The following is a 57174-nucleotide window of genomic DNA, read 5'->3' as shown; positions in this document are numbered from 1 at the left end:
CGCGCTCGGCGAGGACCGGACCCTCGTAGCGACGGACGCGCTCGATAGGTAGACCCGCGGAGTCGGCGACCTCCTGCGTCGTGGCACCGGCGCGGATGCGGGCCTGGATCTCCCGAGGGCTGAGTGTCGCGGCGCTCTCGGCGCGCAGCTGCTCGAGCTGCGGACGGTCGCGGCGCACGGCAGCACGCAACGGTTCGTCGATGCGCAGTCGGAATCGCGCACCGTCCGGACCCACCAGGACGAGATGCTCCCCGTCCTCGTGCAGACCCACCAGCTCGAGCTCAGCCATTCGACCTCCCAGTACCTCGGGACGAGCGTGCCACTGATCTGGCTCCGAGCCGTGGACGCTGGACGGTGCGCCGCACGTGGCGCTGACAGGATGGCGACGTGACCGAACACATCCGCGCCCTGATGCACGTCGCCGAGACGGTCGCCCGTGAGGCCGGCGAGCTGATCCGCACCGGACGAGAGGGTGAAGTCTCCGTCGCCGCGACGAAGTCGAGCGCGCAGGACGTGGTCACGGCGATGGACCTCGCGTCCGAGGCCTTGCTCCGCCGCCGGCTCGCGGAGCTGCGACCGGGCGACGGGGTCCTCGGCGAGGAGGATGCGCTGACCCAGAGCTCGTCGGGGACCTGGTGGGTCGTCGATCCCATCGACGGAACGGTGAACTACCTCTACGGCCTGCCGGCGTACGCGGTGTCGGTCGCGGCGGTCACCTCTCCGGCCGGTACCGACCCGGACCCGGCAACGTGGACGGTCCTCGCGGGGTGCGTCGTCGCCCCTCAGGACGGGCGTACGTACGTGGCAGGTCTGGGGCAGGGCGCGACGCTCGACGGGCAGGCGCTGCAGGTCAACCAGGCGCAGCCGCTGATCGACTGCCTCGTCGGCACGGGGTTCGGTTACGTGGCGGCCCGGCGTCGCTCGCAAGCACGCGTGCTGGCCGAGCTGCTTCCCCAGGTACGTGACATCCGTCGCATCGGGTCCGCGGCGCTCGACCTGTGCGCACTGGCGTCGGGCGGGCTCGATCTCTACTACGAGCGAGGTCTGCAGCCCTGGGACCTCGCCGCAGGTTCCCTGATCGCACAGGAGGCCGGTGCCGTGGTCACAGGCCTGCGCGGGCAGCCTGCGGGGGAGGCCATGACGGTGGCTGGACCGCCCGCACGCGTGCACGATCTGGTCGCCTACCTCGAGGCATCGGGCGCTGACCAGGACAGTTGACCAACAAGCGCGGCGAAGAAGATGTGCCGTCACTGTTCGCGCAACGGCCAGATGTGGTGCAGAATCCCACCGCGACCGGGAACAAATCGCGGGCACGCCGCATTGTGCACGCGTACCAGTTTCCCCCAAGACACGGAGTGTGACGCCAGACATGGCTACCGACTACGACGCCCCGCGCAAGACCGAGGAGGACCTGAGCGAGGACTCGCTCCAGGAGCTCCAGGCACGGCGGTCCGACAAGAACTCGGGCGTGGTGGACGAGGACGAGACCGAGGCGGCCGAAGGGTTCGAGCTCCCAGGAGCGGACCTCTCGGGCGAAGAGCTCTCCGTGCGCGTGCTACCCCGTCAGGCCGACGAGTTCACCTGCTCGAGCTGCTTCCTGGTGCACCACCGCAGCCAGCTCGCCTACGAGCGCGACGGTCACCCCGTCTGCTCCGAGTGCGCCGCCTGACGCACCGAACCACCTGACCGGCCGGTCGCTCCTGTGGAGTGACCGGCCGTGCCGTTTTCCTGGGCCAGGGTCAGGAACCGATCAATGCCCCGGCCAGGGCCTCCGGGCGCCGCGTCGAGACGATCCAGTACGGGGTCGGGTCCAGCGGGTCCACGAGCTCGACCTTGACCGCCGTGTGGATCCAGCCCCGCAGGCACAGGTAGGCACGGGCGTCGAGGCGAGGTCCGAGCTCCGCCCGGGTCGCCGCGGAGTCCAGCGGCGACGCGGCCCCGACGAGGGTGAGCGGGATGCGTGCGCGACCTGCCTGAAGCGTCGTCGCGTCCACGCGCACGACCGGCGCGGTGCGCACGAAGACCACGACCCCGCCCACGACGGCTGCCGTGCCGACGAGGACCGCAAGGCGGACGTCGACCGGGACGAACGCGATCCCGAGCATCGAGGCGAACACGACCATCAGCACCCAGCCGAGCGGCCCCAGGGTGAGTCGCTCGGAGTACACGGTGCTCGTGGGCACGGGGGCGGGCGACGGAGCGGGGCCAGGAAAGTCGGGCATGCCCCCAGCATCCCATCCGGCCCGGTAGGGTCTGGCCCCGTGACGGCCGACCACAGCCCTGAGGTCCTGCTCCAGCTCCTGGAGCCTGACCTGCCCGAACCGTCGTACGCGCACCCGGGGGACGCGGGCGCCGACCTGGTCACGCGCATCGACGTCGTGATCCCGCCGCAGGGCCGGGTGACCGTCCCCACGGGGGTGGCCATCGCGTTGCCCGACGGCTACGCCGCGTTCGTGCACCCGCGGTCCGGGCTGGCCATGCGCCACGGTCTGACCATCGTGAACGCGCCGGGCACGGTCGACGCCGGCTACCGCGGCGAGATCGCGGTCACGTTGCTCAACACGGACGTCGAGAACGCCCTCGAGCTGCACCGTGGCGACCGGATCGCCCAGCTCGTGATCCAGCGTGTCGAGCGCGCGCGGTTCGTCGCGGTCGAGCACCTGCCCGGGTCGCACCGCGGTGCGGGCGGCTTCGGGTCCAGCGGTGGGTGGAAGGCGGCTCCGGCCGGCTAGGTGGGTCCTGGGTGCGGGGTTAGTGTTTCGATGAGGACCTGACCAGCCGTCAGCGGGTGTCAGCCACTCGTCGTGAGGCTCGTCGGTGAAGCACGACGTTCGAGCAGTGGAGCGGTCTGCAGTGGTGCAGGCACGAACGCGCGCCGCAGTGCGCGCGTCGAGGAGGAGTGAGCAACGTGGGTCTGTTCCGACGTGGCGGGAAGGACGCCGTCACCGATGAGGTGAGCGACGGCGTCGACGCACCGGTCGACGAGTCACCAGCCGACGAGGTCGACGAGCTGGACGAGGTCGTCGAGGTCGCGGCTGAGCCGTTCGAGCGCACCGGCGGCCCGTGGGACGCAGACGAGGTGACCGACGACATCGTGCGGGTGGACCTCGGTGCGGTCCGGCTCCCCGGCGTCCAGGGCATGGAGCTTCGGATGGAGATCGACAAGGCGACGGACACCGTCTCGGCCGCGTCGATCATGCTGGACGGCTCGTCGCTCCAGGTCCAGGCGTTCGCCGCCCCACGCACCGACGGCATCTGGGACGAGATCCGTGCCGAGATCGCCGAGTCGGTCACCCAGCAGGGTGGATCCGTCGACGACCTGCCCGGGCCGTTCGGTCGCGAGCTGCTCGCCCGGCTGCCGATCCGTACGCCCGAGGGGCGCACCGGTCACCGGCCCGCCCGCTTCATCGGCGCAGACGGCCCCCGGTGGTTCGTGCGCGGTGTCCTCACCGGCCGCGCCGCAGTCGACCCTGCTGCTGCCGCGCCGCTCGAGAAGGTCTTCGCCGGCATCGTGGTCGTCCGCGGCACGGACGCTCGGGCGCCGCGCGACCTGCTGACGCTCACGCTCCCGGGACCGGGGAACCCGGAGCTCACCGCGTCGGACGCCGAGCCCGCCGCGCCGAGCTTCGACCCGCTCACGCGGGGCCCTGAGATCACGGAGACCAGATGAGCCTCAAGGAGCGTCTGAAGATGGCTATCGCCTCGCAGGCCGAGATCGAGGCCGACGAGGAGCGCAAGGACGCGCACCGGTCGGTCGGTTGCACACCCGTCGACCAGCTCAGCAACCGCTCGCGAGCGAGTGTCTCGGGCGTCATCCGGTCGGTCACGCTGCGTCCGCGTGAAGGCGTACCGGCGCTCGAGGCCGAGCTGTACGACGGAAGCGGTTCGCTGGACCTGGTCTGGCTCGGCCGACGAGAGATCGCCGGCATCTCGCCCGGCCGGCGACTGAAGATCGAGGGGCTCGTGTGCCTCGTCGACGGGCGTCGCACGGTGTTCAACCCCCGCTACGAGCTGCGGCCGCGTCCCGGTGAGTGAGCAGCACCCGAGCGACGGCCCCCTGGACGCGTTCGACGACCTCGTCCCGCCGGACGAGGGCGGCCTGCGAGGCATGCGGGCGCTCACGGCGGAGCAGTTCTCGGCGATGGACGCGGTCGGCGGTGTGCGCGGCATCATCGAGGCCGTCACCCCGGGCCTGCTCTTCGTCGTCGTGTACCTCGCGACCGGGCAGAGCCTGCGGCCCGCACTGATCGCGGCGTCCGCGGCAGCCGTGATCGCGGTCGTCGTGCGGCTCGCCCAGCGGACGCCGGCGACTCAGGCGTTCTCCGGGCTGTTCGGCGTCGGGATCGGCGTCTTCCTCGCGTCGAAGACCGGCGACGCGAACAACTACTTCGTGTACGGCTTGCTGGTCAACCTCGCGAGTCTGCTCGGCACGCTGCTCTCGATCGTCGTCGGCTGGCCCCTGGTCGGACTCGTGATGGGCATGTTCCGACCTGAGGGTCCGCTCTCCAGCGAGGGCAGCTGGGGCGAGGCGGTCGCCTGGCGTCGCGACCGGGCCCTGCGTCGTCGCTACGCGATCGCGACGTGGCCGCTCGTGGCGCTGTTCGGTCTGCGCCTGGTCGTCCAGGTCCCGCTCTACCTCGCGGGGGCGACGGTCTGGCTGGGCACTGCGAAGCTCGTGATGGGCGTCCCCGGGACCGCGGTCGCCCTCTGGTTCAGCTGGTTGCTGGTCCGTGGGTCAACAGGCGTTCCAGCTCCGTCTCGTCCGCGTCCCGCCCCGTGACGAACAGCAGCTCGTCGCGGCCCTCGAGCGTGTCGTCCGCGCTCGGGGCGATCGGGCGGGTGTCGCGCACGATCGCGGCGAGGACGGTGTCCGACGGCCACTCGATCTGACCGACGCGGACGCCGGCCAACGGGGAGTCGTCCGGGAGCGTGAGCTCGAGGATGTCAGCGCGCGACTGGTGGAACGTGAAGATCCGCACGAGGTCCCCGACCGTCACGGCCTCCTCGACCATGGCCGTCATGATGCGTGGCGTGGAGACGGCGACGTCCACGCCCCACGCCTCGTCGAACATCCACTCGTTCTTCGGGTTGTTCACGCGGGCGACCGTGCGGGGGACACCAAACTCGGTCTTGGCGAGCAGCGAGATCACCAGGTTGGCCTTGTCGTCACCCGTAGCGGCGACGACCACGTCGGCCTCGTCGGCCTTGACCTGACGCAGCGTCGGGAGCTCGCACGCGTCCGCGAGCAGCCAGTCGGCGTCCGCCACCTGCGACACGCGCATCGCGGACGGCTGACGGTCGATCAGGGTCACCTCGTGCCCGTGCCCGAGGAGCTCGCGTGCGATGGACCGGCCGACCGAACCTGCTCCCGCGATGACGACCCTCACTCGGACACCGCCGGGGGCGAGGTGAGGATGCGTTCGACCAGGGCGGCCTCGGCGGCCAGCAACAGCACGTGCACGGTGTCGTTCTCCTGCAGGACGGTGGTCGGCGTCGGCAGGAAGCCTTCGCCGTAGCGGGTGACGTATGCCAGCCGGGCGCCGCTGGCCTCCTCGAGGACGCGCAGGGGCCTGCCCACCCACCCCTGGTGGACGTCGATCTGCGAGAGCTGGATCTTGCCGGACGGGTCGCGGTACTCGTCCGTGGAGCCCATGGGCAGCAGCCGACGCAGGACCTGGAGGGCGGTCCAGCGCACGGTGGCGACCGTCGGGATGCCTAGGCGCTGGTAGATCTCGGCGCGGTGCGGGTCGTAGATGCGGGCGACCACGTTCTCGATCCCGAACGTCTCGCGCACTACACGGGCGGCCAGGATGTTCGAGTTGTCCCCGTCCGAGACGGCCGCGAACGCGAACGCGTCCTCGATGCCCGCCTGGGTCAGCGTGTCGCGGTCGAAGCCCAGGCCGGTGACCTTGTTGCCCTCGAAGCCGGGGTCCAGACGCCTGAACGCCTCGGAGTTCTGGTCGATGACGGACACCGAGTGCCCGTGTTCCTCGAGGTTCTGCGCCAATGTGGCGCCAACTCGTCCGCAGCCCATGATCACGAAGTGCACAGTGCGCACGCTATACGTCCGCCGAGGCCCGTGAGACCCGGATCCGGCCGCACCGAGGGGTAGTGGTGTCAGCGGGCCCTGAGCCGCCTAGCATGAGCCATCGTGTCGGACCTCTCGGATGCCGCCAAACGCCTGCTGCTCGGACGACCCGTCCGCAGCGACAGGCTCGGCCACACGCTCATCCCCAAGCGCATCGCGCTCCCCGTGTTCGCCTCGGACGCTCTCTCGTCGGTCGCGTACGCCCCCGACGAGATCCTGCTGACCCTGTCGCTGGCCGGAGCGTCGGCTCTGGTGATCTCGCCGTGGGTCGGGCTCGCGGTCGTCTTCGTGATGCTCGTGGTCGTCGCGTCGTACCGGCAGAACGTGCACGCCTACCCCTCGGGCGGCGGGGACTACGAGGTCGCGACGACCAACCTGGGCGCCAACGCCGGCGTGACCGTGGCGAGTGCGCTGCTGGTCGACTACGTGCTGACCGTCGCCGTGTCGATCTCCTCGGGCGCTCAGTACGCCGCCACAGCCTTCCCGCCCCTGCGCGGCCACGAGGCGGCGTTCGCCGTGGGTCTGGTCGTCCTGCTCACCGTGGCGAACCTGCGCGGCGTCAAGGAGTCCGGCTCCCTCTTCGCGATCCCGGTGTACCTGTTCATGTTCGCGATCGGTGCCGTCGCCGTCGTCGGCGCCCTCCAGTACGTGACGGGCAACCTCGCGATGGCTGAGAGCGCCGACCTCGAGCTGATGCCGAGCGCAGCCTTCGACCAGGGGCTCACGGGTCTCGCGGGCTTCTTCCTGATCCTGCGCGCTTTCGCGTCGGGGTGTGCCGCACTCACGGGCGTCGAGGCGATCAGCAACGGTGTGCCGGCATTCAAGAAGCCCAAGTCGAAGAACGCGGCGACGACGCTGGCCCTGCTGGGCGGCATCTCGGTCACGATGATCATGTCGATCCTCCTGCTCGCACGGGCGACCGGTGTCATGTTCGCCGACGACCCGATGACGCAGCTGACCCGCAACGGCCAGCCGGTCGAGTCCACCTACATCCAGCACCCCGTGATCAGCCAGCTCTCGACGGCGGTGTTCCATTCCATCCCCTGGATGGCCGTCATCGTGTCCGTCGTCACCGGCCTCATCCTGGTGCTCGCCGCCAACACCGCGTTCAACGGGTTCCCCGTGCTCGGCTCGATCCTGGCGCGCGACGGGTTCCTGCCCCGGCAGCTGCACACCCGGGGTGACAGGCTCGCGTTCTCGAACGGGATCGTGACGCTGGCGCTCGCCGCGATCGCGCTCATCATCGCGTTCGACGCCGAGGTGACGCGCCTCATCCAGCTCTACATCGTCGGTGTCTTCGTCTCGTTCACGGTCAGCCAGTTCGGCATGATCAAGCACTGGACGCGGCACCTGCGGACCGAGGCGGACCCGGCAGCACGCAACCGCATGAAGCGCTCGCGCGTGATCAACACGGTCGGGTTCCTCATGACGTCGACCGTGCTGGTCGTCGTGCTCATCACGAAGTTCACGCACGGCGCCTATATCGCGATCATCGCCATGGTCATCGTCTTCGCGCTCATGCAGTCGATCCACCGGCACTACGCGCAGGTCCGCGCCGAGCTCGCCCTGGGTGCGGACGCCGCGTCGGCGCGCGCCCTGCCGAGCCGGGTGCACGCGATCGTCCTCGTCAGCCACCTGCACAGGCCCACGATGCGCGCGCTGTCCTACGCGCGAGCGTCGCGACCGCAGATCCTCGAGGCGGTCACGGTCGGCGTCGACCCGGAGGACGTCGACGCTCTGCGCCAGCAGTGGGAGGAGCTTGCGATACCCGTGGCGCTGCGTGTGCTGGACTCGCCGTTCCGCGAGATCACGCGCCCGGTGCTCACCTATGTGCGCGCGATCCGGCGGGACAGCCCGCGAGACCTGGTCGTGGTGTACATACCTGAGTACGTCGTCGGGCACTGGTGGGAGCAGCTGCTGCACAACCAGAGCGCGTTGCGGCTCAAGGGTCGCCTGCTGTTCACACCCGGCGTCGTCGTGGCGTCCGTGCCGTGGCAGCTCGCCTCGACCGAGGGGCAGACGGGCCTCGAGGACCCGGTACGGGGTACGGTTCCGCGTGGCTACTGACCTTGACGCTGTCCCCGATCGACCGCTCGTCGACCTCGAGATCGGGCCCGTCGCTCACGGCGGGCACTGCGTGGCGCGGCACGAGGGACGGGTGGTCTTCGTCCGGCACACGCTGCCGGGCGAGCGTGTCCGGGCGCGGCTGACGGACTTCGGGGACGCCTCGAAGTTCTGGCGGGCCGACGCGGTCGAGGTGCTCGACGCGTCGCCCGACCGCGTCCCGTCCGCGTGGCCGGCCGCGGGACCGGGAGGCGTTGGCGGCGGCGAGCTCGCGCACGTGTCGCTGGACGGTCAGCGCGCCTGGAAGAAGGCCGTCCTGGCAGAGCAGCTCCAGCGACTGGCGAAGCTCGACCTCGACGTGCCGGTGCAGGCTGCGCCGGGCGACGAGGAGCGAGGCGGCCTCGGCTGGCGTACCCGGATCGACCTGGTCGCCGACGCCGAGGGCCGGGCGGGGATGCACGGCTTCCGCTCGCACGCGATCAAGGTGCTGGACTCCATGCCGCTGGCCAGCGACGCGATCGCGGCACTCGACATCTTCGGTCGACGCTGGACGGCTGGGGCCCGTGTCGAGGCCATCGCTCCGTCGAGCGGGGACGCACCGATGGTGCTCGTCGACGACGCGCCGTACGACCTAGGCCGCGGGCGCATGGACGGGCGGACGAACGCGCGCACGGCTGTGCGGGAGCACGTGCAGATCGGGGAGCGCGCTTACACGTTCCGCGTCGCGGGCGCGGGATTCTGGCAGGTCCATCGTGAGGCGCCCGAGCTGCTGGTCAAGGCGGTGCTGGCGGGCCTGGGCGACGTGGACGGGGCGACCGTGCTCGACCTCTACTCGGGCTCGGGCCTGTTCACGGCGCCGTTGTCGGACGCGGTGGGCGAGGTCGGCGAGGTCGTCTCCATCGAGGGTGACGCCCGGGCGGTCAAGGACGCCCGCCGCAACCTGCACGACCGCGCCAACGTCGAGCTGCACGCCGGCGACGTCGCGCAGGTGCTCACGGGTCGCGTGGACGCGGACTCGGACGTCGTGCACGCGGACGCCGTGGTGCTCGACCCGCCGCGTACAGGTGCGGGCCGTGCGGTCGTCGCGGGCATCACAGCGCTCCGGCCCGAGCGGGTCGTCTACGTGGCCTGCGACCCTGCGGCGCTGGCGCGCGACATCGCTCTCTTCGCCGCCGACGGGTACTCCCTCACGGACCTGCAGGCGTACGACCTGTTCCCGATGACGCACCATCTCGAGGCGGTCGCGGTCCTGACGCGCTGACTGCGGCGGCGCCGAGAGCATTCGCCGTCACGCACGCGTGCGGACGCGGTGGGCCCGGCCTACCGTGGGCCTGTAGCCGGTCCGTCGCGGTCCGGCAGAGGGGAGCGGACGGTGAGCGAGAAGGACGCGGTGAGCCGGCTGGCAGAGGCGAAGCGGCTGGTCACGCAGGAGCTCCACAAGCAAGGCACGCCCGAGTACGACCCGCGTTCGCACGAGCGCGCCATCGAGGCGGAACGCAAGGCACAGGACGCGCTCGACGCCGAGCGCGCGAGCTCGACGAGCTGACGCACCGACCGGATCGGCCCTCGTCGGGACGGCGGGGGCCGATCTGTGTGCAGAGCGTCGCTGGAGGATGTATCTTGATGTCGAGATAAATCGTGCTCCGTGCCCCATAGGGTGGCAGGACGCACTCCACAGCAGCCCGGGTGACCTCCATCCCCGGGCAGCACACCGGCAGACTCGCCACTGAAGGAGCCCCCGTGAGCAGCGTCGACAGCTTCGGATCCAAAGGAACACTCGAGGTCGGTGACGCCTCCTACGAGATCTACCGCCTCTCCGCCGTCCCAGGGGTCGAGAAGCTCCCGTTCAGCCTGAAGGTCCTCGCAGAGAACCTGTTGCGCACCGAGGACGGTGCCAACATCACCGCAGACCACGTCAACGCGCTGGCGACGTGGGACCCCGACGCGCAGCCCGACACCGAGATCCAGTTCACGCCGGCGCGCGTGATCATGCAGGACTTCACCGGTGTGCCCTGCGTGGTGGACCTCGCCACGATGCGTGAGGCCGTCGTGGAGCTCGGCGGAGACGCCACCCGCATCAACCCGCTGGCACCCGCCGAGCTCGTCATCGACCACTCCGTGCAGATCGACGTGGCCGGCCGCGCCGACGCGTTCGAGCGCAACGTGGCGCTGGAGTACGAGCGCAACCGCGAGCGCTACCAGTTCCTGCGCTGGGGCCAGACGGCGTTCGACGACTTCAAGGTGGTCCCGCCGGGTACCGGCATCGTGCACCAGGTCAACATCGAGTACCTCGCACGCGGCGTCATGGTGCGCGACGGCAAGGCGTATCCGGACACCTGCGTCGGCACCGACTCGCACACCACGATGGTCAACGGCCTGGGCGTGCTCGGCTGGGGCGTCGGTGGCATCGAGGCCGAGGCGGCCATGCTCGGACAGCCCGTCTCGATGCTCATCCCGCGCGTCGTCGGCTTCAAGCTGACGGGCACCATCCCGTCCGGTGTGACGGCCACGGACATCGTGCTCACGATCACGCAGAAGCTGCGCCAGCACGGCGTCGTCGGGAAGTTCGTCGAGTTCTACGGCGAGGGTGTCGCGTCCGTGCCGCTGGCCAACCGCGCGACCATCGGCAACATGAGCCCGGAGTTCGGCTCGACCGCGGCGATGTTCCCGATCGACGGCGTGACCCTGGACTACCTGCGCCTCACGGGCCGCTCCGAGGAGCAGCTCGCACTGGTCGAGGCGTACGCCAAGGAGCAGGGGATGTGGCTCGACCCCACCCTCGACTCCTACGTCGAGCCGATCTTCTCCGAGTACCTCGAGCTCGACCTGTCGACGGTCGTCCCGTCGATCGCCGGCCCGAAGCGCCCGCAGGACCGGATCGAGCTGTCCCGCGCGAAGGAGCAGTTCCAGCGCGACCTGCCGACGTACGCGCCCGAGGTCACCAACGGGGTGGACGAGGCCGAGCGGGAGTCGTTCCCGGCGTCCGACTCCCCGGCGATCACGTCGTCGGCGACCCGCACGTTCTCCGTGACGGACACCGAGGGCCGCTCGTACGACCTGTTCCACGGTGCCGTCGCGATCGCGTCGATCACGAGCTGCACCAACACGTCGAACCCGTCGGTCATGATCGCCGCGGCCCTCGTCGCCAAGAAGGCCGTGGAGAAGGGCCTGACCGCCAAGCCGTGGGTCAAGACCTCCATGGCTCCGGGCTCGCAGGTCGTCACCAACTACTACGAGAAGGCCGGCCTGTGGCCGTACCTCGAGAAGCTGGGCTTCCACCTGGTCGGCTACGGCTGCGCCACCTGCATCGGCAACTCCGGTCCGCTCGACGAGAAGGTGTCCGAGGCCGTTCAGGAGCACGACCTGGCCGTCGCGGCAGTGCTCTCGGGCAACCGCAACTTCGAGGGGCGCATCAACCCCGACATCAAGATGAACTACCTGGCCTCGCCGCCGCTGGTCATCGCGTACTCGCTCGCCGGGACCATGGACTTCGACTTCGAGTCGGACCCGCTGGGCCGCGACGAGACCGGTCACCCGATCTTCCTGCGGGACATCTGGCCGTCGCCGGAGGAGGTCCAGGCGACCATCGACGCGTCGATCGACCGCGCGATGTTCACCAAGGACTACGCGGACGTGTTCACGGGCGACGACCGGTGGCGTTCGCTGCCCACGCCGGAGGGCGACACGTTCGAGTGGGACCCGCAGTCGACCTACGTGCGCAAGCCCCCGTACTTCGAGGGCATGCAGGCCGCACCGGCGCCGGTCGTCGACTTCCACGGCGCGCGCGTGCTCGCCAAGCTGGGTGACTCGGTGACCACGGACCACATCAGCCCGGCCGGCTCGATCAAGGCGGACAGCCCTGCGGGGGTCTACCTGGCCGAGCACGGCGTCGAGCGCCGCGACTTCAACAGCTACGGCTCTCGTCGTGGCAACCACGAGGTCATGATCCGCGGCACGTTCGCGAACATCCGCCTCCGCAACCAGCTGGTCCCGGGCGTCGAGGGCGGGTTCACCACCAACCTCCTCACGGGCGAGCAGACGTCCATCTACGACGCCTCGCAGGCCTACCAGGAGGCCGGGATCCCGCTCGTGGTGCTGGGCGGCAAGGAGTACGGCTCGGGCTCGTCACGCGACTGGGCGGCCAAGGGCACCAGCCTGCTGGGCGTCAAGGCCGTCATCACCGAGAGCTTCGAGCGGATCCACCGCTCCAACCTCATCGGGATGGGTGTGCTGCCGCTGCAGTTCCCGGAGGGCGAGTCGGCCGACTCGCTCGGCCTGGACGGTACCGAGACGTTCGACATCGTGGGAGTCACGGCCCTGAACGAGGGCACCACGCCGCGCACCCTGGCAGTCACCGCGACGAAGGCGGACGGCTCCGTCGTCTCGTTCGACGCCGTGCTGCGCATCGACACCCCCGGTGAGGCGGACTACTACCGCAACGGCGGCATCCTGCAGTACGTGCTGCGGTCCCTGGTCAAGGCCTGACCTAGCGTTCCCGACGAGCCCGGTCCCTGTCGTGGGGCCGGGCTCGTTGTCGTCTCCAGCTCGGGCACGATCACGTCTCCGACCAGGCGCCGTCCGAGCAGCGGAGCGATGACGGGGCACCGGACAGGCGCACCTACACTTGCGCGCGTGTCAGGACCCGCCGCCCCTCCAGAGCTGCGCGCCCGGGTTCGAGCCAGCCGCAGCACGGTCGCGCGTCGAGTCCTCGACCAGCCGCTGCAGCGCTTCGGCGTCGTCGGCGCGGTGGCGCTCCTCGCGGTGACGGCTGCCTTCGGTGGCCTGCAGGAGCAGACGCAGGACGGTCCCGAGGAGCTCGCGGTCGACACCGCGGTCGACCTCGCGCCGTTCGAGGTCACCGTGCACCGCGTCGTGTGGACCACGGAGCTCCCCGGTCAGTACCTCACGGACGACGGGAACCGCTGGATCGCTGTCGTCGCGACGGTGCGCAACACGAGTGACTCCGGCGTCCTCGGAGGCGCGCTCGGCGAGGCACTCACGCTTGCCGACGTCGAGGGTCTCGTGCAGGAGCCGGGCACACTGGTCCCGGGTGTGACGGCGAGCTCCGTCTCCCTCCTCGACGACGGTTCGACGCTCAGCCCCGTGCAGCCCGGTCTGACGTACGAGGCTGCCTTCCTCTTCGAGCAGGACGGATCGATCGCGGCGCCCACGAGTGCCACGGTGCTGCTGCAGGAGCACACCTGGCGCGCAGGCAGCCTCGACGGTGTCGAGGCGTGGTGGGACCCGACGACGACGCTGCGAGGTGAGCTCGACGTGCGCGAGGCGGTGTCGGACTCCGACGACGGGCAGGACGCGTGAGCACGGCCGACGCGGCCGCGACGGGCGTCGAGACGACCGCAGGTGTGCGACGCACCCGGATACAGACGGTCGGTGCGGGCGCGGCCGTCCTCGCCGCGCTCGCCGTCGGTCACGTCGTGGTCACGGCCTTCCCGGTGGACGAGCGCGTGCAGGCCTCGTTCGTCCGCCCGGCTGCTGTGGGTGAGCCCGTGGACCTCCGGTATGCACGGCTGACCGTCGGTAGTCCTCGCGGTTCCACGGTTCTGGACACCGACGACGGTTCAGTCCTCACGACGCCAGGGGTGTGGCTCACGGTCCCGTTGACGATCGAGGCCTCGGGGCAGCCGCGCGCGCTCGGGTTCGCGGAGCTGCTGGGCGGGGACGGCCGCACCTATCGCGTCTTCACGGGCGGCCGCTCATCGTTCCTGCCCGGCACGGCTCAGCCAGGGGTCCCGCGCTACGCGACGCTCCGCGTCGAGGTCCCGCCCGGCGCGCTGCCCGGGGCACACCTGCGGATCGGACTGCAGCCGGACGACCAGCGCCGCGACGACGTCGCCGACATCGACCTCGGCCTCACCACGGCCGATGCCGACGCGTGGGCGACGCAGGTCACCCCGCTGCACGCAGGCGCATGGTCGGACGAGTCACCGGAGCGGACATGAGCACGTCGACGACCGCCCGGACCGTGGCGTCCGACGATGCTCCCGGGTGGTGGCGCCGGAACCGCTGGGCCGTTGCTGCGCTGCCCGTCGCGCTGACGCTCGCCCTCGTCGCGTCCGGTGACCGCGTCCGCACGCTGTGGTGGATCCACGACCTGCGTGTCCCCACCACAGGACAGGTGGGCGAGACGGTCACCTTCCGCCAGCAGGTCGACGGAGCAGTCGGCGCCGAGCCCGTGGACGTGCGGGTCCGCCTCGACCGTGTCCACGACGCGGCGACGCTGCCGGACGACATGGTCCTGCCTGCCGGATCCCGCGCGGTCCAGGTGGACCTCACGCTGAGCGCGGACCCCGACATCGTGCTGGCCGGCTGCTCGCTCGCCGTGCGGGACGCTGCCGGAACGCGGTACGAGTACGTCGCGTTGGGCTGGGGGGCCATGCAGCCGGTTGCACCGTGCGTCCCGGAGGACGCCCCGGGTCCGATGCCCTCGCTGGGAGACCTCGACGACGAGCTGGCCGACTCGGACTCGCCCCCGCGGCCGACGACGTGGGAGGTCTCACCGGTCATCGTCGTGCCGGACGGGGTGGAGGTCGCGGACGTCGTGCTGTGGTGGCACATGCCCCAGTACCTCGAGCTCGAGGCGCCCGGGCGGGACACCTAGGGCGTGGTGGCTCCGGCGGGCGCCGGCTGGTCCGTGGCCGAGTGCTGTCCAGCGAGGATCCGGTCGACGCCGGCCGCGAGCAGTGCGACCGTCGCGGTCAGGCCCACGGCTGTCGCGACGGAGGACACCATGGGCGCGAACGCGAGCCACGTGTCCACGTCCTGCGGCCCGCTGACCGCTCGGGCCAGCAGGAGGACCACCTCCTCGATCCGAGTCGCGACCAGGAACGCCAGCGCGAACACGAGCATCGGGCCCAGGCCGGCGATCGCGAGGCGGCGCAAGCCGTCCACGAGTGCGCGGAAGCGTCCGCGGACGTCCCCGACGACGGGCGCGGCGGCCTCGATGGTCAGCCGGCGTACCGGAGCCGGCAGGCGCTCCCACGCGGCGGGGCGCACGCGCGGCGTGCGTGTCGGCGGAGCCGCGAGCTTGTGCCCGTACACGACGGCACCGACCGTGAGCCAGGCGAGCGGGATGACGACGAGGTCGTCGAGGTTCCCGAGGATGCTCGCGAGCGCGTCGACCGTCGCGTCGACCGGCCCGGCCACGGGCCCGAGCGCATCGAGGAAGGTGAGCCACCAGTCCAGGACGATCGACACGGCACGTCGGCTCTCGACCCACGCCCAGGCGCTGTCGAGGAGCTTGCTCGCGAACGTCGCCACGACCAGGAGCCAGAACGCCTCGACGTAGGCACCGGCGAAGGCGAGCGCGCGCCGGTGGCTGCGCCCTTCCCACCGGCCGAGCAGCCAGCGCAGCACGACGGCGACGACCACGACCACGACGAGCGCCCAGCCCGTGGCCAGGTCGACGAAGCTGCCGTCCGGACCGTCCCCCGTGAGCGAGAACCCGTTCTCCGCGAACTGCCGGAAGGCGGCCGTGTTGAGGAACCGGTTGCGGTCCTCGGCGAGCAGCCCGTAGGACGCGTACAGCGCGAGGAAGGGCACGAAGACCGAGGCCAGCACGTCGATCAGGCCGCGCTCGTGCCCCGACGCGGCGTCATCCGGGCCGCGCGTGCGGGCGATGGCGTCGAGCGCGGGGAGATCGCGGCGCAGGACGTGCAGCATCGCGACGATCCCCGCCACCATGCTCAGGGGTGCGAGCACGAGCACCGCCCAGCCGAGCGTGTTGTTGACGGTCGAGGCGTTGACGGCTGCCCAGCCGGCCGCGTGGCGTCCTGCTGTGGCGATCAGCGCGATCACGAGGAGCACCGGCCAGGAGCGCAGCCACAGTCGTGCGCCGTGCGACACGACGGCACCGAGCTCACGCAACCAGCCGGGCAGGCCGGTACGTGGCGTCGTGTCGGGGGCCGGTTCGGAACTCACGGCGGACATCATGCCGTGGCAGGGGTCTCTCGTGCGCCGGACGCTCGTGACGCCACCCGGCTGGCGACAGCGAGCGCCGGGCCTCCGCGGGCACGACGGTATTTCTGCGCGCGGTGCGCGGCTCATCCTGTCGAGCGGCCCTGCGTCCACGGTCGCTCCGGACCTGAGCTGAGGCGGCGAGGCAGATGACAGGAAACGAGAGCTCCAGCACGAGGAGCGGGTTCTTCTCGACGGCTCCCGGGGTGCTGACAGCCGTCGCGGCGGTCATCACCGCGCTCGGTGGGATCTACGGCGTCTACGTGAGCCAGAACCATGCAGCCGTCGCGGACCCGCCCGTCGTGGTGACCTCGGCCAGCACCCCGGCGGACGACCAGGAGTCGCCCGAGGCCGACGTCCCGGCCGACGAGATCGGCACCGACGCCATCAGCGGCATCGCCGTGCTGCATGACGCGACCGTTCAGGAGAGCGACGTCGGGACGGACCCGCTCGGCACGTGGTACGCCGGCACGGACCTCGACAGCCAGGCGACGGCCGACGGCTGCGCGCTGGGGGACGTCGACGCGTGCACCGCTCTGGAGGCCATCCTCGTCGTGGACTGCGAAGCCACCTGGGATGCGGCGTGCGACGTCCTGTACCTGGCCGAGCCGGAGGGTTCGGAGCTGGAGAACCTCGGAGCGACCTGCGGGTACCTGTTCGAGGACTGGACCTACGCGGGCGAGTGCACGTCGTGACCGCGTCGTCGACGTTCTGGCTCACCGTCGCGGCGATCTTCGTCGTCAACGGGCTGCTGTCGTTCGCTTGGGGGGCGCCCGTGCTCGGCACGGCGCAGGCCGTGACCGGGGTGCTCGCGGTCATGGCCGCCTGGGCGGCTCGACACAGGACTGTGGCTCGCGGGCGCGAAGGCGGGACGGAGCCGGGCTCCGACGCGTGATGCCCGGTCAGTCGGAGAGCGCCTGGGACAGTCCGTGCAGCCCGATCGGGACGAGTCCGGGGTGCTCGTCGGGATGCAGCAGGAACATCACGGCCAGGTGCAGCGCCCACGCCCGTGCTCGTCGCCAGGTCGCGTCGTCGTAGCGGAGCCCCTGGCGGAAGGCCTCGCGGCCGTCGCTGTCGAACGTGAGCCATGCGGTCGCCAGGTCGGAGGCCGGGTCACCGGAGGTGAGGTCACCGAAGTCGATGACCGCACGAAGCGCTCCGCCCTGCACCAGCAGGTTCGCAGGGTGCGGGTCGCCGTGCAGCCACAGTGCCGCACCGTCCCACGCAGGTGCGTCGGCGAGGTCCCGGAACCGTTCCAGGATGCGGTCGGAGTCCGGCACGTCGAGCGTCGCGAGCCGCTCTGCGAGCCGGTCGCGGGGGACCGGGATCCCTCGGACGGGGTTCACCGGGGCGTTGCCGGGAGCCGGTCGGTGCAGTGCGAGGAAGACCTCGGCGAGGTGCGCAGCCCACGCCGATCGCTCAGCGACGGGTGTGTGGTGCGCCGCCACGGCGTCGAACCAGGGGACGACGCTCCACGCCCACGGGTAGGTCGAGGACGCCGTCCCGACCCGGACAGGGACCGGCACGTCGACGGGCAGACCTGGCGCGAGCACCGGGAGCCACTGCTGCTCGTGCGCCACCAGGGGAGCGGCGGCAGCGCGGACCGGGAGCCGAGCCGCGAGGTCGTCACCGAGCCGCCACAGTGCGTTGTCCCAGCCGGTGCCCGCCCAACTCAGCGGGCGCTCGGCGAGGTCGGGATGCTGCTCGTTCAGGAGGGTGCGCACGAGCGTGTCCGTCACGTCGACCTCTGGCACAGGATGCGCCATCAGCGGGCTGAGACCGTGCGCTTCTCGTCGTACGGCACAGCCCAGCCGAGGGCGTCGAACATCCGCGCCAGGACGATGCCCGTGAAGCCCCAGATGAGCACCCCGTCGACGACGAACGCAGGTGTGCGGATGGCCCGGCCCCACCGGGTGTGCTCGACGCTCGCCCGGTTCTTCGGGTCGAGCAGGTCGGTGACCGACACCCGGAACACGTCGACCGTCTCCGCGTGGTCCACCGCGGCGACCCGGGACGGGTGCGTCCACCAGGCCGGGACCGGCGTGACGAGGTGGTTGCTCACCGGGACGGGAAGCGGCGGGAGCGTCCCGAGGACGTCCACCCCTGACGGGTCGAGCCCGGTCTCCTCGACCGCCTCGCGCAAGGCGGCGTCCCGCGGTCCGCTGTCGGAGGGTTCGAGCCGGCCGCCCGGGAAGGAGATCTGCCCGGCGTGGCTGCCGAGCCCGGCCGCACGGCGTTGCAGCAGCACGTCGAGGTCGTGCGCCGTGGCCAGCGGACCGGTCCCCTCCAGCTCCCCGAAGAGGATCAGGACGGCGGCGGGCCGGGCGTCGGAGGGGTCGGCGAGGACGCGTGCCGGGTCGACGCGCCAGTCGACGCCTCGGGCGCACAGGTCGACCAGCTCGTCGCGAGCGCCGCGGACGTCCGGCACGGGCGCGGTCATCCGCGTGCCCGCACGCGCTCCCCGAACACGGCGAAGGCCTTCTCCGCAGCGGGTACGAGGACGGGGAGCTGTTCGGCGCCGGCGGCGCGGATGGTCTCGATCTCGTCGTCGGCGAGCGTGCCCACCATGTCGGGTGTCGAGAGCCACAGGTCGAGCATCCCGGCGTCGAGCTCGGGATGGAACTGCAGACCGAGCGCGCTTCCTGCCCGGAACGCCTGAACGGGCGTGAGCTCGGTCGACGCGAGCAGGGTTGCTCCTGGGGGAAGGTCCACCGAGTCGGAGTGCCAGTGCAGGACGTTCGGGTTCGAGCCCAGGACGCCGAGGACCGGGTCGTCCGCGACGACGTCGACCGGGGCGAACCCGATCTCCGTGCCGGTGCGCCGTCGCAGCGGCGCACCCAGTGCGAGCGCGAGGAGCTGCATGCCGAGGCAGATGCCGAGCACGGGGACGCCCGCCTCGACGGCCGACGCCAGCAGCGCCTGCTCGGCGGCCAGCCCGGGGTGGCCCTTCAGGTCGTCGGCGTCCATGCTGCCGCCCATGACCACGACTCCGGACACCTCGTCGAGCGAGGGGAGCCGAGGGTCGGGCAGGTCGAGGACGGTGCGCACGCGGACGGGCGAGTCGAGCCCCTGGGCCACCAGACCCGGGCCCTCGTGCGGGGCATGGGTGAGGATCAGGACGGGTCTCATGCCGTCACCAGCCGTCCGGCAGCGGACGTCCTTCCTCGTAGCCGGCCGCGGACTGGATGCCCACGACGGCACGTTCGTGCAGCTCGTCCAGCGACGTCGCGCCCACGTACGTCGCGGCCGAGCGCACGCCGGCCGTGATGTGGTCGATCAGGTCCTCGACGCCCGGCCGAGCAGGGTCCAGGTACATGCGCGACGACGAGATCCCCTCCTCGTAGAGGGCCTTGCGGGCGCGCTCGAACGCGGACCCTCCGAGCGTCCGGGCGGCCACGGCGCGCGCCGAGGCCATGCCGAAGCTCTCCTTGTACAGGCGACCGGTCCCGTCTGCGTGCAGGTCGCCCGGGCTCTCGTGCGTACCGGCGAACCACGAGCCGACCATCACCTGTGACGCGCCGGCGGCCAGGGCCAGTGCCACGTCGCGAGGATGACGCACACCGCCGTCGGCCCACACGTGCCGGCCGAGCCGCCGCGCCTCCTGCGCACACTCGAGCACTGCCGAGAACTGGGGGCGGCCGACCGCCGTCATCATGCGGGTGGTGCACATCGCCCCGGGGCCGACGCCGACCTTGACGATGTCCGCGCCGGCCTCGATCAGGTCGCGCGTCCCGGCGGCAGTCACCACGTTGCCCGCGACGACAGGGACCTGGGGGTCCAGCGAGCGCACGGCGCTCAGCGCGTCGAGCATCTTGCGCTGGTGGCCGTGGGCGGTGTCGACCACCAGGACGTCGACCCCCGCCTCGAGGAGCTCGGAGGCCTTCTGCTTCACGTCACCGTTGATCCCGACGGCGGCCGCGACACGCAGGTGCCCGTCCGCATCGAGCGCCGGGCGGTAGATCGAGGAGCGCAGTGCGCCGACCTGCGTCAGCACGCCGACGAGCTCGCCGTCGCGGACCACGGGGGAGAACCGTCGGCGGGCGGCGTGCAGCCGCTCGAACGCCGACTCCAGACCGCGCGGGCCACCCTGCTCGAGGACCGTGAGGTCCAGGGTCGTCGGGTTGGCGCTCATGACGGCGCCGACCTGCGTGAAGCGGTCCACCCCGCCGCAGTCCGCCTCGGTGACGACGCCGATCGGCAGACCGTCCTGGACGACGACCGCGGCGCCGTGCGACCGCTTCCCGATGAGGGTGAGCGCCGTGTGGACCGTGTCGTGCGGGCCGACCACGACCGCCGTCTCGACGACCGTGTCCTTGGCCTTGACCGATGCGACGACCTCGGCCACCACGTCGGTCGGGACGTCCTGGGGGAGAACCGTGATGCCGCCACGACGTGCGACGGTCTCGGCCATCCGACGGCCCGCGACCGCCGTCATGTTGGCCACGACGACCGGGATGGTCGTGCCGGTGCCGTCGGCGGAGGTCAGGTCGACGTCGAACCGTGAGGTGACCTCGGAGCGGGACGGAACAAGAAACACGTCGCCGTACGTGAGGTCGGAGGTGGCCGCGTGGCCAGGCAGGAAGCGCATGAGAGTTCCCCTTTCCTGTCGATTGTAGTGCGCCCGCCCGGGAGCCCTGGGGTGTGGTCGAGGGCTCGACGCCTAGACTGTGACGTCCGCCAGTCCGACCCACGAGGAGAAGCCACCCTTGGGCCAGCTCGATCGCATCAGCACCCCGGCGGACGTCCGCCGTCTCAGCCCGGGGCAGGCGGACGAGCTCGCGGGTGAGATCCGCACGTTCCTGGTCGAGTCGGTGTCTCGCACCGGCGGCCACCTGGGTCCGAACCTCGGCGTGGTCGAGCTCACGATCGCGATGCACCGGGTGTTCGAGTCGCCGCTCGACGCCATGGTCTTCGACACCGGTCACCAGGCCTACGTGCACAAGCTCCTGACGGGCCGCACCGACTTCTCGAAGCTGCGCAGCCGTGACGGCCTGTCCGGGTACCCGAGCCGCGCCGAGTCCGAGCACGACGTCGTCGAGAACTCGCACGCCTCGACCGCCCTGAGCTGGGCGGACGGGATCGCGAAGGCCAACGAGCTGCAGGGCCGTGGGGACCGTCACGTGGTCGCCGTGATCGGCGACGGTGCGCTCACCGGTGGCATGGCCTGGGAGGCGCTCAACAACATCGCGGACGGGCAGGACCGTCGGCTCGTCATCGTCGTCAACGACAACGGACGCTCCTACGCCCCGACGATCGGCGGCATGGCGCACCACCTGGACATCCTGCGCACGACGCGCGGCTACGAGAACGTGCTGACCTGGGGCAAGCGCACGCTGCGGCGCGCGGGGCCGCCGGGTCGCGCCACGTACGACGCGCTGCACGGCATGAAGAAGGGCATCAAGGACGTCCTGGTGCCGCAGGGCATGTTCGAGGACCTCGGCATCAAGTACCTCGGTCCGGTCGACGGCCACGACATCCGCGCGGTCGAGCGGTCCCTGCGGGCCGCCAAGGCGTTCGGCGGACCCGTCATCGTGCACGTCATCACGGAGAAGGGCCGCGGCTACACGCCCGCCGAGCAGGACGTCGCCGACCGGTTCCACGCGGTCGGCAGGATCCATCCAGAGACCGGTCTCCCGCTCGCACCGTCCCGGTTCGGGTGGACCGGGGTCTTCGCCGACGAGATCGTGCGGATCGGACGTCAGCGCAAGGACGTCGTCGCGATCACCGCGGCCATGCTCCAGCCCGTGGGCCTGGCGCCGTTCGCCGCGGAGTTCCCCGAGCGGGTGTTCGACGTCGGCATCGCCGAGCAGCACGCCGCGACGTCCGCGGCCGGCATGGCGTTCGGTGGTCTTCATCCGGTGGTCGCGGTGTACGCGACGTTCCTGAACCGTGCCTTCGACCAGGTCCTCATGGACGTGGCCCTGCACAAGGCCGGCGTGACGTTCGTGCTGGACCGCGCAGGCCTGACGGGTGACGACGGCGCGAGCCACAACGGCATGTGGGACATGGCGATGCTCGGCATCGTGCCCGGGCTCCGGCTCGCGGCGCCCCGCGACGAGCAGACGCTGCGGGCAGCGCTGCGTGCCGCGGTGGACGTCGACGACGCTCCCACCGTGGTGCGCTACCCCAAGGGCGCCCTGGGCGAGCCGATCCCCGCGCTCGAGGACCTGGACGGCGTGGACCTGCTCGCGCGTCATGACACGGCCGTGGACGAGCAGGGCGCCCCGGCTGTGCCCTCGGTGCTCGTCGTGGGTGTCGGCTCGATGGTGGGCACCGCACTGGGCGTGGCCGAGATCCTGGCCGCGCACGGGCTGCGCGTCGACGTCGTCGACCCGCGCTGGGTCCTGCCCGTGCCGGAGTCGTTGATCAAGCTCGTCGGCGAGCACCAGCACGTCGTGACGGTCGAGGACGGTGTGGTCGACGGTGGCATCGGCTCGCTGATCGGGCAGCGGTCGGCCGAGGCCGGGATCGGTACGCCCGTGCAGTCGTTCGGCATCCCGCGCGCCTTCCTGGACCACGCGACACGCGAGCAGCTCGTCGACACGCTGCGTCTGCGACCCGAGGACATCGCCCGGGACGCACTCGCTGCCCTCGGTCGTAGAGTGTGACGCACGCAATGTCCATCTAGGGACCAAGGGCCCGGGTTGACGCCTGGCCAGCCTCCTAGTGTCGAACTACCGACCCGAAAGAGGAGCACAGATGTCCACCAGCACGGTGCCCACCACCGACCACAGTGCACGCGACCGTGAGCCGGGCTGGGCAGGGTTCGAGACCGGTCCGTGGACGGACCGGATCGACGTCCGCGACTTCATCCAGCGCAACTACACGCCCTACGAGGGCGACGCAGGATTCCTGGCTGGCCCGACCGCCCGGACGACTGCCCTGTGGGCGCGGCTGAGCGAGATGTTCCCCGCCGAGCGCGAGCGCGGCGTGTACGACATCGACGCCCACACGCCCTCGACGATCACGTCGCACGCCCCCGGCTACATCGACGAGGAGAACGAGCTCGTCGTCGGCCTGCAGACCGATGCGCCGCTCAAGCGCGCGATCATGCCCAACGGCGGCTACCGGATGGTGGAGAAGTCGCTCGAGACGTACGGCTTCGACCCCGACCCGACGGTCGGCAAGATCTTCGGCACGTACCGCAAGACGCACAACGACGGCGTCTTCGACGTGTACCCGCCCGACGTCCGGGCCGCGCGCTCCTCGCACCTGATCACGGGGCTGCCCGACGCGTACGGTCGCGGACGCATCATCGGCGACTACCGTCGCGTCGCGCTGTACGGGGTCAACGCCCTGATCACCGCCAAGCGCGAGGAGCGGGCCGTGCTCGACTCCCGCCGGTCGACGGAGGACGTCATCCGGGCACGCGAGGAGAACTCCGAGCAGATCCGGGCGCTGAACGAGCTCAAGACCATGGCCGCGTCCTACGGCTACGACCTGTCGGCGCCGGCGACCACGGGCCGCGAGGCCGTGCAGTGGCTGTACTTCGCGTACCTCGGTGCGGTCAAGGAGCAGAACGGCGCGGCGATGTCGCTGGGCCGCACCTCGACGTTCCTCGACATCTACCTGCAGCGCGACCTCGAGGCCGGGCTGCTGACCGAGGAGCAGGTCCAGGAGCTCGTCGACGACTTCGTCATCAAGCTGCGGATCGTGCGGTTCCTGCGCACCCCGGAGTACGACGAGCTGTTCTCGGGCGACCCCACCTGGGTGACCGAGACGATCGGCGGCGTCGGTCAGGACGGGCGGCCGCTGGTCACCCGCACCTCGTTCCGGTACCTGCAGACGCTCTACAACCTGGGTCCGGCACCCGAGCCGAACCTGACCGTGTTCTGGACCGACAAGCTGCCCGACGGCTTCAAGCGCTTCTGCGCCCAGGTGTCGATCGACACCTCGGCGGTCCAGTACGAGTCCGACGAGCTGATCCGCTCCGCGTGGGGCGACGACGCCGCGATCGCCTGCTGCGTCTCGCCGATGCGCGTCGGCAAGCAGATGCAGTTCTTCGGTGCTCGGGTCAACCTGGCCAAGGCGCTGCTGTACGCCATCAACGGCGGTCGTGACGAGATCACGGGCCGTCAGGTCGCACCGGCAGTCGACCCGGTCGTCGGTGACGTCCTCGACTACGACGACGTCATGGCGAAGTTCGACTCGATGATGGACTGGCTCGCCCAGACGTACATGGACGCGCTCAACTGCGTGCACTACATGCACGACAAGTACGCGTACGAGCGTCTCGAGATGGCGCTGCACGACGCCGACATCCTGCGGACCATGGCGTGCGGCATCGCCGGGCTGTCGGTCGTGGCGGACTCGCTCGCGGCCATCAAGTACGCCTCCGTGCACCCTGTCCGGGTGCCCGGCGGTCTGATCACGGACTACGTCGTGGACGGCGAGTTCCCCACGTACGGGAACGACGACGACCGCGCCGACTCGATCGCGGTCGGTCTGGTCGAGACGTTCATGGACAAGCTGCGCAAGCTCACGCCCTACCGGGACGCGCTCGCCACCCAGTCCGTCCTCACGATCACCTCGAACGTGGTCTACGGGAAGGCGACCGGATCGACGCCGGACGGCCGGCCCGCCGGCGCCCCGTTCGCTCCCGGTGCCAACCCGATGAACGGCCGCGACTCCCACGGGATGCTGGCGTCCGCCCTCTCGGTGGCCAAGATCCCTTACGGACAGGCACAGGACGGCATCTCGCTGACCTCGACGGTGCTGCCCGCGGGGCTCGGACGCACGCCGGAGGAGCGGGTGGGCAACCTCGTCGGCCTGCTCGACGCGTACGTGCTCTCCGAGGGTTTCCACATGAACGTCAACGTCCTCAACCGCGAGACGCTCGAGGACGCGATGGAGCACCCGGAGAACTACCCGCAGCTGACGATCCGCGTCTCCGGCTACGCCGTGAACTTCGTGCGGCTGACGCGTGAGCAGCAGCTGGACGTGCTCTCCAGGACGTTCCACGGCGCAGTATGACCTCCACCCTGCCCTCCACGGACCGTGGGGTGAGCCTGGGCCTGCCTCGCGCACACGCCGGGACGGCAGGCCTGTCCGAGATCGACGTCGACCACAGCACGCGGTTGGCGTCGATCCGGTCGGGCGAGCTCGGGTCGGTGCACTCGTGGGAGCTCGTGACGGCAGTAGACGGCCCAGGGACGCGGATGACCGTGTTCCTGGCCGGCTGCCCGTTGCGTTGTCTGTACTGCCACAACCCGGACACGATGGAGATGCGTCGGGGGACCGACGTGAGCGCCGACGAGATCCTGGGGCGGCTGGCGCGGTACCGGACGGTGCTGACTGCGACCGGCGGAGGTCTGACCGTCTCGGGCGGTGAGCCGCTCATGCAGCCCGCGTTCACCGCTCGGTTGCTCCGGGGCGCCAAGGCGATGGACCTGCACACGGCGCTCGACACGTCGGGGTTCCTCGGCAGGCACTGCACGGACGCGATGCTCGACAACCTCGACCTTGTGCTGCTCGACGTGAAGTCCGGACTCCCGGACACCTACCGGCGCGCGACGGGACGCGACCTGGAGCCGACGCTGGACTTCGGGCGTCGCCTCAACGACCGCGGGATCGAGATCTGGGTGCGCTTCGTCCTCGTGCCGGGCCTCACGGACGCGCCCGAGAACGTCGCGGCAGCCGCCGACCAGATCGTCGCGTTCGGTGGCGCCGCGCGTGTCGAGGTGCTGCCGTTCCACCAGATGGGGCGCGACAAGTGGGCCGAGCTCGGCATGGAGTACCAGCTCGAGGAGACGGCAGCACCGTCCCTGGAGCTGGTCGAGGACGTCCGGGAGACGTTCCGCTCGCGAGGCTTGACGGCGTTCTGACCACCTGAGCCACTAGCGTGGCCTCAGCAGACACTCGCAGACGAGATCGACGGGGCGCCGACGGTTCGTCGTACACCTCGGCGCCCGAAGGTGGCACATGAGCGGCACGACCCCTGTCCGGCCGCCTGCGATGAGCGACGTCGCCGCGCTGGCGGGCGTCTCGCACCAGACGGTGTCGCGTGTGCTGAACGACCACCCGAGCGTGCGTCCGGGCACGCGGGAGCGGGTCAACGACGCGATCGCGCAGCTGGGCTACCGGCGCAACAGTGCCGCGCGCGCCCTGGTCACGCGCCGCTCGGGCGTGCTCGGCGTGGTCACTCCCGCGACCGCGCTGTACGGGCCGACGAGCACGCTGGTCGGGCTGGAGGAGGCGGCGCGCGAGGTCGGGTGGTACGTCTCGGTCGCGACGATCCGCACGTTCGACGGTGAGTCGATGCACGCGGCGATCGAGCACTTCCTGGGTCACGGGGTGGACGGCATCGCCATCATCGCCCCGACCACGGAGATCGCGCAGGCGATCGCTGCTCTGGATCTGCCGGTGCCGGTCGTGCTCATCTCGTCGGCGTCCGACCTTCCCGCCGAGACCCATGTGCACGCGGTCGGCGTCGACCAGCGCCACGGTGCACGCCTGGCCACGCAGCACCTGGTCGACCTGGGGCACTCGCAGGTCCTGCACGTGGCGGGTCCGCAGGACTGGTTCGACGCCCAGGACCGGCTCGCCGGGTGGCGGGAGATCAGCGGACCGGGGGCTCCGGACCACATCGAAGCCGCCTGGGACGCCTCCGACGGGTACGAGATCGGGCGTCGGCTCGTGCGCGAGGGTCTGCCGTCGGCGATCTTCGCGGCGAACGACCAGCTCGCGCTCGGGATGCTGCACGCGTTCTGGGAGGCCGGCGTGCGCGTGCCCAGCGACGTCGCGCTCGTGGGGTTCGACGACGAGGTCGGGTCCGCGCACTACACGCCGCCGCTGACGACGGTGCGGCAGGACTTCGGTGCGCTCGGGCGGTTGGCCGTCACCTCGCTCGAGGCGGCGTTCGCGGGGCAGCAGACGCTGCACCAGCGGATCCCCGCGGAGCTCGTCGTGCGTGCCAGCTCGGCTCGTCGGGCCTGACCCGCGACACCCGTTTCGGCGGCCGTGACCAAATCGAGATCATCGGTGGTCACTCCTGGTCTGATGTGAGCGCTAACATCACATCGGCCGCTGGCGTCCGCCGCGGTCCTCGTACGAGGAGGCAGAGCGGCGTGACGACGGTCGAACCCCGGGTAGCCATCACGAGCGGGCTGGCGACGCTCGGCATCGAGCTGGGTTCGACCCGCATCAAGGCGGTCCTCGTCGGCCCGGACCACGAGCCGCTCGCGAGCGGGAGCCACGACTGGGAGAACCAGTTCGTCGACCGGGTGTGGACGTACTCGCTCGACGCGGTCTGGACCGGTCTGCAGGCATCCGTCGCGGCGCTGCTCGCCGAGACGCAGGCGCGGTACGGCGTGCGCCTCACGAACCTTCGTGCCATCGGGGTGTCCGCGATGATGCACGGGTACCTGGCGTTCGACGCGCAGGGCGAGCTCCTCGTCCCGTTCCGCACGTGGCGCAACACGAGCACAGGTCCGGCGGCCGCGGAGCTCACGGAGCTGTTCGGCTACAACATCCCCTTGCGCTGGTCGGTCGCCCACCTGCGGCAGGCGACGCTGGACGCCGAGCCGCACCTCCCCGACGTGCGGTTCCTGACGACGCTGGCCGGCTACGTGCACTGGCAGCTGACCGGGCGCAAGGTGCTGGGCATCGGCGACGCGTCCGGCATGTTCCCGATCGACGCCACGACGCGCACGTGGGACGCGCAGATGCTCGCCGCCTACCCCGGAGGGGACATCGAGCCGCTGCTGCCCGAGATCCTGCGCGCCGGCCAGGCGGCGGGGCGGTTGACCGAAGCCGGCGCGGCGCTCCTGGACCCCACCGGGGCGTTGCAGCCGGGGATCCCGCTGTGCCCTCCCGAGGGTGACGCCGGGACCGGGATGGTTGCGACGAACGCTGTGGCCCCGCGCACGGGGAACGTGAGCGTGGGAACCAGCATCTTCGCGATGGTCGTGCTCGAGAAGCCGCTGAGCCAGGTCCACCACGAGCTCGACCTGGTGACCACCCCCGCCGGTGATCTCGTGGCGATGGTGCACTGCAACAACGGTGCGAGCGAGCTCGGCGCATGGGCCGACGTGTTCGGCCAGTTCGCTGCGGCGCTGGGCCGGCCGACGTCCGCCGACGAGGTGTTCGGTGTGCTGCTGCGGGAGGCCCTCGCGGGAGACGCGGACGGCGGCGGTCTGCTGGCGTACAACTACCTCTCCGGCGAGCCGATCACCGGGTTGACCGAGGGGCGACCGCTGATCGTGCGGACGCCGGACAGCCGACTGACCCTGGCCAACTTCATGCGGGCCCAGGTCTACGGCGCGTTCGGCACGCTGAGCCTGGGCATGCGGGTGCTGCGCGGCGAAGGTGTCGAGCTCGACTCGATGTACGCGCACGGCGGCGTCTTCCGTACCGAAGGTGTGGCCCAGCGTCTGCTCGCCGCGGCAGTCGGTGCACCCGTGACGGTCGGGCAGACCGCCGGCGAGGGCGGCGCCTGGGGGATCGCGGTGCTCGCCGCGTACCTGGCAGCCGCGTCCGAGACCGACCTCAGCACCTACCTGAGCGACCGCGTCTTCGGCGACGCCGCGACGCAGACCGTCGATCCCGACGCCGGCGACGCGCGCGGGTTCCAGACGTTCCTCGAGCGCTACAGCGCGGGCCTCGCCATCGAGCGCGCCGCGGTCGAGGCGGTGTAGACGATGGCACAGGAGCCAGACATGACGACGTATCCCCGCCCGGTGCTCGAGGAGGTCGCCCGCACCCGAGAGGTGGTCGCTCGGCTGCACGCGGAGCTGCCGCGCTGGGGGCTGGTGGTGTGGACCGCGGGCAACGTGTCCCAGCGCGTGGTCGTCGACCCGCGACACGGGCCCGGCCCCGAGGACCTGCTCGTCATCAAGCCGTCAGGCGTGACCTACGACGAGCTCACCGCCGAGGCGATGGTCGTGTGCGACCTGGACGGGAACCTGCTGGAAGGGGACCGTTCGCCCTCGTCTGACACCGCGGCGCACGCGTACGTCTACCGCAACATGCCGGAGGTGGGCGGCGTCGTGCACACCCACTCGACCTACGCGACCGCCTGGGCTGCACGCGGGGAGCCGGTCCCGTGCGTGCTCACGATGATGGCGGACGAGTTCGGCGGGGACGTCCCGGTCGGCCCCTTCGCCCTGATCGGCGACGACTCGATCGGCCGCGGCATCGTCGAGACCCTGCGCGGCTCACGCAGCCCGGCGGTGCTCATGCGCAACCACGGGCCGTTCACCATCGGCCGCGACGCCGTCGCGGCCGTCAAGGCGGCCGTGATGGTCGAGGAGGTCGCGCGGACCGTGCACATCGCGCGCCAGCTCGGCCCGACCGTCCCGATCGACCAGAACCACATCGACTCGCTCTACGCCCGCTACCAGAACGTGTACGGGCAGAACCTGACGGAGGACCGTTCATGACCAAGCCGTACGCCGACCGCGAGATCTGGTTCCTCACCGGGAGCCAAGGGCTCTATGGCGAGGACACCCTGCGGCAGGTGGCCGAGCAGTCGCAGGAGATCGCCCGCGTCCTCGGTGAGCGGCTCCCGGCGACGCTCGTCTGGAAGCCCGTCCTGACCACCTCGGACGCCATCCGCCGGATCGCGCTCGAGGCGAACGCGGACGACGCCGTCATCGGCGTGATCACCTGGATGCACACGTTCTCGCCCGCCAAGATGTGGATCTCCGGGCTCGATGCGCTGCGCACGCCGCTGCTCCACCTGCACACGCAGGCGAACGTCGAGCTGCCGTGGGACTCGATCGACTTCGACTTCATGAACCTCAACCAGGCCGCGCACGGTGACCGTGAGTTCGGGTACATCGCCACGCGTCTGGGCACGGCCCGCAAGACCGTCGCAGGTCACGTCAGCAACCCCGCGGTCACGGACTCGATCGCCACCTGGGTGCGCGCGTGCGCGGGCTGGGCGGCGACGCAGGACCTGCGGCTCGCGCGGTTCGGCGACAACATGCGTAACGTCGCGGTCACCGAGGGCGACAAGACCGAGGCCGAGCTGCGGTTCGGGGTCTCGGTGAACACCTGGGGCGTGAACGACCTGGTCGCGGCCGTCGACGACGTCGCGGACCCGGACATCGACAAGCTGGTCGCCGAGTACGAGGACCTGTACGACGTGGCGCCGGAGCTGCGTCGTGGGGGAGACCGGCACGAGTCGCTGCGCTACGGCGCGCGCCAAGAGGTGGCGCTGCGCACCCTGCTGGAGTCGCTCGGTGCCTGGGCCTTCACCACGAACTTCGAGGACCTCGGGGGTCTGCGCCAGCTGCCGGGGCTCGCGGTCCAGCGGCTCATGGCGGACGGGTACGGGTTCGGCGCCGAGGGCGACTGGAAGACCGCGATCCTCGTGCGTGCCGCCAAGGTGATGGGAGCGGGCCTGCCGGGCGGCGCGTCCCTCATGGAGGACTACACCTACGACCTGACGCCCGGGTCCGAGCGGATCCTCGGCGCGCACATGCTGGAGGTCTGCCCGTCGCTCACCACGAGCCGGCCGAGCCTCGAGGTCCATCCGCTCGGCATCGGGGGCAAGGACGACCCCGTGCGTCTCGTCTTCTCCGCCGACCCGGGCGTCGGCGTCGTCGTCTCCCTGGCGGACATGCGCGAGCGGTTCCGGCTGACGGCCAACGTGGTCGACGTCGTCGCACCGTCTGCGCCGCTGCCTCACCTGCCGGTGGCGCGGGCCGTCTGGGAACCGCGGCCGGACTTCCGCACGTCGGCCGAGGCCTGGCTGACGGCCGGAGGAGCGCACCACACCGTGCTGACCACCGCGGTCGGCGTCGAGGCCTTCGAGGACTTCGCCGAGATCGCCTCAACCGAGCTCCTGGTGATCGACGAGAACACGAGCCGACGTGCTTTCCGCGACCAGGTCCGGTGGAACCAGGTCTATTACCGGGTTGCCCAGGGCCTCTAAAAGGCAGATTGTGATCACAATGCAACAAAAGCGGAGGCTAATTGACACAATGTGATCGCTAACATCAAGAGTATTGAACTCCGTTGGCCGGATATCCGGACACAACGGTGCTTGCGGTCCCTGTGCCTGGGGGAGCCGCAGCGCGAATCGGCCGGCGTGGGTCGGTGTTGCGTGACACTCGTTCTCAAGGAGGAGAATCAGATGCTCAGCAAGAGGTTCAGGACCAGCATCGTGACCGCTGGTGTCGCCGTGCTCGCACTCGGGCTCGCCGCGTGCGGCGGCAGCGACGACAGCGGAGACAGCGCCAGCGGAGACTCGAGCGCCGCCGCGGCGGGCGGCGGCGGCGACGCGATCGTCGTCGGCTTCAGCCAGGTCGGCTCCGAGAGCGGCTGGCGCGCGGCCAACACCAAGTCCATCCAGGACACCCTGACGGCCGACGCGGGGTTCGACCTGAAGTTCTCCGACGCTCAGCAGAAGCAGGAGAACCAGATCCAGGCGATCCGCTCCTACATCGCCCAGGGCGTGGACTACATCGCGTTCTCGCCCGTAGTCGAGTCGGGCTGGGACGCCGTGCTCGAGGAGGCCAAGGCGGCCAACATTCCCGTGATCCTCACCGACCGCGCGGTCGACAGCAAGGACACGTCGCTCTACAAGACGTTCATCGGTTCGGACTTCGTCAAGGAGGGTGAGCGGATCGGCAAGTACGTCTCCGACACCCTCGGCACCGAGCCCATCAATGTCGTCGAGCTGCAGGGCACCACGGGCTCGGCGCCCGCGAACGACCGCAAGTCCGGCTTCGCCGACGCGATCAAGGACAACCCCAACGTCAAGGTGATCGCGTCCGAGACCGGCAACTTCACGCGCGCCGAGGGCAAGACGGTCATGGAGGGCTTCCTGCAGGCCTACCCGGACATCGACGTGGTCTACGCCCACAACGACGACATGGGCCTGGGCGCCATCGAGGCGATCGAGGCAGCCGGCAAGGTGCCCGGCAAGGACATCAAGGTCGTCAGCATCGACGGCGTCCACGACGGCATGGTCGCGCTGTCCGAGGGCAAGATCAGCTACATCGTCGAGTGCAACCCGCTGCTCGGCCCGGACCTCGCGAAGATCATCACGACCCTCCACGATGGTGGGACAGTTGAGCCTCGGATCGTGACCGAGGACGGCGAGTTCAACCAGGAGCAGGCGATCGCGGCACTGCCCGACCGGCAGTACTGACCGACACCGTCCTACCCGCTCCCCGGGGTGCTCGCGCCCCGGGGAGCGGTTCACCCCTGCTGGCGCACACGGGCCGGCGCGGACGAAAGGTCGATGATGACCGCAACGAATGCCTCGTCGGGTGCCTCCGACGAGAAGCCCGTCCAGCCGATCGTGGTGATGACGGGAATCACCCTGAGCTTTCCGGGCGTCAAAGCGCTCGACGGAGTCGACTTCCGATTGTTCCCCGGTGAGGTGCACGCGCTCATGGGCGAGAACGGCGCCGGCAAGTCGACGCTCATCAAGGCCCTGACCGGTGTCTACACGATCGACGACGGGCGCATCGTGGTCGATGGGCAGGAGCGCTCGTTCTCCGGCCCGGCCCAGGCGCAGGACGTCGGGATCAGCACGGTGTACCAAGAGGTCAACCTGTGCGACAACCTGTCCGTGGCAGAGAACATCATGCTCGGCCACGAGGTGCGCCGTGCGGGGATGGTCGACTGGCGCAGCACGCGCCGCCGTGCCGCCGAGCACCTTCGGACCATGAACCTCGACATCGACCCGAGGTCGTCTCTCGACTCGCACTCGCTCGCGGTCCAGCAGCTCGTCGCGATCTCGCGCGCGATGGTCGTCGACGCCCGGGTCCTCATCCTCGACGAGCCGACCTCGAGCCTGGACGCCGAGGAGGTGGCGCGGCTCTTCGACGTGGTCCGTTCGCTGCGCGACCGCGGGGTCGCGATCCTGTTCGTCTCGCACTTCCTCGACCAGGTCTACGCGATCAGCGACCGGTTGACGGTGCTGCGCAACGGCACCCTCGTCGGCGAGTACCGGACGTCGGAGCTGCCGCGCGTGGAGCTCGTCCAGAAGATGATCGGCCGTGAGCTCGCCGTGCTCGAGAAGCTCGAGGAGGCGCCCAAGCGCTCCGTCGCAGAACGGTCCGACACGCAGCCGTTCGTGCAGGCGATCGGGCTCGGCCGCAAGGGCTCCATCGAGCCCTTCGACCTGGACGTCTACTCCGGTGAGGTCGTCGGGCTCGCCGGCCTGCTCGGCTCCGGACGGACCGAGCTGGCCCGCCTCCTGTACGGAGCCGACCGGGCCGACCACGGGGAGATCCGCGTGCACGGCGAACCGGCAAGGATCCGCACCCCCCGGTCGGCCCTCGCGCGCGGGATCGTCTACTCGTCGGAGAGCCGCAAGACGGAGGGCATCGTCGGCGACCTGACCGTCCGCGAGAACATCACGCTGGGCCTGCAGGCAGAACGCGGCTGGCTCCGACGGGTGTCCCGGCGCAAGACCGACGAGGTCGTCGACGGGTACATCAAGGCGCTGGGGATCCGCCCCGCCAACCCGGACGCCGTCGCGGGCAACCTGTCGGGCGGCAACCAGCAGAAGGTGCTGCTCGCGCGCTGGCTGGCCACCCAGCCGAAGCTCCTGATCCTCGACGAGCCCACCCGCGGCATCGACGTGGGGGCCAAGGCCGAGATCCAGCGCCTGGTCGCCGAGCTCGCCTCCGACGGCATGGCCGTCGTCTTCATCTCCGCCGAGCTGGAGGAGGTGCTGCGGCTCTCCCACCGGATCGCCGTCATGCGCGACCGCCGCAAGGTGGGCGAGATCGCCAACGACGACGACGTGACAACCGACGACGTCGTCCACCTCATCGCGAGCGGAGGACCCGAGGTATGAGCATCACCCGCCACCGCCTGTTCTGGCCGGTCATCGCGCTGCTGGCGCTGCTGCTGGCCAGCGTGCTCAAGTCGCACACGTTCCTGGACATCGAGGTGCGCGACGGCCACCTCTTCGGCGGACCGATCGACATCATCCGCCGCACCAGCGTGCTGCTGCTCGTCGCGCTCGGCATGACTCTCGTGATCGCGACCCGCGGTATCGACCTCTCGGTGGGCGCCGTCATGGCGATCGCGGGCGCGATCGCACTGACCCAGATCGCCTCGTCACCCGACCCCGGGTCGGTCGCTACCGTGGCCTCCGCGATGGCGACTGCGCTGCTCGTCTGCCTGGTCATCGGGATCTGGAACGGGTTCCTCATCGCCGTGGTCGGCATCCAGCCGATAATCGCGACGCTCGTCCTCATGACGGCCGGTCGCGGCATCGCGATGCTCATCACCGGCGGCCAGATCACGACCGTCACCAGCGCGCCGTACAAGTCGCTCGCGTCCGGGTACACCCTCGGGCTGCCCAACGCGGCCCTGATCGCCGGCTTCTTCTTCGTCGTGACCGCCCTCGTGACCCGGCGCACCGCGCTCGGCGTGCTCATCGAGGCGGTCGGGATCAACCCGTCGGCCAGCCGGCTCGCGGGCGTGCGGGCGCGGACGATCATCTGGACCGTCTACATCCTGTGCGCGCTGTTCGCGTGCATTGCAGGCTTCATCAAGAGCGCCGACACCATGGCGGCCGACGCGAACAACGTCGGGCTCTTCATCGAGCTCGACGCCATCCTCGCGGTCGTCATCGGAGGCACGTCGCTCGCGGGCGGCAAGTTCTCCCTCGCCGGCACGCTCGTGGGCGCCCTCGTGATCACGACGCTCACCCTCGCGATCACCGTCCTCGGCGTCCCGGCGAACGCCGTGTCGCTGTTCAAGGCGCTCGTGGTCATCGTCGTCTGCCTGCTGCAGTCGCCCAAGGTGCGCAACAGCTCGTGGGGTCGGCGTCGACCAGCTGCCACCGTTCCCGCACCCGTGGAGGTTCCGGCCTGATGGCGACCGACCAGCTCACCTCCCCGACGGTCTCCGACTCCTCGACGACGCCCAGCCGTCGGCGGTTCCGGATCGACGACCGCTACATCCCCGTGCTCGGCACGGTCATCGTGCTCGTCGTCATGCTCGCCATCGGCGGCAACCTGTACGACAACTTCCTCACCGGCCGCGTCATGGCCAACGTGCTCATCAACAACTCGTTCCTCGTGGTCCTCGCTGTCGGCATGACGTTCGTGATCCTCACCGGCGGTATCGACCTGTCGGTCGGGGCGGTGCTCGCGCTGTCCACATGCGTCTCCGCATGGATGTTCACGCACGGGTGGAGCGCGGCGATCACGATCCCGGTGGCCATCCTGGTGGGCACCCTGATCGGGCTCGCCGTCGGCCTGATGATCCATGTCTTCGAGGTGCAACCGTTCATCGCCACGCTGGCGGCGATGTTCCTGGCCAGAGGCCTGTGCTACATCGTCGCGCCCGAGTCGATCCCGATCGAGGACCCGACCATCGTCGCCCTCTCGACGACGCACTGGCCGCTGTTCGGGACCTTCGACATCACGCCGAGCGGCGTCATCGCGCTCGCCGTGGTGCTGATCGCCTTCGTCACGCTGCACTACACACGCTTCGGTCGCACCGTCTACGCGATCGGAGGCAGCGAGCAGTCCGCCCGGCTCATGGGTCTGCCCGTTGCACGGACGAAGGTCCTCGTCTACGTCATCAGCGGGACCTGCGCGGGCATCGGTGGCCTGCTCTTCGCCGTGTTCTCCCGGTCGGGGTACTCGCTCACCGGTGTGGGCATGGAGCTGGACGCGATCGCCGCGGTGGTGATCGGCGGCACGCTGCTGACCGGTGGGAGCGGCTTCGTCCTCGGGTCCGTGATGGGTGTGGTCGTGCTGGGCCTGATCCAGACGATCATCACCTTCCAGGGCACGCTGAGCTCCTGGTGGACCAAGATCTTCATCGGCGCCCTGCTGCTGGTGTTCGTGGTCCTGCAGCGGATCCTGGCGATCAGGCGGCGTTAGCGACGAGGGACCGTCGACCCTCGGATGACGAGGCGGCCCTCGACGTACTCGGTACCGGTCCCCAGCTCGACGGAGTCCAGCGCGGCGAACACGCGCTGGGCTGCCGTGCGCCCCAGGTGCTTGAGGTTCGCGTCGATGCTGGTGAGCTCGGGACGTGCGTTGGTGGTGAGCACCTCCCAGTTGTCGAACCCCATGACCGCCAGGTCGTCGGGCACGGTCCGGTGCAGGTCGCGCGCGGTGTCCAGGACCCCGCGCGCGATCTGGTCGGAGCCGCACAGCACCGCGTCGACCTCGGGGTGCCGGGTGAGCAGCATCGCGGCGGCGTCGCGGCCCCAGCGCTCGGACCAGTCGCTGTACATCACGTCGCCGACGAGCTCGAGGCCGGCGGTCTTGAGCGCGGCCAGCGCACCCTCGGCGCGGTCGCGCGCGGCCGCGTACGCATGCTCGCCGGTGATGTGCGCGATCCGGGTGCGGCCGCAGGCGACGAGGTGCTCGACGGCGATCCGCCCGGCGTGCACGTTGTCCGGCGTGATCGACAGGTCCGACGGGTCGTCCGATGGTGCGTAGGCGTACACGACGGGAACCGGGATGTCGTGGCCGAGGGACGGTCGCGGATCGGTCTGCCGGCCGACCACGATCAGACCGTCGACGCGACGGGTCAGGAGCGCCTTCAGGTGGTACTGCTCGCGGATCGTGTCGCCTCGGGCGTCGCACAGGAACACGTTGACCTGCCCGGCGCCGAAGGCGTCTTCCGCGCCCATGAGGATCGGGATGACGAATCGCCCCTCGAGGTCGCTCGTCAAGAGGCCCACCGTCCCGGTGCGTCCCGCCAGCAGGCTGCGCGCGATCGGGTTGGGGCTGAACGACAGCTGTTCCGCTGCGTCGACCACGCGCTGCCGGGTCGTGTCCTTGACCTGGTCGCGGCCGTTGAGCGCCTTGGAGGCGGTCGCCACCGAGACGCCGGCGAGCCTGGCGACGTCGGAGAGCGTGACCGCGCGTGCGGGCGGTGTGCGTGCCACTGGCCCCCCTCGGCTCGGTGCGACGGTTCGACCCGTCGCGTCGTGATCGAACTGTAACCGCATCAGGTGGTTGACGCGCCACCCCGGCGCGCCATATCTTCAGAAAACCTTTTCGGGACGTTTCGGAAGCGCGCGCTCGGACCTGTCTCCCGCAGATGGGCACGTCTGGGGCCTAAGGGCCACTCGTGAGCGCGCAGTCCGAGCAGACCACCGACAGGGCGTTTCGCCCCATGAACCCCGAGGTGCCGACGACGGCACCCGCTCGACGAAGAGCACGAGGAGACAGCATGAGGATCACCCGCACCCGGTCGACAGGTCGAGGCCTGATCACCGGGCTCGTCACGGCCGGCCTCCTGGTCAGCCTGGCTGCGTGCACGAGCGCCAAGGACGACGACACCACCTCAGGCGGCGCGAGCGCGGCCGTCACAGCCGGCACGGACGGGACCGATGACGGCAGCACGCTGACCCTCTGGACCCGCGCACCCCTGGAGAAGCAGGCCAACCTGCTCGTGGACGCGTACAACGCCTCGCACGAGAACCAGGTCGAGCTCACGGTCGTGCCCAACGACGACTACGTGGCCAAGGTCGGTGCCGCAGCCGGGTCCGGCGGTCTGCCCGACCTCTTCGCCGCCGACATCGTCTACGTGCCGAACTGGGTCAAGCAGGGCCTGTTCCAGGACCTCACCGCCCAGATCGACGCCCTGAACTACAAGGACACCATCAACAAGGGGCACCTCGCCGCCGGCACCCAGGACGGCAAGGAGCACGTCCTGCCGTTCGTGCTCGACCTCTCCATGCTCTTCTGGAACAAGGACCTGTACAAGGAGGCCGGCCTCGACCCGGAGAAGGGCCCGGCCGACCTCACGGAGTACGTCGCCAACGCCAAGGCGATCCAGGCACTGAACAAGCCGGACACGTACGGCACCGCGACGGGCCTCAACTGCGGTGGGTGCCTCGTGTTCACGTGGTTCCCGTCGGTCTGGGCAGACGGCGACCAGGTGATGAACCCCGAGGGCACCGAGTCGCTGCTCGCGAGCGACACGGCCACGAGCGTCTACTCGGCGTGGAAGGACATGTGGGACGCCGGCGCCGTTCTCCCCTCGTCCAAGGACGAGGCGGGCCCCACGTGGACCGCGGGCTTCACCGAGGGCAAGGTCGGCCAGATGCTGTACCCGGCCACCCTGCTGTCGTCGACGACGGGGTTCGACGTCGGTGTCGCGGGCATCCCCGGGCCGAAGGGCGGTGCGTCGACGTTCGTCGGAGGCGACGGGATCGGCGTGTCGAAGGACTCCACGAAGGCGTCGCAGGCGTGGAACTTCCTCAGCTGGATGATGTCCGAGGACGCACAGGTCGAGGTGCTCGCCAAGGACAACGACGTGGTCTCGCGCAGCGACCTGGCCGACAACGTCTACGCGCAGAAGGACCCGCGCCTGGTCACCATCAACACCGTGGCGGGCCAGGGTGACACGCCCGTCTCGCTGAACTTCCAGCAGGCGTTCAACGCCCCGAACAGCCCGTGGCTCACGCTCGTGCGCAACGCGGTCCTCGGTGACGGCAGCTCGGTGGACCCGGACAACGACGAGATCACCGCGGTGCTCTCGCAGTAGTCCTGCCTAGCCGTCCCGCCGGTGGGTGCCGCAGGCACGCGGACCCACCGGCGGGGCGGACCCAGCTCGCCGCACGAGAGGTACTCGATGACCCTCCAGACCGCCCGGCTCGCCGTGGCCACCAGCAACAAGCGAACGACCGTCTCACGCCTGCGGGGGTGGGTCTACGCCGCCCCGACGGCCCTGTTCGTGATCGTCCTGTTCGTCCTTCCCCTGATTCTCGTGTTCCGGATGAGTGCGTCGCAGTGGCCGCTGCTCGCAGGTGACCAGGGGATCAACCTCCCGGACAACTACGTGAACGCGGTGGACAACCGGTTCTTCTGGGACTCCGTCCGGTTCACGCTGAAGTACACGGTGCTCGCGACGATCCTCCTGATCACCCTCGGGCTCGGTCTGGCGATGCTGGTCCAGGAGTCCTCGCGCTGGAAGGGGTTCCTGCGCACCTCGTTCCTCGTACCCAGCGCGCTCGGTCTCGCGTCGGCGTCACTGCTCTTCTACGTGCTCTACTCGCCGCTGGCCGGTCCGTTCGCGCCGATCATGAACCACTTCGGCTGGACGTTCCTCGGCACGCCGAACGCGGCGCTCGCCTCGACGCTGTTCCTCATCGTGTGGCGGTACGCCGGCTTCTACATGCTCCTGATGCTGGTCGGCCTGCAGGCCATCCCGTCGGAGATCTACGAGGCGGCCCGGATGGACGGCGCCAGTCGCTGGCACACGTTCCGCAGCATCACCATCCCGCTGCTCAAGCCGACGCTCGCGCTCACCACGATCCTGTGCGTGACCGGCTCGCTCCTTGCGTTCGAGCAGTTCTACATCCTCACCAAGGGCGGCCCGGACAACAGCACCATCACCGTCGTCGAGCTCATCTACTCGGTCGCGTTCCAGGGCCAGAACGACCTCGGGGTCGCCGCGGCGATCTCGGTCATGGTGCTCGCCGCCCTCGTCGTCATCAACGTCGTCCAGCTGCGGGCCTTCCGCGGCTCGGGCGAGAACTGAGGTACGGACCGTGACCACGACGACCGAGCGACCCGCCGTCGCACCGTCCCGCACCGCACCGACCACCCGTGTCGGCGGCGTCGCGATGCGCACCCCGTTCTGGGTGTTCTCCGGTGCGCTCGCGGTGATCTTCCTCTTCCCGCTGGTGTGGACCTCGGTCTCGTCGGTGTCCCCGCACCCGGGGACCGGCCAGGTCGACGGCTGGGGCTTCGGCAACTACGCGACCCTCGCGCACTACCAGGCGGGGATCGGGCAGTACCTCGCCAACTCGGTGTTCGTCTCCGGGCTGTGCGTCATCCTCACGCTGCTGATCTCGACCCTCGGCGGGTACGCGTTCGCGCGGTTCCGCTTCCCGGGTCGGAACCTGCTGTTCATGGTGACCCTGGCGATCCTGATGGTCCCCTACGCCTCGTTGCTGATCCCGTTGTACGTGCTGCTCAACAAGGTGGGCCTGTCGAACTCGCTGGTCGGGGTCGCGCTGGTGCTCACCATGTTCCAGCTGCCGTTCTCGACCTTCATGATGCGGATCTCGTTCGAGTCCGTGCCGCGAGAGCTCGACGAGGCGGCCCTGGTCGACGGGTGCTCGTCGTTCTCGGCGCTGTGGCGGGTGCTCCTGCCGGCCGTGCGGCCGGGCCTGATCACCGTCGGGCTGTTCGCGTTCCTCGCAGCCTGGAACGACTTCTTCGCCCCGCTGATCCTCATCAACGACACGAACAAGATGACGCTCCCGCTCGCCGTCTCCAACCTGCGGGTGCAGGTCCAAGGGGTCGTCGACTACGGCGCCACCGAGGCCGGCGTCGTCGTGCTCGCGGTGCCCTGCATCGTGCTGTTCCTCCTGCTCCAACGACACTACGTACGCGGCTTCATGTCGGGTGCGCTCAAGGGATGACCATGACCACCACGACGACGACCGCCGCCACGCCGGTCGCCCCCTCCCGCGGCGCTCTGCGTCCGCTTGGCCTCGGCGACATCGAGATCACCGGAGGCTTCTGGGCGCAACGGCAGGAGGTCAACGCCACGCGGACGCTCGGTCACATCGAGCACTGGCTGGAACGCGAGGGCTGGATCCGCAACTTCGACGACGCGGCCGCCGGAACGCTCGGTGCACGCACCGGCCGAGAGTTCTCGGACTCCGAGGTGTACAAGCTGCTCGAGGCGATGGCGTGGGAGATCGGGCGCTCGGACGACGCCGACCTGGACCGGAGGTTCGGTGCCCTGGTCCGACGGGTGGCAGGGGCCCAGGAGCCGGACGGCTACCTGAGCACGGCGTTCGGTCGGCCCGGCCAGGGAGCCCGGTACAGCGACCTCGAGTGGGGGCACGAGCTGTACTGCTACGGCCACCTCTTCCAGGCCGCTGTCGCACGTCTGCGCACGCGTCCGTCCGCGGACGACGGGCTCGTCGACATCGCTCGGCGTGCGGCAGACCATGTCGTGGCCACGTTCGGTCCCGGTGGGCGAGTCGCTGTGTGCGGTCACGCGGAGATCGAACCCGCACTCGCCGAGCTGGGCAGGGCGACGGGGGAGCGCCGCTACGTCGACCAGGCAGCGCTCTTCGTCGCTCGTCGCGGCACAGGCACGCTCGGCGACATCGAGTACGGCCGCAGCTACTACCAGGACGACGTCCCGGTCCGTGACGCGACGGTTCTGCGTGGGCACGCGGTGCGTGCCAACTACCTGTCCGCGGGCGCGGTCGACGTCGCCGTCGAGACCGACGACGCCGAGCTTCTCGCCGCGCTGACCACGCAGTGGCAGAACACCGTGGCCCGCCGCACCTACATCACGGGCGGTCAGGGGTCGCACCACCTGGACGAGTCGTTCGGCGACGACTTCGTGCTCCCACCCGACCGCGCGTACTCCGAGACGTGCGCCGGCGTCGGTTCGATCATGTTCTCCTGGCGCCTGCTGCTCGCTCAGGCAGACCCGCGGTACGCCGACCTCATCGAGCGGACGCTCTACAACGTGCTGGCGACGTCACCGTCCCACGACGGCCAGTCGTTCTACTACACGAACACGCTGCACCAGCGCCGACCGGGGACGGTGCCTGCGTCCGATGCGGCGGTGCCGCGGGCGTCGACGTCGATGCGCGCACCCTGGTTCGCCGTCTCGTGCTGCCCGCCCAACGTCGCCCGGACGCTCGCGAGCCTCGCCTCGTACGTCGCCACGACCGACGACGACGGTCTGCAGATCCACCAGTACGCACCGTCCCGGATCCGTACCGCGCTGCCCGACGGAAGGAGCATCGCGGTCGACGTCGAGACCGGCTACCCACACGACGGGGCCATCCGCGTGACGGCCGCAGACTCCTCGGACGAGCCGTGGACGTTGACTCTGCGCGTGCCGTCGTGGGCGGCCGGCGCGACCCTGCGCACTCCCGAGGGCACGCGGCCGGTCTCTGCGGGGTCCGTCTCCGTGCGCCGCCGGTTCGAGGCGGGAGACGTCGTCGAGCTCACGCTTCCCGTGGCGCCGCGGATCTCGGTGGCTGACCCGCGCATCGACGCCGTGCGGGGGTGCGCGGCCGTGGAACGGGGGCCGCTCGTTCTGGCGGTCGAGTCGGTCGACCTGGGCGAGGTGGGCGTCTCGACCGACGTGGCCGACCTGCGCCTGGATCCGAGCGTGCCGCCGCGCGTGGTGGACGGACGCGTCGTGGCCACGTTCGGGTTCGAGCGCCCCGCCGAGGGTCCGTGGCCCTACGGGGCGGACGCGAACGGCACCGGAGGCAGGACTGCCGAGGTTCCGCTCGTCGAGTACCACGACTGGGCGAACAGGGGACCGTCGACCATGCGGGTCTGGATCCCCGTGGCGTGAGGAGGTCGGGCGGCGGCCGGTGCGGCCGCCGCCCGACTACTCAGACCGCCGGGACGTTCGCGGCGCCGTCCGGCAGGAGCCGGTGGCCGAGGATCCGCTCGGAGTAGCCGGTGCGGTCCAGGTACGGCGTCAGGCCACCGAGGTGGAACCCCCAGCCGGCGCCCAGGATCATGCACAGGTCGATCTGCTGCGGGGTGGACACGACACCCTCCTCGAGCATGTGCCCGACCTCGACGGTCAGCGCCGACAGCACGCTGTCGAGCACACCCGCCTCGTCGAGGGCCGTGCCCTCGCTGGGGCCGGTGAACGCCGACTGGATAGCCGGGTCGACCGGCTTCGGCAGTCCCTTGGCGGGTGCAGGCAGGACGACGCGGGTGCCGTCTGCCACGAGCTTCTCGAGGCCCGGGGAGCGCGGGAAACGATCGCCCAGCTCCTCGCGCAGCGACGTGAGCACGTGCAGCCCGACGGCGGGTCCGACCAGGTCGAACAGCTCGAACGGGGGCATCGGCAGACCGAGAGGCCGCAGCGCCCGGTCGGCCACCTCGACGGGCGTCCCGTGCTCGACGGCGTCCACGATCACGCCGAGGAGCAGGACGAGCAGCCGGTTGACGACGAAGCCCGGCCGGTCGGCCACGAGAACGGCCGTCTTGCGCAGCTTCGCCGCCACGGCGAACCCCGTCGCGAGCGCCTCGAGCGACGTGTGCTCGGCCTGGACGACCTCGACCAGCGGCATCGCGGCCACGGGGTTGAAGAAGTGCAGCCCGACGACGCGCTCGGGGTGCTGAAGGTCCGCGGCCATCGCGCTCACGGACAGTGCGCTCGTGTTGGTCGCGAGGATGGCCGTGGGGGAGATGACCGTCTCGAGCTCGGCGAACACGCGCTTCTTCAGGTCGAGGATCTCGGTGACCGCCTCGATGACGAGGTCGCACGACGCGAACTCGGCGAGGTCGGTGGTGCCGTGGATCGAGCCCAGCAGCCGAGACCCGGTCGCCTGGCTCATCCGGCCGGTCGACGTCAGCCGGTCCACCGTTGCCTTGACGGCGGCGAGTCCCTTGTCGACCCGCTCCTGGTCGAGGTCCCGCATGACGACCGGGACGCCCAGCCGCTGCGCGAACAGGGTCGCGATCTGCGCGGCCATGAGGCCGGCGCCGACGATGCCGACCCGGGTGACGGGCTGGGCGAGCGAGCGGTCGGGTGCGCCGACCGGCTTCTTGCCGCCCGACACCAGCCCGAACGCGTAGATGCTGGCACGCATCTCGTCGGACATGATCAGGTCGGCGAGCGCCTCGTCCTCCGCGGCGAACGCGTCGACCCGTGAGGCGTCACGCGCCGCCGCGACGAGGTCGAGCGCCCGGTACGGCGCAGGACGCGACCCGTTGATGACGGCATCGAGCCGCTGCCGCGCGATCGCGACGGCACCGTCCCACAGCGGCGCCGGATCGAGCGGGCGTCGCTCGACCACGACCGCGCCGGTCAGCACCCGGGCCGCCCACCGGATCGACTCCTCGAGGAAGTCGCTGGGGTCGAGCACGAGGTCGACGAGCCCGATCGACGCGGCCTCGGCTGCCGCGTAGGGCTTGTTGGCCGCCGGGCGCGTGAGGATGACCTCGAGCGCCTTCTCGATGCCCACGAGCCGCGGCACGATGTAGGCACCGCCCCAGCCGGGCACCAGGCCGAGGCCGGTCTCCGGGAGAGCGAGCGCGCGCACGTCGGACGCCACGGTGCGGTAGTCGCAGTTGAGCGCCAGCTCCAGGCCGCCGCCCAGCGCGATGCCGTTGACGAACGCGAACGTGGGGACGCCCATCGAGTGCAGGAGCTCGTACGCGGCGTGGCCGTTGCGCCCGAGCTCGAGTGCGACCGAGCGGTCCGGGATCGAACCGATCAGGGACAGGTCAGCGCCCGCCGCGAGGAAGTACGGCTTGCCGGTGACGGCGACCGCGGAGATCTCTCCCGCCTCGACGCGTCCGCGCACGGCCGTGAGCGTCTCGAACAACGAGGCGATCCCCAGCGGGCCGAGCGTGGACGGCTTCGTGTGGTCGAGCCCGTTGTCGAGCGTGACGAGCGCGAGGGTGCCGGCGCCGTCGGGCAGCTGGACGTCGCGGGCGTGGGCGTGGGTGACGCGCTCGGCACGTGCCTCGGTCGTGGTCGTGCTCACAGGGCGCTCCCCTCAGAAGCGTCGAAGGACTCGTAGTCAGGGTGGTTCGGGTTCTCCCAGATCACGGTGCCGCCCTGCCCGAGGCCGACGCACATGGTCGTCAGGCCGTAGCGGACCTCGGGCTGCTCAGCGAACTGGCGTGCCAGCTGCGTCATCAGGCGGACGCCCGAGGATGCCAGCGGGTGGCCGACCGCGATCGCCCCGCCGTACTGGTTCACCCGGGGGTCGTCGTCGGCGATCCCGAACGCGTCGAGGAACGAGAGCACCTGGACGGCGAACGCCTCGTTGATCTCGAACAGGCCGATGTCCTCGATCGTGAGGCCGGCACGCTGGAGGGCCTTGGTCGTGGCCGGTACCGGGCCGATGCCCATGATCGACGGCTCGACGCCCGCGTAGGCGAACGAGACCATGCGCATCCGCGTGGGCAGCCCGAGCTCGTCGGCGGTCTCCTCGGCCGCGAGCAGGCAGGATGCGGCGCCGTCGGTCAACGGTGCGGCGGTGCCCGCCGTGACGCGACCGCCCGCGCGGAACGGGGTGGCGAGCTTGCCGATCGCCTCGACGGTCGTGCCCGGACGCGGCGGCTCGTCCGCCGTGGCCAGTCCCCAGCCGTTCTCGGGGTCACGCAGGGCGACGGGGACGAGGTCGGGGTCGATCTTGCCGGCTGCCAGTGCGGCGGCGTACTTGGCCTGGCTCGCGGCGCCGTACGCGTCCGCACGCTCGCGGGTGAGTGCCGGGAACGTGTCGTGCAGGTTCTCGGCCGTCACGCCCATGTTGAGTGCGTCGTTCTCGACCAGGCGCTCCGAGAGGAAGCGCGGGTTGGGGTCCGCGTCGAACCCCATCGGGTGACGTCCCATGTGCTCGACGCCGCCGGCCAGGGCGACGTCCTGCGCGCCCACACCGATCGCGGCGGCGATGTTGGTCACGGCGGTCATTCCGCCGGCGCACATGCGGTCGATCGCGTAGCCGGGGACCGAGCGGGGCAGCCCGGCCAGCACGCCGACCGTGCGGCCCAGGGTGAGTCCCTGGTCGCCCTGCTGCGTCGTGGCGGCGATGGCGACCTCGTCGATCCGCTCGGGCGGCAGCGACGGGTGGCGGCGCAGCAGCTCTCGGATGGTCTTGACCGACAGGTCGTCGGCGCGGGTGTTCGCGTAGAGGCCGTCTTTGCGTGCGCGACCGAACGGGGTGCGTACCCCGTCGACGAACACGACGCGACGGACTCGCGGGGATGGGGTGGGCATCCAGGGCCTCCAAAGGCGGGACGACGGTGTCCGGGCGGGCAGGCACGTACGAGCCCGCGACCAGTAGACGATACCCCGGGTACCGGGATCTGACGAGACGCAAGTTACCGATGGGTAACAGCGCGCGCTAGAGCGCGGCGAACGCCTCGGCCAGCCGGGGTCCCACGAGCTCGATCTGCCAGGGGCGCGCTCCGCCTGCGCTGAGGAACGCGCCGATGGAGTCCAGGTCGAGCACAGCCGGCGGCGTCCAGCACAGCCTGCGCAGGAGGTCGGGCTGCAACAGGTTCTCGGCCGGCACCGACCACTGCGCGGAGAGGGCGGCGACCGCGTCGCGAGCAGCAGCCAGGCGTGCGGCAGCAGCGGGGTCCTTCTCGGCCCAGGCCCGCGGCGGCGGCGGTGCGTCGCTCTTCGGTCCACGGACCGAGGGGAGCTCGCTGTCGGGCTCGGCGAGGGCCCGGTCGATCGCCTGCTGCCAGAGCGGCGCCCGTCGACGCGTGCCCTTACCTGCGAACGCCGGGAGCGCCGTCAGCTCGGAGACGGTCCGCGGCAGGGCCTGCGCCGCCGCGATGATCGCGTGGTCCGGCAGGACGCGGCCGGGGGAGATGTCCCGCTGCCGCGCGTTCTGGTCGCGCGTGAGCCAGAGCTCGCGAACCACGCCGAGCCGGCGGGCGTCACGGATCGCGTGCAGCCCGGACACCCTGCGCCACGGCTCGACGCGCGGGGCGGGTAGCGGTGCGGTGCGCACGGCCTCGAACTCCTGCGCGGCCCACTCCGCCTTGCCGGCGACCGCGAGCCGTTCGGCCAGGATCTCCCGGAGCTCGACGAGCACCTCGACGTCCAGGGCGGCGTACCGCAGCCACTCGGTGGGAAGGGGCCGCGTCGACCAGTCCACGGCCGAGTGCTCCTTGGCCAGCCCGAGACCCAGGGCGTCGGCGACCACCGCCGCGAGCCCGACCCGCTCCATCCCGAGGAGCCGGGCGCCGAGCTCGGTGTCGAACACCCGGCTCGGCAGCAAGCCCTGCTCGGCCAGACCGGGCAGGTCCTGGGACGCCGCGTGAAGAACCCACTCGACGCCGACCAGGGCCTCGGACAGCGAGGACAGGTCCGGCACGGCGATCGGGTCGATCAGTGCGGTCCCGGCACCCTCGCGACGGAGCTGGACCAGGTACGTGCGCTGGCCGTAGCGGTAGCCGGAGGCGCGCTCCGCGTCGACAGCGACCGGGCCGGTCCCCGCGCCGAACGCGGCGACGACGGCGGCCAGGGCCTCTGGCGTCTCGACGACCGAGGGGATGCCTTCTGCCGGCTCGGTGAGCATGACGATCTCCGGGGCGTCAGCCTGGGGGACCGCAGCGTCGTCCGCGGAGACGACGGCAGGCGGTTCAGACCCTCCGGCGGGGAGGTCCGGGGTCGCCTCAGATCGCATGAGAGCAACGTTAAGCGACGGGACGGACGCATCCGCGCAGGCCGCGCGGGCGTGCTCCGGTCAGGACACCACGCCGCCGCGGATCGAGATGGCGACCAGCTCGGCGCGGTCGCCCGTGCCCAGCTTGCGGGAGATGCGCGCCAGGTGGCTCTTCACCGTGAGCGCGGACAGTCCGAGCTCCTCGCCGATGAGCCGGTTGGTCCGGCCGTCGGCCACGAGCTTGAGCACGCTGACCTCGCGCGCAGTCAGCTCCGGCATCGGCGCCTGCACCGCTGGCGGTGCGACCTTGGGCAGGGAGGGGCAGGTCGCGCTCGCTACCGCACCGCGAAGACCCCCGGCCAGGAGGGCGCTCAGCTCCGGTCGCGCGGCGCGACGCGTCAGGACGACGACCCGGGGGGCGCCACGGCGGCGCAGGTTGCGTACCAGCACCCCGCCGTCGCCGTCCGCCACCTCGGTCACCACGACGCACATCTGCTGCGGTGCCTGGGCGGCGGTCATGGGGGACGTGGCGGTTCCGGGGCGCGAGCTCGGCAGGGTACGTCGAAGCACGGGCCCGCGTACCTGGGCCACGTCTCGTCGCAGGGGCTCGATGCTCACAGGCCTGTCATCGGCAGGCCAAGCGGTCGACTTGAGGTTCAGCGACGCGGTCCCAGTGCCACGACACCGTCCGGCAGCGGCTCCAGACCCGCGGCGGTGCACAGCAGGGTCGACCAGGCGATCAGGTGGGGAGCCAGATTCTCGTCGGTGGCCGTCCACGACGCACGGATCTCGAGCTCGGTCTGCTCGGCCCGACGGTCCAGGGCACCGAAGCTCTGCGACAGGACCCTCGTGACGGTGCCACCGGCGGCGTGGGGGTCGAGCCCGGACTCCCGCAGCGAGTCGGTGAACCAGCTCCACGCCACCTCGGCGAGCAGCGGGTCGGCACCGACCTCGGCCTCGAGCGTCGCACGCACCAGCGTCACGAGCCTGAAGTTTCCCTCCCAGGCCTCCTGGCCCGCGGGATCGAACAGGACGACGAACCGACCGGAGGCGAGCTCGGCCGCCGCGACGGAGCGACGGGCCGTACGGACCTCGGCGGTGAGGGCCGCGGAGAAGGGTGCGATGCGCGCCGGTCCCGGTACCTCGTCGAGGATCACCTCGGGGCGAACGCTCACCTGCCGCAGCGAGCGCAGCGCACTGACGAACTCGACGGGGACGTCCTCCGGACCAGCGGGTGTCACGGTTGGGAGCGTACGCACGGCGACCCCGTCTTGAGGTCCGGCACGCCGCTCCGTCCTGTGGCGCTGCGCACTAGGCTTGCCCGCGCACCAATACCCGGACGTCGTTCCCCGTGCCCGCTCCCAGCAGGTCGGGACCCGACGTCCGCCGGCCGACGTCTCGAAGGAGCTCTCCCCGCATGGTCGCCTCAGGAACCGCCACCGGAACCGCGCAGATCGGCGTCACGGGATTGGCGGTGATGGGCCGCAACCTGGCACGCAACTTCGCCCGCAACGGGTACACGGTCGCCATCCACAACCGGTCGTACGCGAAGACCGAGTCCCTGGTTGCCGACCACGGTTCCGACGGCGACTTCGTTCCCTCCGAGTCCGTCGAGGACTTCGTCGCATCGCTCGCCAAGCCCCGCAAGATCATCGTCATGGTCAAGGCCGGTGGCCCGACCGATGCCGTGATCGACGAGCTGGTCCCCTTCCTGGAGGAGGGCGACATCGTCGTCGACGCCGGCAACGCGCACTTCCCCGACACGATCCGGCGCGAGGCCGCGCTGCGTGAGAAGGGCCTGCACTTCGTCGGTTCCGGCGTGTCCGGCGGCGAGGAGGGCGCACTGCTCGGTCCGTCGATCATGCCCGGCGGCACGAAGGAGTCCTACGAGTCCCTCGGGCCGATCCTCGAGAAGATCTCCGCGAAGGTCGACGGCGTTCCGTGCTGCACGTACATCGGCCCGGACGGTGCCGGTCACTTCGTCAAGATGGTGCACAACGGCATCGAGTACGCCGACATGCAGCTCATCGCCGAGGCGTACGACCTGCTGCGCCAGGGTCTGGGTGCCTCAGCCGCGGAGATCGGGCAGATCTTCGCCGAGTGGAACACGGGCGACCTGGAGTCGTTCCTCATCGAGATCACCGCCGACGTGCTGGCCCACGTCGACGCCGAGACGGGCAGCGCGTTCGTCGACATCGTCCTGGACCAGGCCGAGCAGAAGGGCACCGGTCGCTGGACCGTGCAGAACGCGCTCGACCTGGGCGTGCCGATCACGGGGATCGCCGAGGCGACGTTCGCGCGCGCACTGTCGGGCTCGGTCCCGCAGCGCACCGCCGGCGCGGCCGCCCTGCCGGCCGACGTGACGCCGTGGGACATCACCGACCGCGACGCCTTCATCGAGGACGTCCGGCTCGCGCTGTACGCCTCGAAGGTCGTCGCGTACTCGCAGGGATTCGACCAGATCGCCGCCGCGAGCGCCGAGTTCGGCTGGGACATCGACCGCGGCGCCATGGCCCGTATCTGGCGCGGTGGCTGCATCATCCGAGCCCGCTTCCTCAACCGCATCACCGAGGCCTACGAGCGCGACGCGCACCTGCCGCTCCTGCTCGCCGACGAGTACTTCACCGGTGCGGTCGGCAACGGCCTGGCCGCCTGGCGTCGGGTCGTGTCGGGCGCCGCGCTGCACGGTGTCCCCACGCCGGCGTTCTCGTCGTCGCTCGCCTACTACGACGGGGTCCGCGCCGAGCGCCTGCCCGCCGCGCTGATCCAGGCGCAGCGCGACTTCTTCGGCGCGCACACCTACCGGCGCACCGACAAGGACGGCACCTTCCACACGCTCTGGACGGGCGACCGCACCGAGCAGCCCGCGTGAGCGAGCTGCCCACCTCGAGAACCGGTCCGCTGCAGCCCGTCATCCTCGGCGCCGACATCGGCGTGTACGCCCTTGCCCGCTCGTTCCACGAGGCCTACGGCGTCACGTCGGTCGTCGTCGCCGGTGCCGCCCTGGGTCCGGTGGCCCACTCGCGGATCGTCCGGCACGAGATCGTGGACGACGGGCACGACCCCCGTCAGCTCGTCGACCGGCTGGTCGAGGTCGCGCAGCGCACGCCCTCGGCCCGGCTGCTGCTGATGGCCAACTCGGACTGGCTGGTCCGCGTGGTCGTGCAGCACAGGGCTCTCCTCGAGGAGTACTACGTCGTCCCGTTCCTGTCGGAGCACCTGCTCGACCGGATCTCGGACAAGGCGACGTTCGCGGAGATCTGCACCGACCTCGGCATCTCCGTGCCGCGGACGATCGTGCAGGAGTTCGACGGTGACTGGGAGCCGGTGCCGGTCGACCTGGACTACCCGCTCATCGCCAAGGCGGCCAGCAGCGCCGACTACCAGGACGTCGAGTTCGAGGGCAAGAAGAAGGTCTTCGAGATCGCGACGCCCGACGAGCTGGCGCGGCTCTGGGACGCGCTGCGGTCCGCCGGGTTCCGGGGCCGGTTCGTGGTGCAGGAGCTCGTGCCGGGCGACGACACCCAGATGCGCTCGATCACCGCGTACGTCGACAGCCGCGGGGAGATCACGCTGCTGTGCTCGGCGCACGTGCTGCTCGAGGAGCACACGCCGTCCGGGCTCGGCAACCCCGCCGCGATGATCACCACGCGCGACGACGACATGCTCGACCAGGCGCGCACGTTCCTCACGTCGACGGGGTACCGCGGGTTCGCGAACTTCGACGTCAAGGTGGACCCGCGCTCGGGGCAGTTCCGGTTCTTCGAGGTGAATCCCCGGATCGGTCGGAACAACTACTACGTGACCGCAGCCGGGGCCAACCCGATGCGGTTCGTGGTGGAGGACCAGGTGGAGGGGAAGGCGGTCGAGCCCGTCGTCGTCGACCGCGAGATCCTCTACTCGATCCTGCCGCACCGGCTCCTGCTCAGGTACGTCAAGGAGCCGAGCCTCCACGCGCGGGTCCGACGGCTGGTCCGCACCAAGGCCGTCGCGCACCCGCTGCGGTACGCCCGGGACCTGTCACCGCGCCGGCGTCTGTACGTGTGGATGGCACTGGTCAACCAGGTCCGCAAGTTCCGCCGGTACTACCCCGAGGTGACCTCGACCGGTTTCTGAGCGCAGGACCACGGCCGCCGTTCGTGTGGCGGCCGTGGTCGTGGTCAGCCGAGCTCGCTGGTGCCCGAGTAGAGGTGCAGGACCGGGACCTGGAGCTCCTCGCGTGCACGGGAGGCCCAGTCGGTGTGGAACGTGTCCTCGACCGCGTGCGGGTAGGTCACGACGGCCACCTCGATGACGTCACCGTCGGCGACGGCCGCCTTGAGGGCGGGCAGGGGGTCGTCGTCGACCACCGTGCCGGTGGCCGAGCGGCCCGCCGCCTCGAACGCGGCGATGCTGCCGGCCAGCTGGTCGTCGGCCGTGGCCTTCGCCTCGGGCTGCGACGGCTCCTTGCCCCGGGCGCGGTCCCACGCCTCGCGCAGCTCGCCGAGGCTGAGGTTGTCGATGATCGTCGCGACGAGCGGCCGGTCCGTGTCCGCCGGGACGAGGACGCGGTACGCGTACGTCTCGTCCGCGTGCAGCGCGATGAGCTTGTCGACGTCGGAGCTGGAAAGGGTGTCCTCCGTGAGGACGATGATCGTGTCGGTCACGCGCCGAGCCTAGTCATCCGCCAGCGACCCAGCAGCACTCCGTCGGCATGCAGGAGGTGCAGCGGCTCGAGCGACCGTGCAGGGGAGAGCCACTCCGGCTGGGTCAGGATGCGGCTGGCCGGACCGCCGACGAGCTGCGGGGTCCAGGTCAGGCACACGTCGTCCACGACGTCGGCCTCGACCAGGTGGGCGAGCAACGAGGGCCCGCCCTCGGTCAGCACGTGGTTCAGGCCGCGGTCGGTCAGCGCCGCGATCGCGGCCCGGGCGTCCACACGATGACCGTCGCCGGCGATCAGGACGCGCTCAGCACCGAGGCGGTCGCGCAAGGCGCCGAGCGCCCGGTTCTCCGCGACGGTGATGACCAGCGGAGGCCGAGCGCCGTCGAGCAGGGCGTCCGGGAGGACTCCGGAGGTCGAGACGACGGCGAGCTCGAGATCGTCGGCGCGACCGAGCTCGGCCCGCGCACCGCGAAGGCCCTCAGGAACGTCGAGCGCCGTGTACTGCTCGGCCCGGACGGTGCCGGCGCCGACGAGGACCACGTCCGCGAGGGCGCGCAGGACGCGGAACACACGCCAGTCGGCCGAGTTGTTGATCGAGCCCGAGAGGCCGTTGGCGCCGGTCGCGGAACCGTCGAGAGTGCTCACCATGTTGGCGCGGACGCCGGGGGAGTCACCGAAGAGCGCGATCAGCTCGGGCTCACCTGCCAGGGGTTCTAGCCGCGGACGGTGCAGGGGGAGCAGCACGTCCAGCGCAGGGAGTTCGGGCACGGGTCCCACGCTAGGGCTCAGGCCGGACCCAGCACGTCGGCCAGGGCTGCGACATCGCCGATGACGACGACCGCCGGGTTCCCGACGCCGCGCTCGCGAGCCAAGGACGCGATGTCGGCGAGCGTCCCGACGGTGGTGCGCTGCTCGGGCAGCGTCCCGCGCTCGACGATCGCGACCGGAGTACCCGGGTCCTTCCCGTGCGCGAGCAGCTCGCGCGTGTGGGAGCCCAGCTGGGCGACGCCCATGAGCAGCACCAGGGTGCCCTCCAGACGGGCCAGCGTGGCCCAGTCGGGCGTGGTGTCGTGCGCGGACAGGATGGTGAACTGACGGGCCAGGCCGCGGTGGGTCACGGGGATCCCTGCGGCAGCCGGGACGGCGAGCGCGCTGGTCACGCCCGGGACCACCTCGACGGGCACGCCCGCAGCGATGCACGCCATGACCTCCTCGCCGCCTCGACCCAGGACGAACGGGTCACCGCCCTTGAGCCGCACGACGCGGTGGCCAGCCTGCGCGCGGTCGACCAGCACCGCGTTGATCTCGGTCTGCGTGAGGGTGTGGGCGTGCGGCGACTTGCCCGCCTCGATCACCTCGACCGACGGGTCCAGCTCGTCCAGGAGCGCGCGGGGCGCGAGCCGGTCGACCACGACGACGTCCGCCTCAGCGAGTGCCCGTCGCCCGCGCGTCGTGATCAGCCCGGGGTCGCCGGGGCCGCCGCCGACGAGCACGACGCTGCCGGTCCCGGGACGGTGCCGACGCAGGGGCAGGCCGCCCGTGTCGAGCAGGAGGGCGATCGCGTTGCGCAGCGCGGTCGCGCGGCGAGGGTCACCGCCTGCGCCGATCGCCACGGTCACGTCGCCCGAGCGCGCGACCGCGGGCGTCCACGCGCTCGAGGCCGTGGCGTCGTCGGCGCGGACGCACCACAGCCGCGCGGCCTCGGCGTCCGCGGCGACCGCGTCGTCGACCTGGCGGTCCCCGGTCGCCGTGTGCACGAGCCACGCGTCGTCCAGATCCGTCGTCAGGTACTCCCTCTGCCGCCACGTGACCTGGTCGAGCAGCTCGACCAGGTCCTCGCAGATCGCAGGCGCGACCACGACCACCGCGGCACCGTCCTCGACCAGCCGGGCGGTCCGACGAGCAGCCACCGGCCCGCCGCCGACCACGACGACGCGGCGACCGGCGAGGTCGAGCAGGAGCGGGTGGCAACCGGTCATATGCCTGCGCCCGCCAGCCAGTCGGCGCTGTCGCCGTCGTCTGCCGACGACTGCGGCGTCAGGCGGTCCAGCAACGTCTCACCGATCATGCCCGCGGCCAGCGTGGTGCCGTCGGCGGGGTCGACCAGCAGGAAGCCGCCGGTGCGGCGGTGCGTCGCGTACCGGTCGAGCATGACCGGCTCCGCGAGACGGATCTTGACGCGACCGATCGCGTTCAGCGACAGGGCGCGCGGCGGGATGTCCGACGAGGTGTCGGTTGCGTCGACCGCGTAGAGCGTGTCGATCCCGTCCCACGCCTCGACGGTGAGCGTGTCGACGTCGAGCCGGGCGTTCACCTCACGCAGCAGGGCCCGCACCGTGCGGGTACCGATCCGGACGAGCAGGCGGGCGCCCAGCACGCTGCGCTTCTCCGCCAGCCAGCAGACCGTCCCCTCGAGGTCGGAGCCGACCGTGACGGACGAGCCCGTCGGTACGAGGACGTCACCGCGCGCCACGTCCACGTCGTCTGCGAGCCGCAGCGTCACGGACTGCGGGGCGTGCGCCTCCTGGAGCGGCCCGTCGAACGTGTCGATGCCGACCACGACGCTCGTCTTGCCCGACGGAAGGACGGTGACCTCGTCGCCCACCGAGACGACGCCCGACGCGACCCGGCCCGCGTACCCGCGGTAGTCGGGGTGCTCCGGCGTGCGAGGGCGGATGACGACCTGCACGGGGAAGCGGAACGCCTCGAGCTGGGCGTCCCGACCGACCTCGACACCCTCCAGGTGCTCGAGGAGCGTGGGGCCGTCGTACCAGGGCGTCCGTGTCGAACGGTCGACCACGTTGTCTCCCGCGAGCGCGGACAGCGGCACGGCCACGACGTCGGAGATGCCGAGCCCGGCCGCGTAGGTGGTGAACTCCTCGGCGATCGCCCGGAACGTGGGCTCGTCGAAGTCGACAAGGTCCATCTTGTTCACCGCGAGGACCACGTGCGGCACGCCGAGCAGGGCCGTGATCGTCGCGTGCCGACGCGTCTGCTCGAGCACACCCTTGCGGGCGTCCACGAGCACGATCGCAAGCTCCGCGGTCGACGCTCCCGTGACCATGTTGCGCGTGTACTGAACGTGCCCCGGGGTGTCGGCAAGCACGAACGCACGGGTCGCCGTGGAGAAGTACCGGTAGGCGACGTCGATCGTGATGCCCTGCTCACGCTCGGCGCGCAGGCCGTCGGTGAGCAGTGCGAGGTCCACCTGCCCGCCGCCACGTGCGGCGGTTGCGGCCTCCACCGCACTGAGCTGGTCCGCGAGCACCGACTTCGTGTCGTACAGCAGGCGGCCGATGAGGGTGCTCTTGCCGTCGTCGACGGATCCGGCCGTGGCCAGACGCAGGAGGTCGCGCGTCGCGTGCTCGGGCAGATCGTCGGTCACTGGCTGCGTCTCCTCGACGAGATCGGTCGGGCCCATCAGAAGTAGCCCTCACGCTTGCGGTCTTCCATGGCTGCCTCGGAGGCACGGTCGTCGGCACGGGTGGCGCCACGCTCGGTGAGCCGGCTCGCGGCGACCTCGGCGATGACCTCGGGGACGGTGGCCGCGGACGACTCGACGGCGCCCGTGCAGCTCATGTCGCCGACGGTGCGGTAGCGCACGGTCCTGGTCTCGAGCGTCTCGGACGGCTTGGGGCCGCCCCACTCGCCCGGGGCGATCCACATGCCGTCGCGCAGGAAGACCTCGCGCTCGTGCGTGTAGTAGATCGACGGAAGCTCGATGCCCTCGCGCTCGATGTAGCGCCAGACGTCCAGCTCGGTCCAGTTGGACAGCGGGAAGACGCGCACGTGCTCGCCGACCTTGTGGCGGCCGTTGTAGAGGTCCCACAGCTCCGGGCGCTGCCGGCGCGGGTCCCACTGGCCGAACTCGTCGCGCAGGGAGAACACGCGCTCCTTGGCGCGGGCCTTCTCCTCGTCGCGACGGCCGCCGCCGAACACTGCGTCGAACTTGTTCGCGATGATGCCGTCGAGCAGGGGGACGGTCTGCAGGGCGTTGCGCGAGCCGTCGGGACGCTCGGCCACGCGCCCGTCGTCGATGGCGTCCTGCACGCTGGCGACCACGAGCCGCAGCCCGTACTGCTCGACCACGCGGTCGCGGTACTCGATGACCTCGGGGAAGTTGTGCCCGGTGTCGACGTGCATCAGCGTGAAGGGGACGGCCGACGGCCAGAACGCCTTGCGTGCCAGGTGCAGCATCACGATCGAGTCCTTGCCGCCGCTGAACAGCAGCACCGGACGCTCGAACTCGCCGGCGACCTCGCGCATGATGTGGATGCCCTCGGACTCCAGGGCGTCCAGCTGGGTCAGTGTCACTGTGGTGCTCACGTGTGCAACCCGCATTCGATCTTGCCCGTGCCGGACCAGCGGCCGGCACGTGCGTCCTCACCGGGCGCCACCGCACGCGTGCACGGGGCGCAGCCGATCGATGTGTACCCGGCCTGGCGCAACGGGTTGAGCACGACGTTGTTGTCCGCCACGTAGGCGTCGACGTCGGCCTGCGTCCAGGCGGCCAGGGGGTTGAGCTTGACCTTGTCGCGCTTGGCGTCCCACCCGACGACGGTGATGTCGGTGCGGGTCGGGGCGTCCTCGCGGCGCATCCCGGTGACCCATGCCGTGTACGGCGCGAGCCCACGCTCGAGCGGCTCGACCTTGCGCAGCGCGCAGCACAGGTTGGGGTCACGGTCGTGCAGCTTCTCGCCGTGCTCGGCGTCCTGCTCCGCCACGGTTCGCACCGGAAGGATCGTGAGCAGCTTGATGTCCGTGAACTCGGCGTAGTAGTCGCGCGTGCCGATGGTCTCGGCGAAGTGGTACCCGGTGTCCAGGAAGATCACGTTGACGCCCGGCGCGGCCTTGGCGGCCATGTGCACGAGGATCTCGTCGCCCATCGACGACGCGACGACCAGGTCGTCACCGAACGTGCGCGCGGCCCAGGCGATGATCTCCTCGGGGTGGGCGCCCTCGAGGTCGCGGCCTGCCTGCTCGGCGAGCTCGCGCAGGGTTGCGGTGTCCAGGGTGCTCATGCGCGGCTCACCAGCCCCACGAACTTGAGCGCGAACGCGCGCGTGCACGAGCGGCACTCCCACTGGCCGTGGGTCTCGCCGGCGGGCCAGAGGTCCTCGCTGGCGCAGAACGGGCAGTAGTACGGAACCGCTCGCTCGCCGGATGTTCCGCTCATCGCAGGTCCTCCTCGTCGGCTCGCTGCACCCACTGGGCGAACAGCTCGCCCTCGGTGCGCTGCTCGTCGAACCTCTTCGCGACACGCTCGACGTAGTCGGGCAGCTCCTCAGCGGGAACGCGCAGGCCACGCAGGGTCTTCCCGAGCCCGCTCGTCATGCCCAGACCGCCGCCCAGGTGGACCTGGTAGCCGTCCTC

General features: G+C 70.8%; 55 protein-coding genes (2 of these 55 only partly in view). 32 read left to right on the top strand and 23 right to left on the bottom strand.

The window, feature by feature from the left end:
• Positions 1-289: the 5' end (the start) of a septation protein SepH gene (sepH, locus tag N553_RS0110595; RefSeq protein WP_028046492.1), read on the bottom strand. It extends 776 nt beyond the left edge of the window; only the first 289 of its 1065 coding nucleotides appear in the window; the start codon lies at positions 287-289; the stop codon falls past the left edge of the window.
• A gap of 122 nt (positions 290-411) precedes the next feature.
• On the opposite strand from sepH, the gene N553_RS22230 reads away from it, so the two are divergent.
• The gene (locus N553_RS22230; RefSeq protein WP_051640150.1) at positions 412-1218 is read left to right on the top strand and encodes an inositol monophosphatase family protein; all 807 of its coding nucleotides are present in this window, start codon (positions 412-414) and stop codon (positions 1216-1218) included.
• Between the two features lie 151 nt (positions 1219-1369).
• Complete coding sequence (locus N553_RS0110585; protein ID WP_028046491.1) at positions 1370-1669, top strand: DUF4193 domain-containing protein; 300 nt, start codon at positions 1370-1372, stop codon at positions 1667-1669.
• A 70-nt stretch (positions 1670-1739) separates the two neighbouring features.
• On the opposite strand, the gene N553_RS0110580 is transcribed toward N553_RS0110585, so the two are convergent.
• Entirely contained in the window at positions 1740-2222 is a 483-nt protein-coding gene (locus N553_RS0110580) for a DUF3093 domain-containing protein (protein WP_028046490.1), read from the bottom strand.
• Between the two features lie 39 nt (positions 2223-2261).
• On the opposite strand from N553_RS0110580, the gene dut reads away from it, so the two are divergent.
• The 4 genes from dut (at position 2262) to N553_RS22225 (ending at position 4780) form a co-directional block, all read left to right on the top strand.
• A complete protein-coding gene (dut, locus tag N553_RS0110575; protein WP_028046489.1) occupies positions 2262-2732 on the top strand; it encodes a dUTP diphosphatase in 471 nt (156 codons plus the stop codon).
• 176 nt (positions 2733-2908) lie between these two features.
• Positions 2909-3670 (top strand): DUF3710 domain-containing protein, encoded by a 762-nt coding sequence (locus tag N553_RS0110570; protein WP_028046488.1) that lies wholly within the window; start codon positions 2909-2911, stop codon positions 3668-3670.
• Complete coding sequence (locus tag N553_RS0110565) at positions 3667-4035, top strand: OB-fold nucleic acid binding domain-containing protein (protein ID WP_028046487.1); 369 nt, start codon at positions 3667-3669, stop codon at positions 4033-4035. The genes N553_RS0110570 and N553_RS0110565 overlap by 4 nt, the downstream gene beginning before the upstream one ends.
• Positions 4028-4780: a DUF3159 domain-containing protein gene (locus N553_RS22225; protein ID WP_034621764.1), complete on the top strand. Its 753-nt coding sequence runs from the start codon at positions 4028-4030 to the stop codon at positions 4778-4780. The genes N553_RS0110565 and N553_RS22225 overlap by 8 nt, the downstream gene beginning before the upstream one ends.
• On the opposite strand, the gene N553_RS0110555 is transcribed toward N553_RS22225, so the two are convergent.
• Together N553_RS0110555 and N553_RS0110550 are read right to left on the bottom strand one after the other, a co-directional pair.
• The gene (locus N553_RS0110555; protein ID WP_028046486.1) at positions 4713-5387 is read right to left on the bottom strand and encodes a TrkA family potassium uptake protein; all 675 of its coding nucleotides are present in this window, start codon (positions 5385-5387) and stop codon (positions 4713-4715) included. The genes N553_RS22225 and N553_RS0110555 overlap by 68 nt on opposite strands.
• Positions 5384-6034 carry a TrkA family potassium uptake protein gene (locus tag N553_RS0110550; RefSeq protein WP_028046485.1) on the bottom strand — a complete coding sequence of 217 codons (651 nt, stop codon included), beginning with the start codon at positions 6032-6034 and terminating at the stop codon, positions 5384-5386. Before N553_RS0110550 ends, N553_RS0110555 begins: the two co-directional genes overlap by 4 nt.
• Positions 6035-6151: 117 nt before the next feature.
• On the opposite strand from N553_RS0110550, the gene N553_RS0110545 reads away from it, so the two are divergent.
• The 7 genes from N553_RS0110545 to N553_RS0110515 all read left to right on the top strand — a co-directional run bounded on the left by N553_RS0110545 (position 6152) and on the right by N553_RS0110515 (position 14771).
• The gene (locus N553_RS0110545; protein ID WP_028046484.1) at positions 6152-8155 is read left to right on the top strand and encodes an APC family permease; all 2004 of its coding nucleotides are present in this window, start codon (positions 6152-6154) and stop codon (positions 8153-8155) included.
• Positions 8145-9413: a class I SAM-dependent RNA methyltransferase gene (locus N553_RS0110540; RefSeq protein WP_028046483.1), complete on the top strand. Its 1269-nt coding sequence runs from the start codon at positions 8145-8147 to the stop codon at positions 9411-9413. Before N553_RS0110545 ends, N553_RS0110540 begins: the two co-directional genes overlap by 11 nt.
• A 111-nt stretch (positions 9414-9524) precedes the next feature.
• The gene (locus N553_RS0110535) at positions 9525-9698 is read left to right on the top strand and encodes a hypothetical protein (protein ID WP_028046482.1); all 174 of its coding nucleotides are present in this window, start codon (positions 9525-9527) and stop codon (positions 9696-9698) included.
• A 194-nt stretch (positions 9699-9892) separates the two neighbouring features.
• Positions 9893-12637, top strand: a complete 2745-nt coding sequence (gene acnA, locus N553_RS0110530) for an aconitate hydratase AcnA (protein ID WP_028046481.1) — start codon at positions 9893-9895, stop codon at positions 12635-12637.
• Positions 12638-12784: 147 nt separating this feature from the next.
• Complete coding sequence (locus tag N553_RS0110525; RefSeq protein WP_028046480.1) at positions 12785-13471, top strand: hypothetical protein; 687 nt, start codon at positions 12785-12787, stop codon at positions 13469-13471.
• Entirely contained in the window at positions 13468-14112 is a 645-nt protein-coding gene (locus N553_RS0110520) for a hypothetical protein (protein WP_028046479.1), read from the top strand. The genes N553_RS0110525 and N553_RS0110520 overlap by 4 nt, the downstream gene beginning before the upstream one ends.
• On the top strand, positions 14109-14771 hold the full coding sequence (locus tag N553_RS0110515; RefSeq protein WP_028046478.1) for a hypothetical protein: 663 nt from the start codon (positions 14109-14111) through the stop codon (positions 14769-14771). The genes N553_RS0110520 and N553_RS0110515 overlap by 4 nt, the downstream gene beginning before the upstream one ends.
• Here the strand turns inward: N553_RS0110515 and N553_RS0110510 are convergent.
• Complete coding sequence (locus tag N553_RS0110510) at positions 14768-16090, bottom strand: hypothetical protein (protein ID WP_156043805.1); 1323 nt, start codon at positions 16088-16090, stop codon at positions 14768-14770. The genes N553_RS0110515 and N553_RS0110510 overlap by 4 nt on opposite strands.
• 185 nt (positions 16091-16275) lie before the next feature.
• Here N553_RS0110510 and N553_RS0110505 point away from each other — a divergent pair, with 185 nt between their 5' ends.
• Both N553_RS0110505 and N553_RS0110500 read left to right on the top strand, forming a co-directional pair.
• A complete protein-coding gene (locus N553_RS0110505) occupies positions 16276-16821 on the top strand; it encodes a hypothetical protein (protein WP_156043804.1) in 546 nt (181 codons plus the stop codon).
• A complete protein-coding gene (locus N553_RS0110500) occupies positions 16818-17021 on the top strand; it encodes a hypothetical protein (RefSeq protein ID WP_156043803.1) in 204 nt (67 codons plus the stop codon). Before N553_RS0110505 ends, N553_RS0110500 begins: the two co-directional genes overlap by 4 nt.
• Positions 17022-17028: 7 nt before the next feature.
• Here the strand turns inward: N553_RS0110500 and N553_RS0110495 are convergent, their stop codons facing one another.
• The 4 genes from N553_RS0110495 to N553_RS0110480 are packed head-to-tail and all read right to left on the bottom strand — an operon-like array spanning position 17029 to position 20714.
• On the bottom strand, positions 17029-17865 hold the full coding sequence (locus N553_RS0110495) for an aminoglycoside phosphotransferase family protein (RefSeq protein WP_369796704.1): 837 nt from the start codon (positions 17863-17865) through the stop codon (positions 17029-17031).
• A gap of 26 nt (positions 17866-17891) precedes the next feature.
• Positions 17892-18566 (bottom strand): CoA pyrophosphatase, encoded by a 675-nt coding sequence (locus N553_RS0110490; protein WP_028046473.1) that lies wholly within the window; start codon positions 18564-18566, stop codon positions 17892-17894.
• Positions 18563-19255, bottom strand: a complete 693-nt coding sequence (locus N553_RS0110485; RefSeq protein ID WP_028046472.1) for a type 1 glutamine amidotransferase — start codon at positions 19253-19255, stop codon at positions 18563-18565. The genes N553_RS0110490 and N553_RS0110485 overlap by 4 nt, the downstream gene beginning before the upstream one ends.
• A gap of 4 nt (positions 19256-19259) precedes the next feature.
• Complete coding sequence (locus N553_RS0110480) at positions 19260-20714, bottom strand: GuaB1 family IMP dehydrogenase-related protein (protein ID WP_028046471.1); 1455 nt, start codon at positions 20712-20714, stop codon at positions 19260-19262.
• Between the two features lie 118 nt (positions 20715-20832).
• On the opposite strand from N553_RS0110480, the gene dxs reads away from it, so the two are divergent.
• The 11 genes from dxs (at position 20833) to yjfF (ending at position 35934) form a co-directional block, all read left to right on the top strand.
• Positions 20833-22734 carry a 1-deoxy-D-xylulose-5-phosphate synthase gene (gene dxs / locus N553_RS0110475; protein ID WP_028046470.1) on the top strand — a complete coding sequence of 634 codons (1902 nt, stop codon included), beginning with the start codon at positions 20833-20835 and terminating at the stop codon, positions 22732-22734.
• Positions 22735-22825: 91 nt separating this feature from the next.
• Positions 22826-25099 carry a formate C-acetyltransferase gene (gene pflB, locus N553_RS0110470; RefSeq protein WP_028046469.1) on the top strand — a complete coding sequence of 758 codons (2274 nt, stop codon included), beginning with the start codon at positions 22826-22828 and terminating at the stop codon, positions 25097-25099.
• Complete coding sequence (pflA, locus tag N553_RS0110465) at positions 25096-25950, top strand: pyruvate formate-lyase-activating protein (protein ID WP_028046468.1); 855 nt, start codon at positions 25096-25098, stop codon at positions 25948-25950. Before pflB ends, pflA begins: the two co-directional genes overlap by 4 nt.
• A gap of 97 nt (positions 25951-26047) precedes the next feature.
• Positions 26048-27061, top strand: a complete 1014-nt coding sequence (locus tag N553_RS0110460; RefSeq protein WP_034621756.1) for a LacI family DNA-binding transcriptional regulator — start codon at positions 26048-26050, stop codon at positions 27059-27061.
• 131 nt (positions 27062-27192) lie between these two features.
• Entirely contained in the window at positions 27193-28761 is a 1569-nt protein-coding gene (locus N553_RS0110455) for a xylulokinase (protein WP_028046466.1), read from the top strand.
• 21 nt (positions 28762-28782) lie between these two features.
• Positions 28783-29505: an L-ribulose-5-phosphate 4-epimerase gene (locus N553_RS0110450; RefSeq protein WP_028046465.1), complete on the top strand. Its 723-nt coding sequence runs from the start codon at positions 28783-28785 to the stop codon at positions 29503-29505.
• On the top strand, positions 29502-31004 hold the full coding sequence (gene araA / locus N553_RS0110445) for an L-arabinose isomerase (protein ID WP_028046464.1): 1503 nt from the start codon (positions 29502-29504) through the stop codon (positions 31002-31004). The genes N553_RS0110450 and araA overlap by 4 nt, the downstream gene beginning before the upstream one ends.
• Before the next feature lie 201 nt (positions 31005-31205).
• The gene (locus N553_RS0110440; RefSeq protein WP_028046463.1) at positions 31206-32225 is read left to right on the top strand and encodes an ABC transporter substrate-binding protein; all 1020 of its coding nucleotides are present in this window, start codon (positions 31206-31208) and stop codon (positions 32223-32225) included.
• A gap of 96 nt (positions 32226-32321) precedes the next feature.
• Positions 32322-33887: a sugar ABC transporter ATP-binding protein gene (locus tag N553_RS0110435; protein ID WP_028046462.1), complete on the top strand. Its 1566-nt coding sequence runs from the start codon at positions 32322-32324 to the stop codon at positions 33885-33887.
• Complete coding sequence (locus N553_RS22220; RefSeq protein ID WP_034621754.1) at positions 33884-34915, top strand: ABC transporter permease; 1032 nt, start codon at positions 33884-33886, stop codon at positions 34913-34915. Before N553_RS0110435 ends, N553_RS22220 begins: the two co-directional genes overlap by 4 nt.
• Positions 34915-35934: a galactofuranose ABC transporter, permease protein YjfF gene (yjfF, locus tag N553_RS0110425; protein ID WP_028046461.1), complete on the top strand. Its 1020-nt coding sequence runs from the start codon at positions 34915-34917 to the stop codon at positions 35932-35934. Before N553_RS22220 ends, yjfF begins: the two co-directional genes overlap by 1 nt.
• Here the strand turns inward: yjfF and N553_RS0110420 are convergent.
• Complete coding sequence (locus N553_RS0110420; protein WP_028046460.1) at positions 35931-36953, bottom strand: LacI family DNA-binding transcriptional regulator; 1023 nt, start codon at positions 36951-36953, stop codon at positions 35931-35933. The two genes, yjfF and N553_RS0110420, sit on opposite strands and share 4 nt — an antisense overlap.
• Before the next feature lie 287 nt (positions 36954-37240).
• Here N553_RS0110420 and N553_RS0110415 point away from each other — a divergent pair, with 287 nt between their 5' ends.
• The 4 genes from N553_RS0110415 to N553_RS0110400 all read left to right on the top strand — a co-directional run bounded on the left by N553_RS0110415 (position 37241) and on the right by N553_RS0110400 (position 42361).
• Positions 37241-38560, top strand: a complete 1320-nt coding sequence (locus tag N553_RS0110415) for a sugar ABC transporter substrate-binding protein (protein ID WP_028046459.1) — start codon at positions 37241-37243, stop codon at positions 38558-38560.
• 87 nt (positions 38561-38647) lie between these two features.
• Positions 38648-39556: a carbohydrate ABC transporter permease gene (locus N553_RS0110410; protein WP_028046458.1), complete on the top strand. Its 909-nt coding sequence runs from the start codon at positions 38648-38650 to the stop codon at positions 39554-39556.
• Between the two features lie 10 nt (positions 39557-39566).
• A complete protein-coding gene (locus N553_RS0110405) occupies positions 39567-40445 on the top strand; it encodes an ABC transporter permease subunit (RefSeq protein WP_028046457.1) in 879 nt (292 codons plus the stop codon).
• Complete coding sequence (locus N553_RS0110400) at positions 40442-42361, top strand: glycoside hydrolase family 127 protein (protein WP_028046456.1); 1920 nt, start codon at positions 40442-40444, stop codon at positions 42359-42361. Before N553_RS0110405 ends, N553_RS0110400 begins: the two co-directional genes overlap by 4 nt.
• Positions 42362-42401: 40 nt before the next feature.
• Here N553_RS0110400 and N553_RS0110395 read toward each other — a convergent pair whose 3' ends face one another.
• The 5 genes from N553_RS0110395 to N553_RS0110375 form a co-directional block, all read right to left on the bottom strand.
• Positions 42402-44516 carry a 3-hydroxyacyl-CoA dehydrogenase NAD-binding domain-containing protein gene (locus N553_RS0110395; protein ID WP_028046455.1) on the bottom strand — a complete coding sequence of 705 codons (2115 nt, stop codon included), beginning with the start codon at positions 44514-44516 and terminating at the stop codon, positions 42402-42404.
• Positions 44513-45754 carry a thiolase family protein gene (locus N553_RS22215; RefSeq protein WP_034621750.1) on the bottom strand — a complete coding sequence of 414 codons (1242 nt, stop codon included), beginning with the start codon at positions 45752-45754 and terminating at the stop codon, positions 44513-44515. The genes N553_RS0110395 and N553_RS22215 overlap by 4 nt, the downstream gene beginning before the upstream one ends.
• Positions 45755-45881: 127 nt before the next feature.
• Positions 45882-47069 carry an HRDC domain-containing protein gene (locus N553_RS22210; RefSeq protein ID WP_034622071.1) on the bottom strand — a complete coding sequence of 396 codons (1188 nt, stop codon included), beginning with the start codon at positions 47067-47069 and terminating at the stop codon, positions 45882-45884.
• Between the two features lie 168 nt (positions 47070-47237).
• Positions 47238-47675, bottom strand: coding sequence for a LuxR C-terminal-related transcriptional regulator (locus tag N553_RS25915; RefSeq protein WP_255347020.1), 438 nt, complete (start codon positions 47673-47675; stop codon positions 47238-47240).
• A gap of 137 nt (positions 47676-47812) precedes the next feature.
• Entirely contained in the window at positions 47813-48397 is a 585-nt protein-coding gene (locus tag N553_RS0110375) for a DUF3000 domain-containing protein (RefSeq protein ID WP_028046453.1), read from the bottom strand.
• A gap of 176 nt (positions 48398-48573) precedes the next feature.
• Between N553_RS0110375 and gndA the strand changes: the two genes are divergently transcribed.
• Positions 48574-50028 carry an NADP-dependent phosphogluconate dehydrogenase gene (gndA, locus tag N553_RS0110370; RefSeq protein WP_028046452.1) on the top strand — a complete coding sequence of 485 codons (1455 nt, stop codon included), beginning with the start codon at positions 48574-48576 and terminating at the stop codon, positions 50026-50028.
• A complete protein-coding gene (locus N553_RS0110365; RefSeq protein ID WP_051640067.1) occupies positions 50025-51272 on the top strand; it encodes a hypothetical protein in 1248 nt (415 codons plus the stop codon). The genes gndA and N553_RS0110365 overlap by 4 nt, the downstream gene beginning before the upstream one ends.
• A 44-nt stretch (positions 51273-51316) precedes the next feature.
• Here the strand turns inward: N553_RS0110365 and N553_RS0110360 are convergent, their stop codons facing one another.
• The 8 genes in view from N553_RS0110360 to N553_RS0110325 are tightly spaced (at most 17 nt apart) and all read right to left on the bottom strand, a layout consistent with a single transcriptional unit that may run on beyond the window.
• A complete protein-coding gene (locus N553_RS0110360) occupies positions 51317-51802 on the bottom strand; it encodes a hypothetical protein (protein WP_028046450.1) in 486 nt (161 codons plus the stop codon).
• The gene (locus N553_RS0110355; protein WP_034621748.1) at positions 51799-52569 is read right to left on the bottom strand and encodes a dihydrofolate reductase family protein; all 771 of its coding nucleotides are present in this window, start codon (positions 52567-52569) and stop codon (positions 51799-51801) included. The genes N553_RS0110360 and N553_RS0110355 overlap by 4 nt, the downstream gene beginning before the upstream one ends.
• Before the next feature lie 17 nt (positions 52570-52586).
• Positions 52587-53780, bottom strand: coding sequence for a uroporphyrinogen-III C-methyltransferase (gene cobA, locus N553_RS0110350; RefSeq protein ID WP_028046449.1), 1194 nt, complete (start codon positions 53778-53780; stop codon positions 52587-52589).
• Positions 53777-55222, bottom strand: coding sequence for a GTP-binding protein (locus tag N553_RS0110345; protein WP_081844507.1), 1446 nt, complete (start codon positions 55220-55222; stop codon positions 53777-53779). Before N553_RS0110345 ends, cobA begins: the two co-directional genes overlap by 4 nt.
• Positions 55222-56127, bottom strand: coding sequence for a sulfate adenylyltransferase subunit CysD (gene cysD / locus N553_RS0110340; protein ID WP_369796703.1), 906 nt, complete (start codon positions 56125-56127; stop codon positions 55222-55224). Before cysD ends, N553_RS0110345 begins: the two co-directional genes overlap by 1 nt.
• The gene (locus N553_RS0110335; RefSeq protein ID WP_028046446.1) at positions 56124-56822 is read right to left on the bottom strand and encodes a phosphoadenylyl-sulfate reductase; all 699 of its coding nucleotides are present in this window, start codon (positions 56820-56822) and stop codon (positions 56124-56126) included. Before N553_RS0110335 ends, cysD begins: the two co-directional genes overlap by 4 nt.
• A complete protein-coding gene (locus tag N553_RS25390) occupies positions 56819-56977 on the bottom strand; it encodes a hypothetical protein (protein ID WP_197030011.1) in 159 nt (52 codons plus the stop codon). Before N553_RS25390 ends, N553_RS0110335 begins: the two co-directional genes overlap by 4 nt.
• A protein-coding gene (locus N553_RS0110325; RefSeq protein WP_028046445.1) for a nitrite/sulfite reductase crosses the window boundary here: on the bottom strand, positions 56974-57174 show its 3' portion. Its footprint extends 1458 nt past the window's final position; the window shows 201 of its 1659 coding nt (coding positions 1459-1659); its start codon lies off the right edge, out of view; the stop codon is at positions 56974-56976. The genes N553_RS25390 and N553_RS0110325 overlap by 4 nt, the downstream gene beginning before the upstream one ends.

The organism is Cellulomonas sp. URHE0023 (genome assembly GCF_000688475.1).
Lineage (GTDB): Bacteria > Actinomycetota > Actinomycetes > Actinomycetales > Cellulomonadaceae > Cellulomonas.
Note: the sequence above shows the minus strand (reverse complement) of the source record. Positions and strands in the feature narration are given on the sequence as shown.

What these genes read in the sequence shown, in the direction of transcription:
- N553_RS0110410 (WP_028046458.1), top strand. Translation starts at nt 38,648, where the DNA reads ATGACCCTCCAGACCGCCCGGCTCGCCGTGGCCACCAGCAACAAGCGA.
- gndA (WP_028046452.1), top strand. Translation starts at nt 48,574, where the DNA reads ATGGTCGCCTCAGGAACCGCCACCGGAACCGCGCAGATCGGCGTCACG.
- N553_RS0110400 (WP_028046456.1), top strand. Translation starts at nt 40,442, where the DNA reads ATGACCATGACCACCACGACGACGACCGCCGCCACGCCGGTCGCCCCC.
- N553_RS22220 (WP_034621754.1), top strand. Translation starts at nt 33,884, where the DNA reads ATGAGCATCACCCGCCACCGCCTGTTCTGGCCGGTCATCGCGCTGCTG.
- N553_RS0110485 (WP_028046472.1), bottom strand. Translation starts at nt 19,255, where the DNA reads ATGAGACCCGTCCTGATCCTCACCCATGCCCCGCACGAGGGCCCGGGT.
- N553_RS22230 (WP_051640150.1), top strand. Translation starts at nt 412, where the DNA reads ATGCACGTCGCCGAGACGGTCGCCCGTGAGGCCGGCGAGCTGATCCGC.
- N553_RS22210 (WP_034622071.1), bottom strand. Translation starts at nt 47,069, where the DNA reads ATGCTCACCGAGCCGGCAGAAGGCATCCCCTCGGTCGTCGAGACGCCA.
- N553_RS0110415 (WP_028046459.1), top strand. Translation starts at nt 37,241, where the DNA reads ATGAGGATCACCCGCACCCGGTCGACAGGTCGAGGCCTGATCACCGGG.
- cobA (WP_028046449.1), bottom strand. Translation starts at nt 53,780, where the DNA reads ATGACCGGTTGCCACCCGCTCCTGCTCGACCTCGCCGGTCGCCGCGTC.
- N553_RS0110515 (WP_028046478.1), top strand. Translation starts at nt 14,109, where the DNA reads ATGAGCACGTCGACGACCGCCCGGACCGTGGCGTCCGACGATGCTCCC.
- N553_RS0110335 (WP_028046446.1), bottom strand. Translation starts at nt 56,822, where the DNA reads ATGAGCACCCTGGACACCGCAACCCTGCGCGAGCTCGCCGAGCAGGCA.
- N553_RS0110585 (WP_028046491.1), top strand. Translation starts at nt 1,370, where the DNA reads ATGGCTACCGACTACGACGCCCCGCGCAAGACCGAGGAGGACCTGAGC.
- N553_RS0110345 (WP_081844507.1), bottom strand. Translation starts at nt 55,222, where the DNA reads ATGGGCCCGACCGATCTCGTCGAGGAGACGCAGCCAGTGACCGACGAT.
- N553_RS0110450 (WP_028046465.1), top strand. Translation starts at nt 28,783, where the DNA reads ATGACGACGTATCCCCGCCCGGTGCTCGAGGAGGTCGCCCGCACCCGA.
- N553_RS0110505 (WP_156043804.1), top strand. Translation starts at nt 16,276, where the DNA reads ATGACAGGAAACGAGAGCTCCAGCACGAGGAGCGGGTTCTTCTCGACG.
- N553_RS0110460 (WP_034621756.1), top strand. Translation starts at nt 26,048, where the DNA reads ATGAGCGGCACGACCCCTGTCCGGCCGCCTGCGATGAGCGACGTCGCC.
- N553_RS0110440 (WP_028046463.1), top strand. Translation starts at nt 31,206, where the DNA reads ATGCTCAGCAAGAGGTTCAGGACCAGCATCGTGACCGCTGGTGTCGCC.
- N553_RS0110550 (WP_028046485.1), bottom strand. Translation starts at nt 6,034, where the DNA reads ATGGGCTGCGGACGAGTTGGCGCCACATTGGCGCAGAACCTCGAGGAA.
- N553_RS0110580 (WP_028046490.1), bottom strand. Translation starts at nt 2,222, where the DNA reads ATGCCCGACTTTCCTGGCCCCGCTCCGTCGCCCGCCCCCGTGCCCACG.
- yjfF (WP_028046461.1), top strand. Translation starts at nt 34,915, where the DNA reads ATGGCGACCGACCAGCTCACCTCCCCGACGGTCTCCGACTCCTCGACG.
- pflA (WP_028046468.1), top strand. Translation starts at nt 25,096, where the DNA reads ATGACCTCCACCCTGCCCTCCACGGACCGTGGGGTGAGCCTGGGCCTG.
- N553_RS0110480 (WP_028046471.1), bottom strand. Translation starts at nt 20,714, where the DNA reads ATGCGCTTCCTGCCTGGCCACGCGGCCACCTCCGACCTCACGTACGGC.
- araA (WP_028046464.1), top strand. Translation starts at nt 29,502, where the DNA reads ATGACCAAGCCGTACGCCGACCGCGAGATCTGGTTCCTCACCGGGAGC.
- N553_RS0110490 (WP_028046473.1), bottom strand. Translation starts at nt 18,566, where the DNA reads ATGACCGCGCCCGTGCCGGACGTCCGCGGCGCTCGCGACGAGCTGGTC.
- N553_RS0110565 (WP_028046487.1), top strand. Translation starts at nt 3,667, where the DNA reads ATGAGCCTCAAGGAGCGTCTGAAGATGGCTATCGCCTCGCAGGCCGAG.
- pflB (WP_028046469.1), top strand. Translation starts at nt 22,826, where the DNA reads ATGTCCACCAGCACGGTGCCCACCACCGACCACAGTGCACGCGACCGT.
- N553_RS0110435 (WP_028046462.1), top strand. Translation starts at nt 32,322, where the DNA reads ATGACCGCAACGAATGCCTCGTCGGGTGCCTCCGACGAGAAGCCCGTC.
- N553_RS22215 (WP_034621750.1), bottom strand. Translation starts at nt 45,754, where the DNA reads ATGCCCACCCCATCCCCGCGAGTCCGTCGCGTCGTGTTCGTCGACGGG.
- N553_RS25390 (WP_197030011.1), bottom strand. Translation starts at nt 56,977, where the DNA reads ATGAGCGGAACATCCGGCGAGCGAGCGGTTCCGTACTACTGCCCGTTC.
- N553_RS25915 (WP_255347020.1), bottom strand. Translation starts at nt 47,675, where the DNA reads ATGACCGCCGCCCAGGCACCGCAGCAGATGTGCGTCGTGGTGACCGAG.